Here is a 56,460-nt window from a genome sequence, read left to right on the forward strand (position 1 = left end):
CGGCGGGCTCGGCGCCCAGCAGCGCGTCGACGCTCGTCCCGAGGGCGTCGGCCAGCCGCTGGAGCAGGCTCAGCCGGGGCTCGCGGCGGCCGTTCTCGATCACCGACAGCTGGGAGGGGGCCGTCCCGGTCTGCTCCGCGAGCCCGGCGAGGGTCAGCCCGCGCCGCTTGCGCAGCGTGCGGATGCGCCGGCCCAGGCCGATCAGGTCGGTGCCGCCGGGCGGGTCCGCCGTCGTGGTCGTCGTCGGGGCGTCGTAGCCCCAGGCGCTGGTGGTCATTTCTTCACGGTACGTGAAGAACGGCAGAAATTCACGGAAAAATATGGGGTCAACGGAGTGGATTCGGGCGCACAGTGGTGTGTGTCACCAAGGAACCGCGAACAACGGCGGGCCGTGGTGGCCCCGAACGACAGCACGGCCCCGCACGGGCCGGGACTCCGGACACTCGACGAGGAGCAGATCATGTCCTACCCCAACGCCCCCAAGACCGCCGACGAGCTCCGCCAGGAGTGGGACGCCGACCCCCGCTGGGCGCAGATCACCCGCGAGTACTCCGCGGAGGACGTCGTGCGCCTGCGCGGCACGGTGCAGGAGGAGATGACCCTCGCCCGCCGCGGCGCGGAGCGGCTGTGGGAGAAGCTGCACTCCGAGGACTTCGTCAACGCCCTCGGCGCGCTCACCGGCAACCAGGCCGTCCAGCAGGTCAAGGCCGGGCTGAAGGCCATCTACCTCTCCGGGTGGCAGGTCGCCGGCGACGCCAACCTCGCCGGCCAGACCTACCCGGACCAGTCGATCTACCCCGCCAACTCCGTCCCGGCGGTCGTGCGGCGGATCAACAACGCGCTCATGCGCGCCGACCAGATCGAGCACGCCGAGGGCATCAGCACCGTCGAGGACTGGCTGGTCCCGATCGTCGCCGACGCCGAGGCGGGCTTCGGCGGCCCGCTCAACGCCTACGAGCTGATGAAGTCCATGATCGCCGCGGGCGCGGCGGGCGTGCACTGGGAGGACCAGCTGGCCTCCGAGAAGAAGTGCGGCCACCTCGGCGGCAAGGTGCTCATCCCCACCCAGCAGCACGTGCGCACGCTCAGCGCGGCCCGGCTCGCCGCCGACGTCGCCGACGTCCCGTCCCTGATCATCGCCCGCACCGACGCCGAGGCGGCCACGCTGATCACCTCGGACGTCGACGACCGGGACAAGCCGTTCATCAGCGGCGAGCGCACCGCCGAGGGCTACTACAAGGTCCGCAACGGCCTCGAGGCGTGCATCGCCCGCGGCAACGCCTACGCCCCGTACGCGGACCTGCTGTGGATGGAGACCGGCACCCCCGACCTCGAGCTCGCCAAGAAGTTCGCCGAGGGCATCCACGCCGAGCACCCGGACCAGATGCTGGCCTACAACTGCTCGCCGTCCTTCAACTGGAAGAAGCACCTGGACGACGCCACGATCGCGAAGTTCCAGCGCGAGCTCGGGGCGATGGGCTACAAGTTCCAGTTCATCACCCTCGCCGGCTTCCACGCCCTGAACTACTCGATGTTCGACCTCGCCCACGGCTACGCCCGCGAGCAGATGAAGGCCTACGTCGAGCTGCAGGAGCGCGAGTTCGCGGCCGAGGAGCGCGGCTACACCGCGACCCGCCACCAGCGCGAGGTCGGCACCGGCTACTTCGACCTCGTCTCCACGACGCTGAACCCGGACTCCTCGACCACGGCCCTGGCCGGCTCCACCGAGACCGCCCAGTTCCACTAGGCCGCTGCGCCCACCGCGGCCGGGGGCCCCGTCCCGGGCCCCGGCCGCGCCGCACCCGGGAACCGGGTGCGGCACGCCGGCCCCCGTCCTTCCCGCCGACCTCACCAGCCGAGGAACCAGCCATGATGACCATGACCAGCAACCCCGTGACGATCAACGGCGTGACCCTCACCGGCCACCACGTGCCCCGGCAGTCCAGCGTGCTCACCCCGGACGCCCTCGGGTTCCTGGCGGCCCTGCACCGGGAGTTCGAACCCCGCCGCCGCGAGCTGCTGGCGGCGCGCGAGGAGCGCCGGAAGGCGATCGCCCGCGGCACGGACCCCTCCTTCCTGCCGGAGACCCGCCGGATCCGCGAGGACGACTCCTGGCGGGTCCCGCCGCCCCCGCCCGGCCTCGAGGACCGGCGCGTGGAGATCACCGGCCCCACCGAGCGGAAGATGACGATCAACGCGCTCAACTCCGGGGCGAGGGTGTGGCTGGCGGACATGGAGGACGCCAACACCCCGCACTGGACGAACGTGGTGGCCAACCAGCTCAACCTGATCGACGCGCTCGAGGGCACCATCGAGTTCACCAGCCCGGACGGCAAGAAGTACGCGCTGAGGAACACGGACGCCCGCGCCAACCCGACGATCGTGGTCCGCCCCCGCGGCTGGCACCTCGAGGAGAAGCACCTCTCGGTCAAGGGCGAGCCGATCGCCGGGGCGCTGGTGGACTTCGGGCTGTACTTCTTCCACAACGCCCGCCGGCTGAAGAAGCTCGGCCTCGGTCCCTACTTCTACCTGCCCAAGCTCGAGTCCCACCGCGAGGCGCGGCTGTGGCACGACGTGTTCACGAAGGCCGAGTCGCTGCTGGGCACCGACCGCGGCACCATCCGGGCGACCGTGCTCATCGAGACGATCACCGCCGCGTTCGAGATGGAGGAGATCCTCTGGGAGCTCGGCGAGCACGCCGCGGGGCTCAACGCCGGGCGCTGGGACTACATCTTCTCGATCATCAAGAACTTCCGCACGCGCGGACCGCGCTTCCTGCTGCCGGACCGCAACGAGGTGACCATGACCCAGCCGTTCATGCGCGCCTACACCGAGCAGCTCGTGCGCGCCTGCCACCGGCGCGGGGCGATGGCCATCGGCGGGATGGCGGCGTTCATCCCGTCCCGCCGCGACGAGGAGGTCAACCGCACCGCGGTCGAGAAGGTGCGCGCGGACAAGACCCGCGAGGCCGAGGACGGCTTCGACGGCTCCTGGGTCGCCCACCCCGACCTCGTGCCGGTCTGCCAGGAGGTCTTCGACCGGGTGCTGGGGGAGAGGCCCAACCAGCTCGAGCGCCGGCGCGAGGACGTGGTGCCCGACGACAAGGCGCTGATCGACATCGCCTCGGCCGAGGGCAGGATCACCGAGGCCGGGATCCGCAACAACATCGACGTCGGGATCCGCTACATCGAGGCCTGGCTGCGCGGCTCCGGGGCGGTGGCCATCCACAATCTCATGGAGGACGCCGCGACCGCCGAGATCTCCCGCTCCCAGATCTGGCAGTGGGTCAACTCCCGGGCGATCACCGACGAGGGCGAGGAGATCACCCGCGAGTGGGTGGCCGAGCTCGTCGACGAGGAGTTCGCGCGGATCGAGCGCACCGAGGGCGACCGCTTCGACGACGCCCGCGCGGTGTTCGAGGAGGTGGCCCTGGGGCAGGACTACCCGGCCTTCCTGACCTCCGCGGCCTACGAGCGCTTCCTCGCCGAGCCCGAGGACCCGCACGAGCCGGAGCAGGCCCCGGCGCAGCGGGCTCAGCCCGTGCGCTGAGCCGTCCACTCCCGCGGGTCCAGGACCCACGGCACGCGCGGCAGGACGTCCTCGTCGAGCACGGCGAGGACGTCCTGCGCCGTCCGGGGCCGCCCGGGCAGCCCCAGGGAGGCCACGATCCGGGCGACCGCCTCCTCCGCGGGCACCCCCGCGGCCCCGAGGTCCGCCAGGGTCACGGCGCCGTCGCGCTTGGCCAGCCGCTGCCCCTGCGGGTTGAGCACCAGCGGCACGTGCACCCACTCGGGCCGGGGCAGCCCCAGCAGGTCGGCGAGGTGGGCCTGGCGCGGGGTCGAGGGCAGCAGGTCGTCCCCGCGCACCACCTGGTCCACGCCCTGGTGGGCGTCGTCGAGGACCACCGCCAGGTTGTAGGCGGGCCGCCCGTCGTTGCGCAGCAGCACGAGGTCGTCGACCGCACCCGTGTACGGGCCGGCCCACCGGTCCAGGACGGTCTCCTCGTGCACCTGCGCGCGCAGCCGCACCGCCGGGGCCCGCCCGGCCCGCCGCGCCGCCCGCTCGGCCGGGCCCAGGTCCCGGCACGTGCCGGGGTAGGCGCCCGGGGCCCCGTGCGGGGCGCTCGCCGCCGCCCGGATCTCGCGGCGGGTGCAGTAGCACTCGTAGGTCAGGCCCGCGGCCGTGAGCCGCTCGACGACCGCGCGGTGGGCCGCCTCCCGCGTCGACTGCAGCAGCGGCTCACCGTCCCAGTCCAGCCCCGTGCGGGCCAGGTCCGCCAGCTGGCGCTGCGCCGCGCCCGGGCGCACCCGGTCGAGGTCCTCGATCCGCAGCACGAAGGAGCGCCCGCTGCCGCGGGCGAGCGCCCAGGCCAGCAGCGCCGTGCGCAGGTTGCCCACGTGCAGGTCCCCCGAGGGGGACGGAGCGTAGCGGCCCGCGCCGCGCGGTGCATCCCCGGTCCCGTCGGAAGTCATGGGGACCAGGATAGGCGGGTGCGGTCGGTACCCTGGTCGGGTGACCCGCATCAACGAGCTCCGCGACGGCGTCTTCGCCGTGAGCACGGACAACTGGAGGCTGAACTCCGGTCTCGTGCTCGGGACCCGGCGCGCCCTCGTGGTCGACACCGGGGCCGGGCCGCGCCAGGGCGCGGAGATCCTGGCGGCCGTGCGCTCGGTGACCCCGCTGCCGCTGGTGGTCGTGAACACCCACGCCCACCACGTCCACTACATGGGCAACGCCGTGTTCCGCCGCGCGGGCGCCGAGGAGTTCTGGGGCCACCGCGGCTGCGCCGAGGCCATCCGCGCCCACGCCGACTACCACCGCTCCTACGTCGGCACCCACGAGCCGGAGATGGCCGCCGCGGAGGGCCCCGACACGGCCGTGGTCCCGCCCAACCGGCATCTGCCGGGCACGGGGCGCCGCCCCGCCCTGGCCCGGGTGGACCTCGGGGAGCGCAGCGCCGTGCTCTTCTCCCTGGGCCGGGCGCACACCGACAACGACGTGTGCGTGGGCACCGACGACGTCGTGTTCGTGGGCGACCTCGTGGAGCAGGGCACGGACCCGCAGTTCGAGGACTCCTTCCCGCGCGGCTGGGCCGAGGCCCTCGACCGGCTGGCGGACCTGGAGCGCTACCGGGTGTTCGTCCCCGGCCACGGCCGCCCCGTGGAGCGCGGCCACGTGCGGGAGCAGGCCCGGCTGATGCGCACCGCGATCGAGCGGGTGGACGCGAGCGAGGCCGCCGCGGCCGCCCCCGGCGGGATGCGCCCCGTGACCGCCTCGATGTTCCGGCTGCCCTACACCCCCGGCTCCGCCCGGGTGCTGCTGGACCGGCTCGAGCGGATCAGGTCCGAGGCCCCCGCCGACGCGGTGCCTGCAGCGCTGTCAGCGCCGCAGCCGTCAGCAGACTGACCCCCAGCACCGCCGCGCACCCGGCCGCCGCGGCCCAGCCCCCGCCGGGGCGCTCCAGGGCCACCCACGCCGGCAGCAGCCCCGTCAGCAGCGCCCCCGCCCCGGCCAGCCCGAGCAGCGCCGTGAGGCCCCCGCTGCGCACCGGCCCCTCGGCGGGGCCGGTCAGGCGCAGCACGAGCCCGCCCAGCGCCGCCCAGCCGCCGACCACGAGCAGGGACGCCACCACGTCCGAGGGCCGGTGCCAGCCGTTGACCAGGGTGGCGATGCCCGTGGCGGTCATCGCGCCCGCCCCGAGCAGGGCCACCGCGGGCCGCGCGGCGGCCGGGGCGGCGAGCAGCACGACCGCGACCGCCGCGGCCGTCGCGGCCGTGTGCCCGGAGGGGAAGGAGTTGGCCGCGGCCTCCTGGATGCCGAGGTCGGGCTTGTCCACGAACACCCGCTTGAGCAGCTGCACGGTGAGGTTGGACAGCACCACGACCGCCGCCCCCGTCAGCGCCGGGGCGAGCCGGCGCGCCCGCACGGCCAGCACCACCAGGGCCACCGCGCAGATCCCGCCCACGGCCCACGGCAGCAGGTCGAGCAGCTCCCGGCCGCGGTCGGTGAGGTCCGGGAAGGCGTTGTGCGCCTGCTTCAGGGCCCGCTCGTCGAGCCACTGCCCGGCCGCGGTGGTCAGGGCCACGACGCCCACGGCCACGGCCCCCGTCCAGGCCACGAGGGCGCCGAGGACGTGGGCCAGCACCTGGCCGGCGGTGGTCCGCGGACGGACGGCGGCGGTGGTCATGGGGCTCCTGGGATCGGCGGTCTCGGGCGGGCGGTCCGCGCCGGGGCGCGGCGGGGTCCTCGCCCGCGGGAGCACCATCCTGCCACGCGCGCCCCGGCCCCGGCTGGGAGCGCGCGCATAGGCTGATGGGCATGGACGCCCACCCGCCCCTGCCCCCCGTCGACGAGCTGCTCGCCGAGGTCCACGTCGTGGCCCTGCCGCTGCGCGTGCGCTTCCGCGGCATCGACGTGCGCGAGACCGCGCTGCTGCGCGGGCCGGCCGGCTGGGCCGAGTTCGGCCCGTTCCCCGAGTACGGGGACGCGGAGGCCCTCGCATGGCTGCGCGCGGCCGCCGACACCGCCTGGCGCGGCTTCCCGGCCCCGCGGCGCACCCGGATCCCCGTCAACGCCACCGTCCCCGCCGTGCCCGCGGACCGGGTGCCGGAGGTCCTCGCCGGCTACGCCGGCCGGGTGGGGGCCGTGAAGATCAAGGTCGCCGAGCGCGGCCAGGACCTCGACGACGACGACGCCCGCGTCGCCGCCGTGCGCGCGCTGCTGCCCGGGGCGGAGCTGCGCGTGGACGCCAACGGCGGGTGGGAGGTCCCCGCGGCCCTGCGGGCCCTGGAGCGGCTGGCCCGGCACGGGCTGGCCTACGCGGAGCAGCCGGCGGCCGGCATCGGGGAGCTCGCCGCCGTGCGCGAGGGCCTGGCCGACCGGGGCGTGCCCGTGCTCGTGGCCGCCGACGAGTCCGTGCGCAAGGAGGAGGACCCCCTCGCCGTGGCCCGGGCCGGGGCCGCGGACCTGCTCGTCGTCAAGGCCGCACCCCTGGGCGGGGTGCGCCGCGCCCTGGAGGTCGTCGCCGCGGCCGGGCTGCCCGCGGTCGTCAGCTCCGCCCTCGACTCCTCGGTGGGCATCCGGGCCGGGCTGGCCCTCGCCGCCGCCCTGCCGGAGCTGCCGTGGGCCTGCGGACTGGGAACGGTCTCGCTGCTGGAGGCCGACGTGCTCGCCGCGCCGCTGCGCCCGGTCGACGGCGAGCTCGAGCTGCGCGAGGCCGTCCCCGACCCGCAGCTGCTCGCCCGCCACGCCGTGCCCGCCCCCCGGCGGCAGTGGTGGCTCGAGCGGCTGCGGCGGGTGCACGCGCTCGCCACCCAGGGGTGACGCGGGTCACACCCCGTGCGGCGCGCCGCCCGTCCCGCCCGGCCACCGCTCGTTAACCCGGGCTTTCCCCCGCCGCCCCCGGGGCCTCATGCGGTGGTGGTGCAGTGGACCCGCATCCGAGACCTCCGGCCGCGGCCCGTGCCGCGCGCCCCGTCCCCAGGGGAGAGACCATGACCGAGACCGCCAAGCGCCCCCTCCTGCCGCTGCTGGGGCACACCCGCGGCAAGCGCAGCCCGGTGACCTGTCAGCTCAAGTGCGCGAGCGCCTGCGCCGGCCCGGAGTGCAACACCTCCGGCAACGGCTACTTCCGCGACATCGCGAACGCCGCCCTGAGCCGCCGCTCGGCCCTGGGCCTCGGGGCCGCGGCCGCCGTGACCGTCGGCGTCGTCGGCGCCGCCCCGGAGGCCGCCCAGGCCCACGGCCGCGGCCGGGGGCTGTCCTTCACCCCGATCGACCCCGTCCCGAACACCGTCGACGACCTCACCGTGCCGGAGGGCTACGACTGGTCGCCGATCATCCGCTGGGGCGACCCGCTCTTCGACGACTCCCCGGAGTTCGACCCCCGTGCCCAGACCCCCGAGGCCCAGGCCCGCCAGTTCGGCTACAACTGCGACTACCTCGACGTCATCCAGGACCGCGGCGGGCGCACCGGCGTGCTGGTGAGCAACCACGAGTACACCAACGAGAACCTCATGTTCCCGGCCGACCAGCAGGGCGACCTCGAGCGGGTGGCCCGGGTGGCCATGGCCGCCCACGGGATGTCCGTGGTCGAGATCGCCCGCACCGGCCCGGGCCGCCCCTGGTCCTACGTGCGCGGCGGGTCCCGCAACCGGCGGATCACCCTCGAGACCCCCTTCGCCGTCGACGGTCCCGCGGCCGGCTCCGACCTGCTGAGGACCCGGGACGACCCCACGGGCGCCCTGGTGCTCGGGACGCAGAACAACTGCGCCGGCGGCACCACCCCCTGGGGCACCGTCCTGTCCGGCGAGGAGAACTTCAACCAGTACTTCAAGGGCAACGGCTCCGCCGAGCAGAAGCGCTACGGGATCTCCACCGAGGCCCCGAGCCGGCGCTGGCACGAGGTCGAGCCGCGCTTCGACTCGACGCTGCCCGGCTACGAGAACGAGCCGCACCGCTTCGGCTGGGTCGTGGAGATCGACCCGCAGGACCCGTCCTCGACCCCGGTCAAGCACACGAGCCTGGGCCGGTTCAAGCACGAGGGCGCGAACGTGCGCGTGGCCGAGGACGGCACCGTGGTCGCCTACTCCGGCGACGACGAGCGCTTCGACTACCTCTACAAGTTCGTCTCCGCGAAGAAGTACCGCGAGGGCGACCGCGCCCACAACCTCACGCTGCTGTCCGAGGGCGACCTCTACGTGGCCAGGTTCACCGGGGACACCGAGGCCGAGATCGACGGCTCCGGACGGCTGCCCTCCGACGGGGCGTTCGACGGCTCGGGGCAGTGGCTGCCGCTGGTCGTGGACGGGGCCTCGGCCGTCGAGGGCATGACCGTCGAGGAGGTCCTCGTCTTCACCCGCCTGGCCGCGGACAGGGCGGGCGCCACGAAGATGGACCGCCCCGAGGACGTCGAGCCCTCCCCGCACACCGGCAGGCTCTACGTGGCGCTGACCAACAACAACCAGCGCGGCACCGAGGGCAAGGCCGGCCCCGACGAGGCCAACCCCCGCACCCAGAACCGCGACGGCCACGTCCTCGAGCTCACCGAGCGCGGCAACCGCGCGGACGCCGTGCGCTTCGACTGGAGCATCCTCATCGTCGCCGGGGACCCCGCGAAGAACGCCTCGGCCTACTTCGCCGGCTTCCCCGCCGAGAAGGTCTCGCCGATCTCCTGCCCCGACAACCTCGCCTTCGACTCGGTGGGCAACCTGTGGGTCTCCACCGACGGCGCCCCCGGCACGATCGGCTACAACGACGGGCTGTTCAGGGTCGGGCTCACCGGCGCCCAGCGCGGCAACGTCGAGCAGTTCCTCGCCGTGCCCCAGGACGCCGAGACCTGCGGGCCCGTGATCCACGACCGCGAGCGCATGGTCTACGTGGCCGTCCAGCACCCGGGCGAGGACGGGACCTTCGAGGAGCCCCGCTCCTACTTCCCCGACTACGTCGTCGAGACCCGGGAGGGGGTGGGCGAGTGGTCCCTGCCGCGCCCGTCCGTCGCCCAGGTCTTCGCCGTCGGCCGCGGCGAGGAGCCCGAGTTCCCCGGTGCGGTCCACGACGCCCCGGGCCGCGAGCGCAACCGGCACAAGCGGCGCAAGAACGGCAGCCGCGGCCCCCGCTACCGCGGCTACCGCGGCAAGGCGACGGTGCGGACGAAGACCGCGGCCCGGCGCGCCCGCCGATCCTACTGAGCCGGCCCCGTCCCGCGCCCCCGTCCCTGCCGCGGGACGGGGGCGCGCCCGTGCCGCGGCACTACGCTGGTGGCCCGTGAGCACCTCCTCCCTGGCCACCGCCCGCGCCGTCCTGACCGCGCTCGTCGCCGCCGGCACCCGTCACCTCGTCGTCGCCCCCGGCTCCCGCTCGGCGCCCCTGGCCTACGCGGCGGCGGCCGCGCACGCCGCCGGGGCGCTCGAGGTGCACGTGCGCGTCGACGAGCGCGGGGCCGCCTTCACCGCCCTGGGCATCGCGCGCGCCACCGGCCGGCCCGCCGCCGTGCTGACGACCTCCGGCACCGCGGTCGGGAACCTGCTGCCGGCCGCGCTCGAGGCCGACCACGCCGAGGTGCCCCTCGTGCTGCTCACCGCCGACCGCCCGCCCGAGCTGCGCGGGACGGGCGCCAACCAGACCACCCGCCAGCCGGGGATCTTCGGCGACCACGTCCGCGCCGGGCTCGACCTGCTGCCCGGGGGCGACGACGTGCCCGCCCGCCTCGCCCCGGTGCTGGCGGCCCTGGCCGGCGCCCCGGCGGGGCCGGTCCACCTCAACGTCGCCCTGCGCGACCCCCTGCACCCCGCACCGGAGGACGGCCCGGAGCTGGCCGGCTGGGCCCGGGACCTCGCCGTCCGCACCGGCCCCGCCGGCCCGGGCGCGCTCGCCCTGCCCGCCGTGGGAGCCGGGACCGTGCCCGGCCCCGACGCGGCCGGGGACCGGTCCCGGGCGGTCGTCGTCGCGGGCGACGGCGCCGGCCCGGACGCCGCGCGCTTCGCCGGGGCGCTCGGGCTGCCGCTGCTGGCCGAGCCCTCCTCCGGGGCCCGTCGCGGCCCGAACGCCGCCGGGGCCTACCGGCTGCTGCTCGGCACCGCGCTGGGCGCAGGCGTCGAGCGCGTCCTGCTCGTGGGCCGGCCCACTCTCTCCCGGCCCGTGGCGGCGCTGCTGCAGCGCCCGGACGTCGCGACCGCCGCCGTGCGCCCCGGCCCGGTGGCGTGGTGCGAGCCGGGCCGGCGCCGCGAGGAGGTCCTGCCGGACTGGGCGGCCGCGGCCGCCTTCACGGGCCGCGGCGCCCCGGGGTGGCTGCCCGCCTGGCAGCGGGCCGGGGCCGCCGCCGACGACGCCGTGGCGGCGCTGCTCGCCCGCGGCCCGGTGAGCGGCCCGGCGGTGGCCGCGGCCGTGTGGGCCGCCTGCGCCCGGGACGGGGCGCTGCTCGTGGCCGGCTCCTCCAACCCGGTGCGCGACCTCGACCTCGCGGCCCGCCCGGGCCCGGCCGCTCCGCCGGTCGTGGCCAACCGGGGACTGGCCGGCATCGACGGGACCGTGGCCACGGCCGCCGGGGCGGGCCTGGGCGCGGGACGGCCGGTGCGGGCGCTGCTGGGGGACCTGACGTTCCTGCACGACGCCTCGTCGCTGCTGCTGGGCACCGGGGAGCGGGAGCCCGACCTGCAGGTGGTGGTGCTCAACGACGGCGGCGGCGGGATCTTCGCGACCCTCGAGCACGGGGCGCTGGGGGAGCGGGACGAGCAGTACCGCGACGTCGTCGAGCGCTTCTTCGGCACCCCGCACACCGCGCGCCTGGACGCGCTGTGCGCCGGCTGGGGGGCCGCCCACGTGCGGGCCGGCACGGCCGCCGAGCTCGGGCGGGCCCTGGCGGCCCCGGTGCGCGGGCGCTCCGTGGTCGAGGTGCCCGCCGACCGGGCGCGGCTGCGCGCCCTGCACGCCCGGCTGCGGGAGGCCGTCGCGGCCGCCGCGCCGGGCGGCTGAGCGCGCGGACGGGCCGGCACGGGGCCGGGCGGCCGGTGCCGCAACGCGCGAGGGCCGGAACGGACCAGGGCCCCGTCCCCTCGGGGACGGGGCCCTGGCGGGCTGCCGGGGGGCCTCAGGCGCGGGGGCCCGTGCCGCCGGCCGGCGGGCCGGCGAGCGTCTCCGGGCGCGGCTGCGCGGCGGCGACCTGCTCGACGCGCTGCTCTGCCTGCTCCAGCAGGCGCTGGCGCGGGACCAGGACGGTGACGAGAGCACCGAACAGGGCCACGCCGCCGAAGATGTAGAACGCGGAGGCCCCGCCGATGCCGGCCGCGGCGAGCCAGCCGCCGATGAGCGGGCCCATCACGCCGCCGATGCGGCCGAAGCCGGCCACCCAGGACACGCCGGCGGCACGGGCGTTGGTCGTGTAGTAGTTCGAGCTGAACCCGTAGATCAGCACCTGCGTGCCCAGGGTGCCCACGCCGGCGACGGCGATGAACAGGAACAGCACCGGTGCCGGGAACCGGAAGGTCATCAGCACGAGGGTGATGGCCGCGAGCACGAACGTGGTCGCCACGATCCGCTGGGCCCCCAGCCTGTCGGCGACCCCGGAGGCGATGAGCCCGCCGATCACGGCGCCGGAGTTGAGGATGAGCAGGAAGGACAGGGAGTAGTTGGTGCCGAAGCCGTAGCCCTCCATGATGCGCGGCAGCCAGGTGTTGAGCCCGTAGGTCAGCAGCAGGCCGGAGAAGGACATGAAGCCCAGCAGCACGGTGGCGACGAGGAACTGGCGGGAGAAGGCGGCGGCGAAGCCCCGCTTGGCGGGGGCGGCGCCGGCCTGCTGGATCACGGCCTCCTCGACCAGGGGCACGCCGGTGCGCGCGGCGGCGGCCCGGGCCTCCTCCTCGCGGCCGCGGGAGAGCAGCCAGCGCGGGGACTCGGGGAGCTTGAACCAGGCCAGCGGCAGCAGGAACAGGATGGGCGTGGCGCCGAGCATGAACAGCCCGCGCCAGCCGAGGGGCTCGAGCAGGACGATGCCGAGCAGGGCCGCGGTCACGCCGCCGGCGGGGATGCCCGAGTAGACGATCGCGTTGTAGAAGTTGCGCCGTCCGGCCGGGGCGAACTCGGCGATCGTCGCGCCGGCGGTGGCGAGGATGACGCCGAGGCCGAGGCCGGTGAGGAAGCGCATCGTGCCGAAGGCCGCCACCGAGGTGGTCAGGGCCGTGATGAACATGCCGATGGAGAACCAGGCGATGCCGCCGAGGATCAGGCGGCGGCGGCCGAAGTGGTCGCCGAGGAAGCCGCAGGTCAGGGAGCCGACGAGCACGCCGATGAGCGCGTAGGAGCCGAGGGCCCCGGCCATGGCCGGGGTGACCTCCCCGATCTGGCTCGGGTCGTCGAGCAGGGTGGAGAGGACGGTGCCGTAGACGGTGAGGTCGTAGCCGTCGAAGAGCAGGGCCATGCAGACGACGGCCGCCACCCAGTTGGCGGTCCGCGCCTCCTTGCGCGGGTCCTCGGCGATGATGGTGTGCGGTTGGGTCATGGTCCCGGGCCTTCCTGGACGGGCCCCGCGGCCCGGCAGGGCGGCGGGGCGGGGGAGTGCGGGTCGGTGCGGGACGCCGACGTGGGGCGTTCCCGGCTCCCTCCCAGGGTGACAGGGATGTGACGGGCGCCATATGCGGCAAAACCCCGGGGATCCGCCAGGGGGCCGTTGAGCTGTTGAAGATATGGATCCAGGCGGGATCAGCTCTCCTGCATATGAGTGTGGGCCCGCCGTCCGGTGCGGACGGCGAGCCCACGGGGCAGGGGCGGAGCGGCTCAGTCCTCCGGGGCCTGCACCTGGGTGGGGTTGAGCACGCGGGAGAGGAAGGCGCGGGTGCGCGCCTCGCGGGGGCTGCCGATGACCTCGGCGGCCGGGCCCTCCTCGACGACGACCCCGCCGTCCATGAACACGACGCGGTCGGCGACGTCGCGGGCGAACTCCATCTCGTGGGTGACCACGAGCATCGTCATGCCCTCGGCGGCCAGGGAGCGCATGATCGCCAGGACGTCGCCCACGGTCTCGGGGTCCAGGGCGGAGGTGGGCTCGTCGAAGAGCATCAGGGACGGGTCCATCGACAGCGCGCGGGCGATCGCCACGCGCTGCTGCTGGCCGCCGGAGAGCTGGTCGGGGTAGCCCCCCGCCTTCTCGGCCAGGCCCACGCGCTCGAGGTTGGCGCGGGCGATCCGCTCCGCCTCGGCCTTCTCGCGCTTGAGCACCTTGACCTGGGCCACGGTGCAGTTCTCCAGCACGCTCAGGTGCGGGAAGAGGTTGAACTGCTGGAAGACCATGCCCACGTGCCGGCGCAGCCGGTCGACGTCCGCCTCGGGGTCGGTGACCTCGACGTCGCCGATGGTGATCCGCCCCTTCTGGGGAATCTCGAGCAGGTTCACGCAGCGCAGCAGCGTCGACTTCCCGGAGCCGGAGGGGCCGATCAGGCACACGACCTGCCCGGCCGCCACGGTCAGGGAGATGCCCTTGAGGACCTCGAGGGAGCCGTAGGACTTGTGCAGGTCCTCGACGGCGACGGAGGCGGCCCCGGCGAGGTCGCCGCCGGGCCGCGGGGCGGAGGGGGAGGGGTGGCTCATCGTGGACTCCTAGGACTTCTTCATGCGGTCGGTCTTGGACTCGAAGCGGCGGGTCAGCACGCCCAGGGGCACCGTGATGATCAGGTAGCACACACCGGCCACGACGAGCGGGGTCAGCCCCGCGCCCGACCCGGAGATCGCCTCGCGGCCGAACTTCGTGAGCTCGTACTGGCTCACGCCCATGCCCAGCAGGTAGACGAGCGAGGAGTCCTTGGTGAGCAGGATGACCTCGTTGGTCAGCGGGGGCAGCACGATCCGCAGCGCCTGGGGGATGACGATCGTGACCATCGCCCGGGCGTGGGACATGCCCAGGGAGCGGGCGGCCTCGTACTGGCCCTTGGGCACCGCCTGCAGGCCCGCGCGCAGCGACTCCGCGATGTACGCGGCGGCGACCAGGCCCAGGGCGATCATCACCGTCACGTAGTGGTTGAAGCGGAAGCCGAACGCGAGGGGGATGCCGTAGCCGAAGGCGAGGAAGACCAGCAGCGCGGGCACGCCGCGGAAGAACTCGATGTAGAGCGTCGCCAGCCACCGGTAGGGCGCCACCGAGGAGAGCTTCATCAGGGCCAGGACCACGCCGCCGGTGAGGCCGACGACGAAGCCGAGCACCGTGTAGATGATCGTGTTCTTCAGCGCGGTGGTGATGATCGCGGGGAACTGCTGGGCGGCGACGTCGGGGTTGAAGACCTTCTCGATCAGCAGCGGCCAGTCGGCGACCGCGATCAGCGCGACGACGACGACGGCGAGCACGGCGTACTGGACGCCGCGGGAGAGCCGGGCTCTCTGGTGCATGGTCATGGCCATGAGGTGGTCCGTTCTCGGTGGTGCGGGTGGGCGGGCTCCGGCGGCGCCGGTCAGTTCTCGCGGACGGGGATCCAGGTCTCGACGATGCGCTCGAGCGTGCCGTCCTGCTCGATCCGGTCCAGGGTGGCGTCGACCTGGGCCAGCATGGCCTCGTTGCCCCGGCGCACCGCCACGCCCAGCTGGTCGTCGACGTCGCGGGTCTCCCGCAGGACGAAGTCCTCGTTGTCCTTCGAGTGCTCGGAGATCGCGGTGACGTCGTCGAGGACGGCGTCGACGCCGCCGGTGCCCAGGTCGGTGAACATGGTGGTGGCGTCCTCGAACTGCACGGCCTCCAGGCCGAGCTCCGCGGCCTGGTCCTCCCCGAGGGTGCCCTGCATGACCCCGACCCGTGCCCCCTGCTCGCGGGCGGCGTCGATCGAGGCGGGCCCGTCCTCGCCGTCGGTCACCAGGCCCAGCTCGTTGTCGTAGTAGGGGTCCGAGAAGTCCATCACCGTCTGCCGCTCCTCGGTGATCGACAGCGCCGAGATCGCGACGTCGCACTGTTCGGTGTCCAGGGCCGCGCCGGACTGGATGGACTCGAAGGCGAGGGTGACGTTCTTCATCTCCACCCCGAGGTCGGCCGCGATCTCCCGGCCCAGGTCCATGTCGAGCCCCACCATCTCGCCGTCCTGCTCCATCTCGAAGGGCGGGTAGTTGGACTCCGAGCACACGGTCAGCACCCCCGGCTCGACGAGGGGCACGGCCGGCGAGCCGCTGGAGCCCTCCTGCGGGGCGGCCTGCTCGCCCCCTCCCGCGGAGCAGCCGGTGAGGACGAGGGCGGCGAGCGCGGCGGCGGCCGCGGTGCGGGCCGGGCGCGGGGGACGGGACATGGGGTTCTCCTGCGGGTCGTCGGGTGCGGGATCGGGGACGGCGGGGCTCACAGGCCCATCCACTCGGCACGCAGGCGCTCGAGCGTGCCGTCCTGGCGGATCCGCTCGAGCGTGGCGTTCACCTGCTCGAGCAGCTCGGTCTCGCCCCGGGCGACCGCCACGGCGATCTGCTCGCCGTTGTCGAGGGTCGCCGCCAGCTCGAGGTCGGGGGAGGCCCCCGCGCGCTCGCCCAGCGCGGAGACGTTGCCGACGACGGCGTCCACGCCGTCGGTCTCGAGGGACTGGAACATCAGCTCGACGTCCTCGAACTGCTGCACGTCCCAGCCCTGCTCGGTGGCGTGGTCCTCGCCGGAGGTGCCCTGCTGGACGCCCACGGCGGCGCCGGCGAGGTCCTCGAAGCCGTCGATGCCGGAGTCCGCGGTGGTGAGCAGGGCCAGCTCGTCGTTGAAGTACGGCTCGGAGAAGTCCATCGCGGCGCGGCGCTCGTCGGTGACGGTGATGCCGGCGATCGCGACGTCGCACTGGCCGGTGTCCAGCGCGGCCCCGGACTCGAGGGTCTCGAAGTTCGCCTGCACGACCTCCTTGGCCGTGCCCCGGTCCGCCGCGATCTCGTCCGCGATCGCCATGTCGAAGCCGACGATCTCGCCGTCGCGCTCGAGCTCGAACGGCGGGTAGGGGGAGTTCGTGCACACCGTCAGCGCCTGCGCGCCGCCCCCGCCCCCGTCCCCGGTGGTGGGGGTGCAGCCGGCGAGTGCCGCGGCGGCGGTGGTGGCGAGGGCGAGGGCGGTGAGGCGGCGGGCGGCGGGCATCGCGGGCGGAGTCTCCTTCGGCGCCGGTGGGCGCGGTGGGCGGGGGGACCGGCGCCGGCCGGTCCGCGGGGCGGTGGCCCCGGATGGTGCGGTTCGGTAGACCAGGATACGGTGCGCGCGCCGCCGGTGCGCTCCGGGCGGGCTCAGCGCCCGGGTCGGCGCGGTGCGGCCGCCCCGGCGCCGGGGGCGGCGCCGGCGGGGTCGGCCCCCAGCCCCAGGGCCTGCAGCATCGGGCGCAGCTTCGCCCAGGTCTCGGCGAGCTCCGCCTCGGGGTCGGAGGCGCCCACGATGCCGCAGCCGGCGAAGAGCCGCACGGTGTGCTCGTCCTGCTGCACGGCGCCGCGCAGGGCGATGCCCCAGTCGCCGTTGCCGGCGGCGTCGAGCCAGCCGACGGGGCCGGCGTAGAGGCCGCGGTCCATCCGCTCCAGCTCCGGGATCAGGGCGGCGGCCGCGGCGGTGGGCGTGCCGCACACCGCCGCGGTCGGGTGCACGGCCTCGGCCAGCTCGAGCGAGGACGGCGGGTCGCCGGCCGGGCCGGGGCGCAGCACCGCCGTGACGTCCGAGGCGAGGTGCCACACGTTGGGCAGCTCGAGGATGAACGGCTCCGGGGAGCTCGTGACGACCTCGGTGTAGGGCGCGAGGGAGGCCGTGAGGGAGTCGATGGCGAAGCCGTGCTCGTGCTGCTGCTTCTCGGACTCTCCCAGCACCCGGGCCGCGAAGCGCTGCGGGTCCTCGCCCGCGGGCACCGCGTCCCGGTCCAGGGTCCCGGCCAGCACGCGGGCGCGGGCGGTGCCGTCGAGCACCCGCACGAGCATCTCGGGGGTCGCCCCGAGCAGCCGCCCCGCCCCGGAGCCCAGGTCCACGCAGTAGGTCCAGCACCGCTCGTAGCGGTGGGCGAGGTCGCGCACCACCGCGACCGGGTCCAGCGGCCCGGCCGTGCGGGCGAGCACGTCGCGGGCCAGCACGAGCTTCTCCAGCCCGCCGGCGCGGATCAGCTCCACGCCCTCGCGCACGGCCTGCGTCCACGCGGCCTCGTCCAGCGCGCCGGGGGACAGGTGCACCGGTCCCGGCGCCGCGGCCGGGGCCGCCGCGACCGCCGCCCCGGGGGCGGCGCCGTGGTGGCGCACCCACGCGGCGGCGACGTCCTCGGCGGAGAGGGTGAAGGGCGCGCCGGGGGCCGCGGCCACGGCGAGGCTCGCCCAGGCGTCGTCGTCGCGCCGGCCCACGACCAGCTCGGGGACCACGAGCCCGGAGTCCGCCCCCGACTCCGCGGCGAAGCTGAAGGCGCCGAAGGCGGCCAGGCCGCTGCCGGGCACGCCCACCCGGTCCTCGACGACCGCCGCGGCGGCGAGGTCGTCCCACCACACCCGCGCGGCCGTGAAGCGGTCGGGCCCGCGCACGGCGTGCCCGGCGGCGCGGCCGTGGCCGACGAGGCCCTGGCCGTCGACCGTCCAGGCGAGCAGCCCGGACCCCGCGAGCAGCTCGCGCAGGTCGGGGGCGGTGGGCACGCCGAGCTCGGCCAGGGGCACCGTGAGCACGTGCAGCACGGGCACCGGCGGGACGGCGTCGTCGTTCGGGCGGGGAGCAGGCATCGCCCTCCAGTCTAAGCCGGGTGCCCCCGTGCCCCGGACCCCGCGTCCCGGCCGCGCCCGGGACGGGTGCGACAATGTGCGGGTGAACCGAGCAGACCTGTCCAAGCAGCCGCACGAAGTCTCCGCCATGTTCGACGCCGTGGCCCCCCGCTACGACCTCGTCAACGACCTCCTCTCCCTGGGCCGGACCCGCGGGTGGCGGCGGGTCGTCGCGGAGGCCGTGGGCGCGGTCCCGGGGGAGAAGGTGCTGGACCTGGCCGCCGGGACCGGGACCTCCGCGGAGCCCTACGCCGACGCCGGCGTCGACGTCGTGGCCGCGGACCTCTCCCTCGGGATGCTCGAGGTCGGCCGCGCCCGCCGCCCCGACATCGAGTTCGTCCAGGCCGACGCCACCCGGCTGCCGTTCGCGGACGCCTCCTTCGACGCCGTGACCATCTCCTTCGGGCTGCGCAACATCCAGGACTTCCGCCGGGCCCTGGCCGAGATGCTGCGCGTGACCCGCCCCGGGGGCCGGCTGGTGATCTGCGAGTTCTCGACCCCCACGGCGCGGCCCCTGCGCACCCTCTACAGCGAGTACCTGGTCAAGGCCCTGCCCGGGATCGCCGGGCGCACCGCCTCCAACCCCGAGGCCTACCGCTACCTCGCCGAGTCGATCGCCGCGTGGCCGGACCAGGAGGCGCTCGCCGCCGAGATCGCCGCCGCGGGCTGGGACGGGGTGCAGTACCGCAACCTCACCGGCGGGATCGTGGCCGTCCACCGGGCGCGGCGACCGGCCGCCGCCGCCCGATGAGGGCCCTCGTCCTCGGCGGCGGACCCGCCGGCGCCACCGCCGGGTACTGGCTGGCCGCCCACGGGATCGAGGTCACCGTCCTCGAGAAGACCGCCTACCCCCGGGAGAAGGTCTGCGGCGACGGGCTGACCCCGCGGGCCGTGCGGGAGCTGCAGCTCATGGGCCTGCCGCACGGGCCCGGGCACGGCTACGCCCGCAACCGCGGGCTGCGCCTGGTCGCCCGCGAGCGCACGGTCGAGGTGCCGTGGCCGCAGCTGAGCGACTTCCCCGACTACGGGCTCGTGCGCGCCCGCCGGGACTTCGACCAGCAGCTCGCCGGCCACGCCCGCGCCGCCGGGGCGCGGGTGCTCGAGCGCCGCAGCGTCACCGGGGTGCTGCGCGACGCCGGCGGCCGGATCACCGGGGCCCGGGCCGCCGTGCTCGACGAGCGGGGGCGGCGCACCGGCGAGGTCGAGGAGCACCGGGCCGACGTCGTGCTCGCCGCCGACGGCAACTCCGCCCGCGCCGCCGTCTCCGCCGGGCTGCACCGGCGCGAGGACCGGCCCATGGGCGTGGCCGTGCGCGCCTACTACGAGTCCCCGCGCGCGGACCTCGAGTGGATGGAGGGCTGGCTCGAGCTCGCCGACGGCAACGACCCCGCCGGGGCGCTGCTGCCCGGCTACGGGTGGGTCTTCGGCGTCGGCGACGGCACCGTCAACGTGGGCCTGGGCATCCTCGACACCTCCCCGGCCTTCGGCGCCCTGGACTACCGGAAGGTCCTGGCCGACTGGACCGCGTCCATGCCCGCCGAGTGGACCTTCGACGAGGACCACCGGCGCGGGCGCGTGCTGGGGGCCGCGCTGCCCATGGCCTTCAACCGCACCCCCCACCACGTGCCCGGGATGCTGCTGCTGGGCGACGCCGCCGGGCTGGTCTCCCCGTTCAACGGGGAGGGGATCTCCAACGCCATGGAGTCGGCCCGCTACGCCGCCGAGCACGTCGCCGCGGCCGCCGCCGCCAACGGCCCCGCCCAGCGGGAGCTCGCCCTGGCCCGCTACCCCGACCGGGTCCGCCAGGAGTGGGGCGCGCACTTCACCCAGGGCCGGGTCCTCGCCCAGCTGATCGGCAGCCCCGCCGTGATGAAGGCGGCCGTGCGCACCGGCATGGCCGTGCCCGCCCTGATGCGCTTCGTGGTGCGCGTGATGACCGAGCTCTCCGACCGCCCGCCGCACACCTGGGAGGACCGGGCCATCGGGCTGCTCGACGCCCTCACGCCCGCGACCGGCAACACCCGGGCCCCGAAAACCCGATCGAAAACTCGCTAGAGTGGTGGACCGTGACTGACTCCTCCGCCCCGCGCCCCGGTGCCCCGGGCACGGGCCTCGACGCCGACCAGGTGAGGCTGCCCGCCGGGTTCGACCTCATCGCGTCCGACGACCGGCTCGGGCCGGTCGTGCTCGAGGCGCTCGCGCGGATCGAGGACCGCCTCGACGAGGCGGTGCGCAGCACCGACCGGCTGGCCGACGTCACCGCCCGCCACCTCCTCCAGGCCGGCGGCAAGCGCGTGCGCCCCCTGCTCACGGTCCTGGCCGGGGAGATCGGCGGCGGGGTCAACGACGCCGTGCTCGAGGCCGCCGCCGTCGTGGAGCTGACCCACCTGGCGACCCTCTACCACGACGACGTCATGGACTCCGCCCCGCTGCGCCGCGGGGTCGCGACCGCCCAGACCGTGTGGGGCAACTCGGTGGCGATCCTCACCGGGGACCTCATCTTCGCCCGGGCCTCCTCGATGGTCTCCGACCTCGGGCAGCGGGCCCTGCGGATCCAGGCCGACACCTTCGAACGGCTCGTGCTCGGCCAGCTCCACGAGACGGTCGGCCCGCGCGAGGGCCAGGACCCCCTCGAGCACTACCTCGACGTCCTCGCCGGCAAGACCGGGTCCTTGATCGCCGCCTGCGGGCACTTCGGCACCGTGCTCGCCGGCGCGGACCAGGACGTCGTCGACGTCCTCGTCGAGTACGGCGAGAAGGTCGGGATCGCCTTCCAGCTCGCCGACGACGTGATCGACGTCGTCGGCGCCGACGAGGTCTCCGGCAAGTCCCCGGGCACCGACCTGCGCGAGGGCGTGCCCACCCTGCCGGTGCTGCTCGTGCGCCGGATGGCCCGGGAGGGCGACGCCGCGGCCGCGCGCGTCGTGGCGCTGCTCGAGGCCGACCTCGGCCCCGACGCGGCCCTCGAGGAGGCCGTGGCCGCCCTCGCCGCGCACCCGGCCACCGAGGAGGCGTGGCGGATCGCCCGCGCCTGGGCGGACGAGGCCATCGCCGCCCTCGAGCCCCTGGCCGACTCGGTGCCCAAGCGCGCCCTCGTGGCCTTCGCCCACGCGGTCGTCCACCGGGAGGCCTGAGCCCCTCCGCGCCGTTCCCGGCGGTCCCGGCCCGGGGCCGTCCCCGGGTCTCCCTCGCGTCGACGTGTGCGCCGGTGCCCGCACGGACTAGCCTGAAGCCGTCGCGAACCACCACCGGACCCGAGGACCACCCATGACCCAGCAGTCACCACCGGACCGTGCCAGGCCGCCCCGCGAGGCGTTCTCCAGCCGCACGGTCTTCATCCTGGCCGCGATCGGCTCCGCCGTCGGCCTGGGCAACATCTGGCGCTTCCCCTACATCGCCTACGAGAACGGCGGCGGCGCCTTCCTCATCCCCTACCTCGTCGCGCTGCTCACCGCCGGCCTGCCGCTGCTGATGCTCGAGTACGGCGTGGGCCACCGCTTCCGCGCCTCGGCGCCGCTGGCGTTCCGCCGGCTGCACCCGAAGACCGAGTGGATCGGCTGGTGGCAGATGGGCATCAGCTTCGTGATCGCCGTCTACTACGCCGTGATCCTGGGCTGGGCGATGCTCTACACCGGCTTCTCCGTCACCAAGGCGTGGGGCGAGGACCCGGCCACGTACTTCCTCTCGGACGTGCTGCGCTCCTCCGAGGACGTCACGGTCGGCTTCGACTTCGTGCCCTCTGTGCTCGTGGCCACCGCGGTCGCGTGGGTGGCGCTGCTCGTCGTGCTGCTGCTCGGGGTGGCCAACGGCATCGGGAAGGTCAACCTGGTCCTCATCCCGCTGCTCGTGCTGATGTTCCTGACCATCGTGGTCATCGCCCTGACCCTGCCCGGCGCGGTCGACGGCCTCAACGCGTTCTTCACCCCGGACTGGGCGGCCCTGGGCAACGCCTCGGTGTGGGTCGCCGCCTACGGCCAGATCTTCTTCTCCCTGTCCGTGGGCTTCGGCATCATGATCACCTACTCGTCCTACCTCAAGCCCAAGACCGACCTCACCAGCTCCGGGCTGGTCGTCGGCTTCGGCAACTCGAGCTTCGAGCTGCTGGCGGGCATCGGCGTGTTCGCCGCGCTGGGCTTCATGGCCGGCGTCGCGGGCACGGGCGTCGACGAGGTCGCGACCTCGGGCATCGGCCTGGCGTTCATCGCCTTCCCGACGATCATCTCCGAGGCGCCGTTCGGGACCCTGATCGGCGTGCTCTTCTTCGCGACGCTGACCTTCGCGGGCTTCACCTCGCTGGTCTCGATCGTCGAGGTCGTCGTCGCGGCCGCCCAGGACAAGCTGGGCCTGCGCCGGCGCAGCGCCGTGCTGGTCGTCGTCGTGCCCATGGCGCTGATCTCCCTGGCGCTGTTCACGACGACGACGGGGCTGAACCTGCTCGACGTCACGGACAACTTCGTCAACCAGTTCGGCATCGTGGCCGCGGCCCTGGTCTCGATCATGCTGCTCACCGCCGGCTTCTCGGCGCTGCCCACCCTGCGCGACCACCTCAACTCGGTGTCCTCGTTCAAGCTGGGCCGCACCTGGATGGTCGTGGTCGGCGGGCTGACCCCGATCGTGCTGGGCTACATCCTCATCGACACACTCACCACGACCCTCGCGGAGGGCTACGGCGGGATGCCCGCCTGGTTCGTCAACACCTTCGGGTGGGGCATGGCGATCGGCCTCGTGGTCATCGCCTACCTGCTCTCCAAGGTGCCGTGGCCGGCCGGCTCGGCCGCCTCGGACCTCAGCCCGTCCCCGGCGATCCTGGACGCCTTCACGGACCGCCACCGCATCCGCGGCGGGGAGCCCCTGGCCCGCTGGTCGGACACCGCCCTGCGCACCCCGGCCCTGGACCAGGACTTCTCCTACCGCCCGGGCACCGGGACCGCCGCGGCCGTCCCGGGCCGGCACGCCGCCGGCACCGCCCCCGCGGGGGAGGCCCCTGCGGCGCCGTGGAGCGACGGCGCGGACCGGACGTCTCCCGGTCCCGCGTCGCCCGGCGCGCCCGCCCCGTCCCGCACCGAGGAGGACCCCCGATGACCCCGATCGCGATCGTCATGCTGATCGTCGCCGCGCTGACCCTGTGGGGCGGCTTCACGGCCGCCGTGCTGCACCTGCGGCGCCAGCCCGAGATCCCCGACGTCGACCAGGGCTTCGGCGCGGACGACTACGTCCGCACCACCTGACCCCCGGCCCGCGCACGGCACAGGACCCCCGCACCGTCCCGGTGCGGGGGTCCTGCCGTCCGCGGCGCCGGTCTCCCCGTCCCCGGGGCCCCCGTCCGCCCCCGGGGGCCCCGGGCGGCGGGTCACTCGCGCAGGGCCCGGGGGGCGCGCACGGCGTCGAGGACGAGCAGCAGCACGGCGACCCACACGACCCCGAAGCCCACCCAGCGCTCGAGGGGCATCCGCTCGCCGAGCACGAGGACCGCCGCGAGGAACTGCATGACCGGGGCCACGTACTGGATCATCCCGACGGTGCTCAGGGGCAGCCGGGTGGCGGCCGCGCCGAAGAGGATCAGCGGCACGGCGGTGATCACCCCGGAGGAGAGCAGCAGCAGGAAGTGCCCCGGGCCCTCCGCGGCCAGGCTCAGCCGCCCGTCGGCGGCCAGGGACCCCACGACCCACGCGGCGGCCGGGGCCAGCGCGAGGGTCTCCGCGGTGAGGGTCACGATCGCCGGCCAGGACCCGCCCACCAGGGACTTGACGAGCCCGTAGAAGCCGAAGGAGAACGCCAGCCCGAGGGACAGCCACGGCACCTGGCCGTAGAAGACGGCCATCACCACGACCGCCACCAGGCCCACGGCCACGGCCGCCCACTGCAGCCGGCGCATCCGCTCCCGCAGCACCACGACCCCCAGCAGCACGGCCACGAGGGGGTTGATGAAGTAGCCCAGGGACGCCTCGAGGGTGCGGCCCGTGGTCGTGGCGACCGTGTACAGCAGCCAGTTCACCGCGATCAGCGCCCCCGCCAGGCCCAGGGCCGCCAGCGGGCGGGGCGAGCGCAGCAGCCGTCCCAGGGGCGCGAGCCCGCCGGTGAGGGCCAGCAGCAGCAGGCAGAAGACGAGGGAGAACAGCACCCGCAGCGCCACGATCTCCACCGGCCCGGCGGGGGCCAGCAGCACGAAGTACAGCGGCAGCAGGCCCCAGATGCCGTAGGCCCCGAACCCGGACAGCAGTCCGGCCCGGGTCCTCGCCTGTGCGTCGGGATCCGGGCCGGGTGCGGTGTTGTATGCGGTCACGCTCGAGGGTACCGCCGGGGGTCAGAGTCCGAAGAACCGGCTGAAGAAGCCCTTCTTCCGCTCGCCCTGCTCGGCGTGCTCCGCCTCGCGCTCCTCCTCCTCGGCGTCCTCGACCACCGGCTCGGCGGAGGGAGCGCCGGGCACGGCCGGCCCGGCGACGACCTCGCGCTCGGCCACCGGCTCGGGCTCCGGCGCGCGCTCCGCCTCGCCGACGGGCTCGCGCACCGGCTCGGCCGCGGGGGCGGGCTCGGCGGCCGGCTGCGGGGCGGGCTCGGCGGCGGGGGCGGGCTCGCGCACCGGCTCGGGCACCACCGTGGTGCTGACGCGCCCGGGCCGGACCGCGCGCTCCGAGGGCTCCTGGTCGAACGGGCGGTCGGCGTCGTCGTCGATCCCGGCGGCCGCCGGCTCCTCGCGGGGCTGCGCGGGGGCCGGCTCGGCGGGCTCCTCCGCCACGAACCCGGGCACCTCGAGGGGCTGCGGCTCGCCGGCGGGCTCCTCGGCGCGGGGGGCCCGCGGGGCGGTCTCCTCGCGGGCGGCGGCGGCCTCGGCCTCCCGCCGCTGGGCGCGCAGGGCCTCGGCGCGCCCGCGGGCGTCCGCGGCGAGGTCGGCGAGGACCTCGGGGCCCACGGCGGGCTCGGCGGGCTCGACCCCGGAGATCTGGTGGTCGTCGAACCAGAAGCGCTGCGCGCCGTCGCCGACCGTCACCACGCACGTGGCCTCGGTGTCCCACTCGACGTGGGCGCCGCGCAGCTTCGCGTAGGAGTCCACGGCGAGGTTGTGGTCCACGGCGGTGTCCGTGGTGAGGGCCTCGGCGATCACGCGCATCATCCGCTCGACCGTCAGTTCGGGCAGCTCGAGCTCGGGGCCCTCGAGCAGCAGCCAGGCGGTGACGCCGCCGCCGGCGCCGGCCGGGTAGTGGGCGTAGACCCCGGTCACGGCCTTGGCGGCGAGGGTCAGCCGCCGGGCGAGGCCCTCGGCCGCGGTCAGCTCGTCGGTGGTCAGCTCCGCCACCCCGAGCTGCTCGCCGGCCTCGCGGGCCTGGACGGCCGCGGAGACGACGACGGCGGGGAAGTGCCCCAGCTCCTGCCACGACCAGATCCACGACCCGCGGGAGGCCGAGTCGGTGCCCAGCAGGTACGGGGTCAGGCGCACGGGGGGCTCGGACTGCAGGGTGAACGCCGGCGCGGAGAAGTCGACGTCCCACTCGGCGCCCTGGGTCAGCTCGGCCAGCCTGGCCTGGTACTCGGTGGAGATGAAGATCGACTCGTCGATCAGGTCCTGCAGCGTTTTCGTCATGGGTCCCAGGCTAGCAACCATCCCGGGGCCCCGGCCGCCGCGGCGGGGCGGCCGGGGTCCGTTTCGATAGGGTGTTCCGCGAGGTCTCCGGGACCCGCCGCGGCGGGCTCCCGCCCCGTCCACCCGCACCGAGCAGGCCCCGTCGACGGGCCGGGAACGAGCCACCGCATGAGCGAGACCCCCGCCCCCACGGGCCCCGCACCGGATCCCCAGCCGCTGCTCGACACCATCGGCGCGTGGGTGCTCTCGGTCCTGCGCACCGAGCCCGGCTGGGACCGGGTGGTCGTGGACCTGAAGGTCCAGGGCGGGCGCGTGCACCTGCGGGTGCGCGAGCACCGCGGGGACGAGGTGGTGCCCGGCACCGCGGGCCCCGTCAAGGAGGGCAGCGCGGTGCTGCCGGCCGTGGAGCAGCTGCGCGAGCGCGTCCACCGGCCCGGGCGCGGGACGTGGTTCACCGCGACCGTCACGATCGCCGCCGAGGGCTGGCCCCAGCCCGTCCACCGGGTGGGCGGGACCTTCGACCTCGAGCACCGGCCCGAGCCGTGGGCCGAGGAGGGGCCCTACACCGCCCAGGACCTGGTGGCCCACCTCGAGCGCTTCCCCCGCACGCGCGAGCGCGTCCCGGTCTGGGCCGTCGAGCTGGCCCGGCAGGCCGGGGTCCGGCTGCCCGTCCTCGGCGAGGACGCCGGGGACGACGCGGCAGGGGACGGGACCGCCGCCCCGGCGGACGCAGGGACGGGTGCCGCCGCGGACCCGGAGGGCACGGTCCATCCCGGGGTGCGGGCCGCGGTCGAGGCCTTCGCGGCCGCCCCGGACGACGCCGGGATGATCGAGGTCCTCCGCCAGGCCACCGCCGGCACCCTGCTGCTCGACGTCACCGCGAGCACCCTGGTGCCGGGCCCGGAGGGCCGGACCGTGGGGCCGGACTCGCAGCTGCGCGTGCAGACGCTCACCGAGGCGGACGGCACCCGGTCGCTGGCCGTCTACACCTCCGCCGCCGAGGCGCGGGCGATGCACGAGCGCCACCGCGGCCGGGAGGAGCAGCCGGTGCTGCTGCGCGAGTCGGCCGTGCGGATCCTGCAGATGGTCGTCGAGGACGAGCAGTACGACCACCTCGTCGTCGACCCCGCCCACCGCGGCTGCCGGATCAGCCGCCCGCAGCTGGAGTGGGTGGTGCGCGCCCCGCGCAACGACGCCGCCAAGGCCGCCCTGGCCGAGGGCAGCATGCCCCAGCTCTTCGCCGCGCTGCTGGCCCCGCCCGCGGTGCTGCTGCTCGGGGTGCGGGTCCGGGACGGGCGGGCCGTGCCCGTCTGGGCGCAGCCCGCGCAGGAGGGTGCGGCCCCGGACACGCTGCTGCTGTTCACCTCGGCGGCCGAGATCGCCGCGCTCGACCGCTCCCTGGAGGTCCGCTCCGCCCCGGCCCGCCAGGCGCTGCGCTTCGCGCTGGACTCCGGGGCGCAAGCGGTCTGCCTCAACGCCCGCCCGCCGGTCGCCACGCTCAGCGCCGGGCAGCTGCGGGAGCTGCTCGCGCTCGTGGACGACCAGGACGCCGGCGGGCCGGGCGGAGCGCCCGGCAACGGGCCGGCGGAGGGCGCCGGGGAGCAGGGGCCGGCGGCGCCGTAGGAGGAGCGCCCGCGACGGCGGGACCGGGACGGACGGCGGCGCGCCGCGCCGCGGACGACGCTCGGGAGGTCCGCGCCGGGGATCCGGTGCCGCCGGGGTCCGGCGCGGGTCCCGTCCCGTCCGGCTGATGCGCCGGTCCGGGCCTCAGCCGGCGGGAGCGGCCGCGGGGCGGGCGCCGTCCGCGGCGAGGCAGTCGGCGCACACGCCGTGGTAGACGACGTCCGCGGAGAGCAGGTGCATGCCGTGGTGCTCCACGGGGGTCAGGCAGGGGGCGTGGCCGACGGCGCAGTCGATGTCCGTGACCGCACCGCAGCGCACGCAGTAGGCGTGGTGGTGGTTGTCGTCCGTGCGCGTCTCGTAGAGCGCGGGGGAGGCGGGCGGCTCGAACTTGCGCAGCATCCCCAGGGCGGTGAGGTCGGAGAGCACCACGTAGACCGACTGGACGGTGATCGTGGGCAGCACGGTGCGCACGGCCGCGGCGACGTCCTCGGCCGTGGAGTGCGGGTCGGCGTCGACCGCCTCGAGCACGGCCAGCCGCTGCCGGGTGACGCGGCGGCCCGCGGCCCGGAGCCGGTCCGACCACGCGGCGGTGCGGCCGGGGTCGGCAGGTGCCGGTCGGTGCGTGGTCTCCATGCCCCTCACCGTACCGTTGTTGTGATCGACTCACAATAGCGTGCTCCGTCACACCGGGGCGGTGCGCCGGGGCCCGTCCGATGTGACGCGCGGGGACCCCGGCGTGACCTCCCGTCTGTACCCGGTCCTGACCTGCGCCTACGATGACCACCGGGGGACTGGGGGGCCGGCACCGGAGAACATTCGGGGTCCGCGCGCGCCCGGGAGCAGGCACGACCCCGTCCGGGAGCGGACGGGGCGTCACCCCCGCGCCCGCGCACCGCACCGAGCACCACGGAGAGCCGACATGACCCCACCCGCCCACGACCGACCCACCGCGCAGGACCGGCCCGCCGACGGCGCCCTGCTCGACGCCGCCCGCGCCGGGGACGCCGGGGCCCTCGAGGCCCTGCGGCACCGGTACCGCGGGACCGCGGTCACCGTGGCCGGGACCCGCGCCGTGCGGGGCGAGGACCCGGGGCGGATCGCGGACGCGGCCCTGGACCGGATCGAGGAGGCCCTGCGCGAGGGCGGCGGCCCCCACGGGTTCCTCGGGGCCTTCGTCGTGTGGATGGTCGCCCGCGAGGCCTCCGGCGGCACCTCGCCCGTGGCCCTGCCCGACGACCCCGCCGACCCCCGCTCGGTCGTGCGCTCCTTCACCGCCCTGCCCGGCCCGTGGCAGGCCGCGCTCTGGGAGGCCGAGGTCCTCGGCCGCCCCGAGGACGTCCCCGCCGGACTCCTGCGGGAGGCCTCCGCCGGGCTGCGCGGTGCCTACCGGGACGCGGCCGGGGTCGTGGAGGCCGCCCCCGACTGCGAGGACGTGGCCGGGGACCTGCCGGCCTTCGCGGCGAGCACGCTGCCCGCCGGGCGCGCCCAGCAGGTGCGGCGCCACCTCGGCGACTGCGCCCGCTGCACCGCCCAGCACCTCCAGGCCACGGACGCGGGCACCGGGATGCGCGAGTGGCTGCTGCCCGTGCTCGCCGGCCTCCCGCCGTGGGGCGCCCGCGCCCGCGGTCTCGCCGCCGCGCTGCGGTCGACGACGACGGGCCCCGCCGCCGCGGCAGGTGCTGCCGCCGGGGCGGGCACCGCCGCCGCAGGGGTCGCCGCGGCCACGAACCCGGCCGCAGCGGACGCCGCGGCGGAGGCCTCCGCCGCTGCAGCTCCCGCAGCCGTCCCCGCCGCCGCCGGCACCGGAGCGGGTGCGGGCACCGGAGCGGCCGACGGGGCCCGGACCACCGGGACGCCCGCCCACGGGCCCGGGCGCACGACGGGCGCCGGGCACGCCGCCGAGGGGACCGGACGGCGGCGCCGGGTCCTCGTGGCGGCGGGTGCGCTGGCCGCCGTGGTCGCCGTCGGCGGTGCGGGCCTGGCGGCGCTCGGGGACCCGGACCAGGACGGCGGCGCGCCGGTCTCGGCCGCCCGGGCCCCGCAGGCCGGGGACGGCACCGCGCAGGACGACGCCGGCCCGGACGACGCCGGCCCGGACGACGCCGAGCAGGACGACGCCGGCCGGGACGACGCCGAGCAGGACGACGAGCAGGCGGAGGACCGGGCCGGCGCGGACGGCGAGGACCGCCCCGGCGGTGGTGCTGCCGAGGACGGGACCGGCGCGGACGCCGGGGCCGACGGCGCGGCCACGGGCGGCGGAACCGTCCCGGCCGCCGGTGCCTCCGGCGGCCGGGACGGCGACGACGGCGGCGTCCCGACGGCGGTGGCGGCGGGGGCCGCCGCGGTGGCCGGCGGGGGAGCCGCGGGCGCGGCCCAGGGCGGCGCGGGCACCCGCGGCGGCGTTCCCGCGACCGGTGGCGGACAGGGCGCCGGCGTGCAGGACGCGGGAGCCGCAGCGGGCGGGGACCGCGCGCCCGGGAGCGGGGCGGCGGGCAGCACGTCCGGCGCGGACCGGGGCGGGAGCCCCGGGAGCTCCCGGGGCGGCAGCACCGACGGCTCCCCGGGCGGCGCCGCCGGCGACGCCCGGGGTGGTGCGGCCGGTGGCGCCGGTCCGGAGACCACGCCCGCGCCCACTCCGACGCCGTCCGCGTCGCCGCGCCCGGTGCCCTCCGTTCCCATGGTGCCGACGACCCCGCCCGCACCGGCCCCCGCCCCGGCCCCCGCCCCGGGCGCCGGCGCGGATGAGAGCGACGGACGCGTGCAGCAGCCCCGGCACGAGCGCCGCGGCCAGCACGGCGCCGGCCGCGGCGGGGACCAGGTCCGGAGCGAGGGGCGTCGCGGCGGGAAGCAGGACGACCGGCGCGGCCGCGGCGCGCACCACGAGGGCGGTCGGGGCACCCCCTGGGAGCCGCATCGGCGCTGAGCCGTGCGGCCGGCCGTCCGGGAGGGCAGGCCGGCGGTCACGGGCAGCACGCCCGGGACACCGGCGGGCGCGCCGTGACGGCGACGCGCCCCGGAGGCGCGGGCTCCGGGGCGCGCGGCGCCGCACCGGGCGGGGCGGATGCTCCCGCGCCCGCCCCACCCGGCGCTCCCCGACGGAGATTACGACCGAAAACATGCGGTGACGTGCGGGCCTGACGGGTCCGGCGGGGCGCTCCTATCCTGAGGGCCGGGGACCGGGGGAACCGGGCCGCGGCGGGGGCGGGCGACGTCGTCGTCGGGGTGCGGTGCCGCCGTGCACGGGGCGCTCCCGCCTCCTCCCCGGCAGGATCCGGTGAGCACGACGGAGGCGTCATGACCCGTCCGACCGACCCCTCGGGCACCCGCACCGACGCGGAGCTCGTGGCCGCGGTGCGCCGGGCGGAGCCGGGGGCCGCCGCCCGGCTGCGGGCGCGCCACCGGGCGACCGCCCTCGCGGCGGCGGAGCTGCGCACCGAGAACCCCGCACGCCTGGCGGACCGGGCGACCGGGCGCGTCCTCGACCGGCTCCGCTCCGGCGACGGCCCGCCGGTGTTCCTGCGGGCCCGCGTGGTGGCCGCCGTCGGCGAACTCGCCGGTCGCGATCCCCGGTCCGCCGGGGACCCCGGGCGCCTCGCGGAGCACTACCTGGCGCTCCCGCCCGGGCAGCAGGCCGTGCTGTGGCACCGCGAGGTCGAGGGCCTGTCCGTGGAGCGCACCGCCCGGCTGCTGGGCCTGGGCGCGGCCGCGACGACCGCGCTGCACCTCGAGGCCCGCGCCCGGCTGCGCGCGGCCTGGCGGCGGGCCGCGGCCGCGACGGAGGCGTCCTCGGCGTGCGCGCACTGCGCCGCGGACCTCGGCGCGCTCGCCGACGGCGTGCTCACCGGGGGCCGGGCCCGGGCCGTGCGGGAGCACCTGCGCTCCTGCCCCCGGTGCACCGCCGACCACCTGCACCTGCAGGACACCGAGGCCGGGCTGCGCGGCTGGCTGCTGCCCGTCCTCGCAGGGCTGCCGCCCTGGGGGGCGGAGGCCCGGCGGCTCGCCGAGCGGGTGGCCGCCGCGGCACGGGCCGGCGCGCCGCCGGAGCCGCCCGCCCCGTGGGAGGCGGGCACCGCACGTCCGGCGGGTCCGCACGGGGCGCGGGTGCTCGCAGGGGCCGGGGTGCTCACGGCGGCGGCCCTGCTGGCAGGGCTGGCCGGCTCGGCCGGTCCCGGCGGACCGGAGCTCCGGGAGCCGCAGCGCGGCGTGGTGCGCGCGGCACCGCCGGAGGCCGTTCCCGGCGAGCCCGCCGGCGCGGGCGGAGCGGCGGCGGGGGGCGCGCCGGCAGCCGAGGGTCGGCGGGCGCCGGACGGGGCGTCGAGCGGCCGCGACGAGGCACCCGGTGCGGCGCCGCCGGCCGGCCGGCCGCGGGGAGTCCTGTCGCTGCCGGCCGTCGAGCCCTCGCCCGGAGCCGTCACGGCGGAGGCCGCCCGCCGGGCGGCGGCCCGTCCCGCGGTGCTCTCCGCCACGGCGGACGACCGGTCTCCCGGGGCGCCCGGCGCCGGCCGGGCCGGTGCCCGGGACCCCGGGGGCCCCGGGGCCGCGGCCGGTCCCCGGCTGCGCGAGGACCCCGGCAGGACGGGGGAGCCGGTGACCCGTGACGGGGACCCGGCGGACCGGACGACCCGGGGGACGGACGAGAGTGCGCAGCAGGCCGCCGGGCCGCGGAGTCCGGCCCCGGGCGGGGGAGCGCGGCCCCCCGCCCGTCCCGGCGCTCCCGCGCCCGCGACCCCGGGTGCTCCCGCGCCGCCGGCCGGGGCGCCCGGACCTCCCGACGAGTCGCCGCGGCCCGGTGGGACCCCACCCGGGACGCCGGCACCCCCCGCCCCGCAGACGCCTGCGCCGGGATCCCCGGCGCCCGTGCCCGCGGAGGACCCCGCGCCCCCGGCTCCCGCGCCGGAGCCGCCGGTGCGGCCGGAGCCCGGGCCGCCGGAACCTGCCGGGCCGCCGGAACCTGCCGGGCCACCGGCGCCCGCTCCAGCGCCGCCCCCCGCCGAGCCGCCGGCCGAGCCCCCGGGCCCACCGCCCGTCCCGGCCCCGCCCGCCCCGGAGGAGCCGGCTCCGGCCGGTCCCGGACCGGCCGCCCCGGACCCGCTGCAGACCGCCTCGCCGCAGCCGTCCCTGCCCGGGGTCGAGGTGCCCGGGGTCGAGGTGCCCGTGGACCCGCCCGTCGCGCCGTCGCTCCCGCCGCAGCCCGGAACCCCTCCGGCCGCCCCGCCGCCCGGACCGTCCCCGGCGCCGTAGCCGGTACGCCCCGGACGGGCACGCCGCGTCGTCCCGGGCCCTCGCTCCCGGCCGGCTCGGGATCCGCTGGGAATCGGCCGGGCCGGTCCGCGGGCGGGAAGAGCGGGACAGGGCCGGCGGTTGTGCTCGGCGGGACCCCCGCGCCCTCCACCGCCGCGGGGGCCACGGCCCTGCGAGAAGGAGACGCGCCCACGATGCACCTGCACCGCCACAACAACGGCCTCAAGACCGTCCTGCTGCTCGGGGGGCTCTGGGCGGTCCTGCTCGCGATCGGGTGGGCGGTGGCCGCCACCACGCGCAGCAGCGCCTTCATCTGGCTCTTCGCCCTGATCGGCCTGGCCTCGACCGCCTACAGCTACTGGAACAGCGACAAGCTCGCGCTGCGGGCCATGCGCGCCATCCCCGTCACGGAGCAGCAGGCGCCCGGCTACCACCGCATCGTCCGGGAGCTCTCGCAGCGGGCGCAGCGGCCCGTGCCGCGGCTCTACATCGCCCCCACGATGAGCCCCAACGCCTTCGCGACGGGCCGCAACCCCGAGAACTCCGCGGTGTGCGTCACGGAGGGGATCCTGCAGCTGCTCGACGAGCGCGAGCTGCGCGGGGTGCTCGGCCACGAGCTGATGCACGTCTACAACCGGGACGTCCTCACCTCGTCCGTCGCCGCCGCGGTCGCCGGCATCATCACCGCCGCGGCGCAGGCGCTGCAGTTCGCCGCGATCTTCGGCGGCGGCCGGGGCGACGAGCGGGGCAACCCGCTCGTGGGCCTGGTCCTGGCCTTCCTGGCCCCGGTGGCGGCGACCGTCATCCAGCTCGCCGTCTCGCGCACCCGCGAGTACGACGCCGACGAGGACGGCGCCCAGCTCACCGGCGACCCCCTGGCCCTGGCCTCGGCGCTGCGCAAGATCGAGATGGGCGCCGGTGCCCGGCCGATGAACCCGGCGGACCAGAAGCTCGTGAACACCTCGCACCTGATGATCGCCAACCCCTTCCGGGGCGGCGGGGCGGCGAGCCTGTTCCGGACCCACCCGCCGACGGCCGAGCGCGTCGCCCGCCTGGAGGGCATGGCCGGCCTCCGCCGCTGAGCACCCCGGACGACGACGGAGCCCCTCACCCGCCGGGTGAGGGGCTCCGTCGTCGTCCGGGGCACGGAAGCGGTCACCAGCGGGCGTGGACGACCTCCCGGAACCACCGGTCGTAGATGTCGTGGACCCCCGCGTCGAGGGCGGCACCCAGACCGCCGGTGTCCGCGGCGGCCGCGTTGGCGCGGACCTGGTCCACCGAGCGGGCGCCCGGGATGACGGTGCTGACCCCGCGCTGGGCCGTGATCCAGGCGATCGCGGCCTGCGCCGTGGTGGTGCCCTCGGGCACGAGCTGCCCGAACTCCCGGACCGCCGCCAGGCCCCGCTCGAACTCGACGCCGGAGAACGTCTCGCCCACGTCGAACGCGGCGCCGTCGCGGTTGTAGGCCCGGTGGTCGTCGGCCGCGAACGTCGTGGTCTCCGAGTACGTGCCCGAGAGCAGGCCGGAGGCCAGGGGGACGCGGGCGATGATCCCGACGCCCGCCGCCTCCGCCGCCGGCAGCACGTCGTCCAGCGGCTTGAGCCGGAAGGCGTTGAGGACGATCTGCACGGTGGCGGTGCGGCCCCGGGCGATGGCGGCGAGCGCCTCGTCGGTGCGCTCCACGCTCACGCCGTAGTGGCGCACGGCGCCCTCGTCGACCAGGGTGTCCAGCGCGTCGTACAGCTCGTCGTCGCCGTACACGGCAGTGGGCGGGCAGTGCAGCTGGACCAGGTCCAGGACGTCCGTGCCCAGGTTGCGGCGGGAGCGGTCCACCCACTGCCGGAAGTTCGCGAGCACGTAGTTCTCGGGGACCTGTTCCGCCCGGCGGCCCATCTTGGTGGCCACCGTGACCTCCAGGCCCGGGTTGTCCCGCAGGAACGCGCCGATGGCCTGTTCGCTGCGCCCGTCGCCGTAGACGTCGGCGGTGTCGAAGAACGTCACCCCCGACCCGGCGGCGGCGTCCAGCACGGCCCGGGCCTGCGCGGGGTCCACCTCCCCCCAGTCGGCGCCCAGCTGCCAGGTGCCCAGGCCCACGACCGAGACCTCACGTCCGGTGCTGCCCAGTGTGCGGTGCTCCATGCCCGTCCTCTCGCCGTGTGCCGCTGCGTCCGCCCACCCTCGCCGGGGAGGCCCGGGGTCCTCAGCGGTAGTTGATGAACTGCAGGTCGACCTCGAGGTCGGCGCCCTTGAGCAGGGCGATGACGTCCTGGAGGTCGTCGCGGGACTTGGAGGACACCCGCAGCTCGTCGCCCTGGATGGTCGCCTTCACGCCCTTGGGGCCCTCGTCGCGGATGATCTTGGTGATCTTCTTCGCCTGGTCCTGGGCGATGCCCTCCTTGACGGAGGCCTCGATCCGGTACTCCTTGCCCGAGGCGTACGGCTCCCCGGCGTCGAGGGACTTCAGGGAGATGCCGCGCTTGACGAGCTTGGACTGGAAGACGTCCAGGACGGCGCCGACGCGCTCCTCCGAGCTCGCCTTCATGAGGATCTTCTCGCCGGAGAAGTCGATCTCCGCCCCCACGCCCTTGAAGTCGTAGCGCTGGGCGATCTCCTTCTGCGCCTGGTTCAGGGCGTTGGAGACCTCCTGCTTGTCGACCTTGCTGACGACGTCGAACGAGGAATCGCTGGCCATGCTGCCTCCTGGGGGACTCGGGGTCGGCGCGGGCCCGGCGGTGCCGGCCCGCGGTGCGTCGGCCCCAGTCTATGCGGGTGCGCTCCGTCACCGATTCGTGACCTGCGGCCAAGGAACCGTTCAGGTGGGCCTCCCAGGATGGGTGGCATGAGCAAACCCCAGGACCACGACGACGTGGACCCAGGGCGGAGCCGGTCCCGGCGGGGGACCGCCGCCGCCGCGACCGCCCTGGCGGTCCTCCTCCTGACGGGCCTCGGGCTGTCCCCGGCCGCGGCCACCGCGACCGTGACGGCCGACCGGCAGGGGGCGCACGGCCCGGCATCCGCCGGCGCGGACGGCCTGGACGCCCGGGTCGCGGAGCGGCTCGCCGGGGTCGCCCGCGAGCTGGCCGAGGCCGTCACGCACGGCGAGATCACCCAGGAGCAGGCCGTGGCGTTCCTCCAGCAGCTCCGGCGCCGGCTCGGCGCCGCGGTGGAGGGCGCCGGGGCGGCGGCCTGATTTCGCATCGCGTCCGATCTTCTGTAGGGTTGTAGTGCTCCCGCTCGCGGGGGCACCCCGGTGCCGTTGTCCGCAACGGTACGACCGCGGCAGATTACCCGAGCGGCCAAAGGGGGCTGACTGTAAATCAGCTGGCATTGCCTACGGGGGTTCGAATCCCTCATCTGCCACACCCGGCGTCCACGACGTCGCAGAAGCACCCCGGACCGGACGGTCCGGGGTGCTTTCGCGTGCGGGCCCCGTGGCCCGTCCCGCAGGAGCGCTCCCGCGGTGCGCCCGTGGTCCCCGGCCCGGGAGGGCGCGTCCCCCGGCACGGGGACGATCCCGGCCCCGGACCGCCCGCCGGACGCCGCGGGCGCACGGCGACCCCCGGTCCCCGGGACGCGCGTCGTTCCAGGCCGCACCGGTGTGGCGCCGCGCCCGCCCGCCGCCCCGGGATCACCGTGTGGTGGGAACACGGCGTTAACCGCTGCGAATAAGATGAAATCTCCTATATCTTGGGGACTGCAGCAGCCAACCGGGCACGGGCCGGCACGCCGAGCCGGTCCGTTCAGGACCCCCCGCCCCGGACGGCGGCGGCGCGAGCGCCCCGCGGTGACCCCGCCGGGGACGTGTCCGAGCGGTCGCCCCATGCTGCCGCCTCGGGGCGCGTCCCGAGGTACCCCCACGACATGAGGAGACGTACCGAAATGACTGCTGTGAAGAAGTGGGTGGCCGCCGGTTCGTCGGCCGCCGTCCTGGCCGGTGGCCTGTTCCTCGGCGCCCCCGCCGCCCATGCCGACACCTGCGTCCCGGCCGGGGCGAGCCCCGCGGTGACCAACCTGATCACCTCCGCCGACCACCTCTACGACGCCGGCGTGCACTTCAACTCCCTGGTCGAGGACCCGCAGGTCCTCGCCGAGCTGCAGGCCCAGCAGGCCGTGCTCGAGGACGCGATCGTCAACGACGACACCATGGACCGCGCCCGCGGCGCCTGGGGCGAGATCCTGCGCCTGCAGGAGGCCTACGCGGCGAGCTCCGGCGACCAGGCCGTGCAGGACGCCTACGCGGCGACCCAGGCCGCGGCCCAGGGCTTCGAGGCCGCCGCGGTGGAGGCCCGCCAGCAGGGCGAGGTCTACATGGAGGACGGCGCCGACCTGGTCGGGCTCTTCCAGGGCACCTGCGGCGGGCTGCTGCCCACCGGCGGCACCGGTGAGGACTGGAGCGAGGACGACGGCGACTGGGCCGGCGGCGACGACTGGGACGGCGACGACTCCGCCCCGGCGACCGGCTCCAACGAGGGCTGGAACGTGGACACCGCCGCCGAGGACAGCGGCAGCACCGGCCTGATCGCCGGGCTGCTGGCCGCCGGCGGCGCCGCCGCCGCGGCGGTCGCGCTGCGCCTGCGCCGCCGCGCCTGAGCCGCCACGGCCCCGGCCGCCCGCGCCCCGGTGCCGCCCTCGGGCGGCACCGGGGCGTCGTCCCGTCCCGACCCCGAGCCCAGGAGCCGATCCCCGTGGACGCACCCGCAGCCTCCGGCCCGACCCGCCGCCGCTGGGCGGCCCCGGCCGCCGGGCTGGCCGTGCTCGCGGTCGGCGCCGGCGTGCTCGCCGGCCAGCCGTGGGCGGACGGGGACGCCGCCCCGGCCCCCCAGGTCTCCGCGACCCGCGACCCCGTGCCGGCCGGAACCCCCGGGCCGGCGCCCGCCGGGCAGGACCCGGACGCCCCCGCCGCCGCCCCGCCCGTGCGCCTGACCGTGCCCGACGCGGGCCTGGACGTCCCCGTGGACCCGCTCACCCCCACCGAGCAGGACCTCGCCTCCCGCTCGCTGGTCCCCCCGAAGACCCCGGACGGCTACTGGCTGACCCCCTACGGGGCCCCGGGGCAGGGCTCGAAGAACACGACCTACATCGCCGGGCACAGCTTCGACGGCCGGGACGCGCCGTTCAACGCGCTCAGCGACCCCTCCCTCGTCGGCAGCGAGGTCGAGGTGCAGACGGAGACCGGCACCGTGGCCTTCGAGATCGACTCGGTCGTCACCCACGACAAGAACACGCTCAAGGACAGCGACATCTGGCAGATCGTGCCCGGGCGGCTGGTCATCATCAGCTGCTACACGGAGGACATCTGGGGCAAGAACGTGGTGCTCACGGCGTCCCCGGCGGACTGAGCTCCTCCGCGTCCGGTCCGGCCCCGAGGGCGGCCCGCACCCGGGGCACCACCTCGGTGCCCAGCAGCGTGATCGCCTCGAGCGCGAGGTGGTGCGGCATCCCGCCGGCGTCCAGGCGCAGCAGCAGCCGCTCGTGGCCGAGGCCGCGGTGCTGGGCCAGGATCTTGCGCACGACCTCGTCGACGTCGCCCACCACGAGCGAGCCCTCCGGGGCGCACTCGCGGTCGTACTCCGCGCGCGTCCACCGAGGGTCCTCCGGGCGCACGGGGCCGTGGCTGCGCGCCCCGGCGGCGAAGTACGGGTGGCTCAGCTCCCGCGCCCGCTCCGCCGAGCGGGCCACGAACCCGGGCACCCCCAGGCCCACCGGGGTGGACGGGTCCCGCCCCGCGGCCCGCAGGGCCCTCCGGTAGGTCCCGACGACGGGCCGCGCCGCGGCCCAGGGCCCGTGCGTGCGCAGCAGGACCAGGGGCAGCCCCAGCCGCCCCGCGCGCTCCACCGAGCGGTCGCTGCCCGAGGAGCCCACCCACACCGGCAGCCGCGGCTGCAGCGGCCGCGGCTCGACCGCGAGCTCCCCGGGGTGCCGGCCGAGGCCGCCGCCGAAGGTCGGGGGACTGGACTCGAGCACCTGCAGCAGCTGGTCGAGCCGGCGCTCGAACAGGGCGTCCGGGTCCTCGTCCCCGAGCCCGAGCGCGCGCCGCACCCGCGCCGAGGCGCCGCGGCCCACGATCAGCTCGGCCCGGCCCCCGGAGATGTTGTCCAGCATCGCCACCTGCTCGTAGAGCCGCAGCGGGTCCGCGGCGGGCAGCACGGTCACGGCGGTGGTCAGGCGCAGCAGCCGGGTGCGCCCGGCGATGGCCGACAGCAGCACGAGCGGGGCGGCCGCGACCACGTCGGCGCCGTGGTCCTCCCCGACGCCCATCACGGTCAGACCGGCGTGCTCGGCGGCCTCGGCCAGCTCGATGATGTCCCGCAGCCGCTGGCGGGCGTCCGGGCGCGCGCCGGTGACCGGGTCGTGGTCCACCTCGCCGAGGGTGAAGATGCCGATCTCGAAGTTCATGCTGCGCCTCCGCACGCGCCGTGCCCTCCCAGTGTAGGAAGGCGGCGGGCCGCGGGACCCGGTGCGGGCTCTTGTGCTCCCAGTGAAATCCGGTGCTCCCCGCCGGGGACGGTCCGTACGCTGGGGACATGGCTACCGTTGACATCACCCAGGACACCCTGGGCCAGACCATCGCCGAGAACGACATCGTCCTGCTGGACTGGTGGGCCGACTGGTGCGGCCCCTGCAAGCAGTTCGCCCCGACCTACGAGGCCGCCTCCGAGAAGCACGAGGACGTGGTGTTCGGCAAGGTCGACACCGAGGACCAGCAGATGCTCGCGGCCTCCGCGCAGATCTCCTCGATCCCCACCCTCATGGCCTTCCGCGAGGGCATCCTCGTCTTCTCCCAGCCCGGCGCCCTGCCGGCGTCGGCGCTCGAGCAGGTCATCGAGGCGGTGAAGGGCCTCGACATGGAGGAGGTCCGCGCCGAGGTCGCCAAGCAGCAGACCCAGGAGCCCGCCCAGGAGTCCTGACCCGCACGCCCCGGGCCGCGCCCGGGCTCGCCGCCGCCTCCGCGGCCGGACGCGCACGGCGCCCCGCACCTGCCGGTGCGGGGCGCCGTGCGCGTCCGAGGGGGCTCAGACCACGCCGGTGACCCCGAGCAGGGAGCCCACGGCGAAGGTCGCGGCCAGGGCCAGGGCCCCGCCCACGACGACGCGCAGGGCCGCCCGGGCCTTCTGCGGGGCCCCGCCCAGGTGGGCGCCCAGCCAGCCGGTCAGGCCCAGGGCGGCGAGCACGGCCACGAACGTCACGGGGATCCGCCAGGCCTCGGGGGGCAGCAGGATCGCGAGCAGGGGCAGCACCGCCCCGACCGTGAACGCCAGCGCCGAGGCGACGGCCGCGTTCCAGGGGCTGACGATGTCCTCCTGGTCGATGTTCAGCTCGGCGTCGAGGTGGGCGGCCAGGGCGTCGTGCTCGGTCAGCTCCTCGGCCACCCGCAGGGCCGTCGCGGCGGACAGGCCCTTGCCCTCGTAGATCTCGGCCAGCTCCCGCAGCTCGGCCTCGGGCATGTCCTCGAGCTCCCGCTTCTCCTTGGCGATCAGCGCCCGGTGGGAGTCGGACTGGCTCGAGACGGACACGTACTCGCCCAGGGCCATGGACAGGGCCCCGCCGACGAGCGCGGCGGCGCCGGCGGTGAGGATCGCCGCCGGGTTCGCGGTGGCGCCCGCCACGCCCACGACGGTCGCGGCCACCGAGACGATGCCGTCGTTGGCGCCCAGCACCCCCGCCCGCAGCTTGTTCATCCGCTCGGTGTAGCCGGCCGCGTGCGGCTCCTCGATCACGTGCTCAGCGTTCATGGCCCCATTCAACGCCGGGGAGCGCGGGCCCGCCAGGCAGGGGAGGCTCCCCTCAGCGGTGCCGGTGGTCCTCCGGGTGCAGCCGCGGGGCGAAGGACGGCTTGCGGAACCCGGAGGCCCGCAGCAGGCGCACCACCCGCTGGCGGTCGCCCCGCCACGGCTCGAGCAGCTCCAGCATCCGCCGGTCGTCGCCGGGGCGGCGGTCGAAGAACCAGCAGACCCAGGCGGCGAGGTGGAAGTCGAAGACGCTCACCGAGTCCGGGTCCCCGTGGGTGCACTGGACGATCTCGGCGACCGTCCACGGCCCCAGTCCCGGCACGGAGCGCAGGCCCCGGTGCAGCCCGGCGTCCAGCGGGGCCCGGCCCAGCCGGTCGAGGGCGGCGGCGCGCTCGGCGACCCGCCGGACCGTGGCGGCGCGCGCCCCGTCCACCCCGGCGCGGTGCCACTCCCACACCGGCACGGCCCGCCAGGCCTCGGCCGTGGGCGGCACGTGCATCCCCTCCGGTGCGGGCCCCGGGGCGGGCGGCCCGTGGCGGCGCACGAGCAGGCGGTGGGCGGCCACGGCCTCCCGGACGGTCACGCGCTGCTCGAGCACCGAGAGCACCGCCCGGTCGAGGACCCGCCCGGTCGAGGGCAGCCGCAGCCCGGGGTGCAGCCGCCGGGCCGTGCGCAGCCGCTCGGGCAGGGCGGCGAAGGCCGGGGAGGCCTCGAAGCCCGCCCACGAGTCCTCCGCCCCGGCCCATCGGGGGGCCTCGGCCAGGAACGCCGCCGCGCCCGGGCCCCAGGCGCGCACCCGCACCGGCCGGCGCAGGGACGGACCCGGGCCCGGGCGGGAGTAGCGGGCCGAGACGGGGCCCTCGGCGGTGCGGGTGACGACCCACACCAGCTCGGGGGAGAGCACCCGGACCAGGGGGTCGTGGGCCCCGCGGGCGAGCACCCCGAGGGTCTGCCCCAGGTGGAGGGGACCGTCCGGGTCCCAGACGAGCTCCGCGTCCGCGGCGGGGCGCGCGGCGGCGGGGACGGCGGCGGAGGGCATGGGACCATGATGGCAGTCCGCCCCGACGTCCGCGCCGTCCCCGGGAGCAGCCCGCACCATGCCCGCCACCTCCGCCCCGCGCCCCGCGGCCGGTGCGCCGCCGCACGCCCCCGGCGCCCGCCTCGTGCCCCTGGCCGTGGGCGGGCTCGTGGCCGTCCTGTACCTGTGGTGGTCGCTGCTGCAGTGGCGGCGCGGCGAGGTCCCGTCCTGGGACCTGGCCATCTTCACCCAGCTGGCCCGCTCCTACGCCGAGGGCCGCGGCCCGGAGGTGCACGTGAAGGGCCACGGCTACAACCTGCTCGGCGACCACTTCCACCCCGTGCTGGTGCTGCTGGGCCCCCTCTACGCGCTCTTCCCCTCGGCGCTGACCCTGCTCGTGCTCCAGGACCTGCTGATGGGGGTGTGCGCGTGGGCGATCGCCCGCTCCGGGGTGCGGCTGCTGGGCCGGGGCCCCGGCGCCGCCCTCGGGCTGGCCTGCGGGCTGAGCTTCGGGCTCCAGGCGGCGGTGGCCGTGCAGTTCCACGAGGTCGCCGTGGCCGTGCCCATGCTGGCGCTGTCCCTCGGGGCCCTCGTCGAGCGGCGCTGGAGCGCGGCGGCGGCGTGGGCCGCCCCGGTGGCCCTCGTCAAGGAGGACCTCGGGCTCACCGTGGCCGTCCTGGGCCTGGTCCTGGCGCGGCGGGCCCGTGCGGCCGGGGCCCCGGCCCGGCCCGGCCTCCTGCTCGCCGGGTGGGGCACCGCCTGCAGCGTGCTCGCCGTGACGGTCGTGCTGCCGGCCCTGAACCCGGCGGGGGAGTTCGCCTACGCCGACCGGCTCGACCCCGCCGCGGTGCTCGCGGACCCCCTCGGGGCGCTCACCGCCCTCGTCGTGCCCGGCCGGAAGGCCCTGACCTGGCTGGCGCTGGTGCTCACCGGCGCCGTGCTCGCGCTCCGCTCGCCGCTGGCCCTCGTGGCGCTGCCGACCCTGCTGTGGCGGATGCTCTCCCCGGAACCGGGCTACTGGGGGACGGGCTGGCACTACAGCGCCGTGCTGATGCCCGTGGTCCTCGCCGCCCTGCTCGACGCGGTCGTGCGGCTGCGGGCCTCCCGCCGCCCGGGCGCGGTGCGCCTGGGCCGGGCCGGGCCGTGGGCCGCCCTCGGCGTCGCCCTCGTGCTGCTGCCCGCCCACCCGCTCGGGGACCTCGCCGACCCGGCCGCCTACCGCCCCGACCCGCGGGCGGCGGCCAAGGAGGCGGTTCTCGCTGCGGTCCCCGAGGGCGCGAGCGTGGCCACCGACCTGACCCTGCTGCACCGGCTGGTGCCCCGGGCCGAGGTGCACTGGCTCGGCAGCACGGGCGACCCGGCGCCGGATCTCGTCGTCGTCGACCGCGCCGGCACGGCGTGGGGCGGGTCCCCGCCCGGGGACGTCGCCGCGTGGGCGGAGCAGCGCTACGGCGCCGCCTACGAGCCCGTGCGTGAGCAGGAGCACCTCGTCGTGGTCGGCCGCACGGGCCGAGCGGGCCCGCCCGTGCGCTAGACTGGTCCAACCGACTCCGGTAACTCCCTCACTCTCTCGTGCAACGCGGTGCCGCTTGCGAGCGCACCGTGTTCGGCGGCGACGTGCTCCCGCCGTGTCCGACGCTCCCGCTCCGGCGGGCCCCAGTGGTTGGCAGGGACGTCCGGACACCGCCCTGGCCCGCAGCGTCCTCCCGAAGGACCCGTGGCCGACACCCACGCACCGAACGAGGATCCCGCATGAGCAACGACACCCCCGCCCCCGACGCCACCACGCCCGAGGAGCCGACGACGACGTTCGCCGACCTCGGCGTCGACCCCCGCGTGCTCGCCGCGCTCGACGAGGTCGGCTACGAGAAGCCCTCGCCCATCCAGGCCGCGACCATCCCCGTGCTGCTCTCCGGCCGCGACGTCGTGGGCCTGGCCCAGACGGGCACTGGGAAGACCGCCGCGTTCGCCGTCCCCGCCCTGTCCCGCCTCGCCGAGCTCGCCGACGTCAACGGCGTCTCCCGCGACGTCCAGGTGCTCGTGCTCGCCCCCACCCGCGAGCTCGCCCTGCAGGTGGGGGAGGCCTTCTCCTCCTACGCCACGCACCTCGAGGACTTCCACGTCCTGCCCGTCTACGGCGGTTCGCCCTACGGGCCCCAGCTGGCCGGGCTGCGCCGCGGCGCCCAGGTCGTCGTCGGCACCCCCGGGCGCGTGATCGACCACCTCACGAAGGGCTCCCTGGACCTGTCGAACCTGCAGTACGTGGTCCTCGACGAGGCCGACGAGATGCTGCGGATGGGCTTCGCCGAGGACGTCGAGCAGATCCTCTCGCGCACCCCGGCGGACAAGCAGGTCGCCCTGTTCTCCGCGACCATGCCCCCCGCCATCCGCAAGATCGCCAAGCAGTACCTGCGCGACCCGCAGGAGATCGCGGTGAAGGGCAGGACGACCACGGGCACGAACACCCGCCAGCGCTACCTGCAGGTGATGGGCTCCCACAAGATGGAGGCCATGACCCGCATCCTCGAGGTCGGGGACTACGACGGCGTCATCGTCTTCGTGCGCACCAAGGCCGCCACGGAGGAGGTCGCCGACCGGCTCAAGGCCCGCGGCTACGCCGCCGCCGCGATCAACGGCGACATCCCGCAGAACATGCGCGAGCGCACCGTCGAGGCCCTGCGCGAGGGCAAGGTGGACATCCTCGTGGCCACGGACGTCGCCGCCCGCGGCCTCGACGTCGAGCGGATCTCCCTCGTCGTCAACTACGACATCCCCCACGACACCGAGTCCTACGTCCACCGGATCGGGCGCACCGGCCGCGCCGGGCGCTCCGGCGAGGCGATCCTGTTCATGACCCCCCGGGAGAAGTACCTGCTGCGGGCCATCGAGAAGGCCACCCGCCAGCCGGTCGAGCAGATGCGGATGCCCTCCACCGAGGACGTCAACCGCACCCGCAAGGAGCGCTTCGCCCAGCAGATCACGGACACCATCGAGTCCGAGGACCTCGCCGCGTTCCGCGAGCTCGTCGAGCAGTACCAGTCCGAGCACGACGTCGACGCCGTGGAGGTCGCCGCCGCGATCGCCGTGATGGCCCAGGACGGCCGGCCGTTCTTCGTCGAGGAGCTGCCCGAGGCCCCGCAGCGCACCCGCGACCGCGACCGCGGGGCCCGCGGCGAGGACCGGCCCCGCCGCGAGCCGCGTTCGGAGAAGGGCATGGCCACCTACCGCCTGGCCGTGGGCCACCGCCACCGGGTCTCCCCGGGCTCGATCGTCGGGGCGCTGACCAACGAGGGCGGCCTGGACGGCGCGCAGATCGGCGCGATCGACATCCGTTCCACGCACACCCTGGTCGGGCTGCCGGAGAACCTGCCCGCCGCCGCCGCGGACCGGCTGGCCGGCACCCGGATCAACGGCGAGCTGATCCGTCTAGAGCTCGACCGCGGCCCCGCCGGCGGCGGGGGCGGGCGCCCCCGCGGCACCTCCTCCTACCAGGACCGGCCCCGCCGCGGCGGCCACGACGGCGGCGAGCGCGGCGGCTTCCGCAAGAAGGGCGGCCCGCGCGGGCGCGACGGCGAGGGCGGCTTCCGCAAGCCCCGCCACAAGAAGTACTGAGCTCCCCGGGGGAGCACCACGGCCAGGGGCCCCGGCACGCCGGGGCCCCTGGCCGTTCCTCATCGGGCTCTCACGTCCCGTCGCTAGGGTGAGGCCCATGGCGGGCACGCGCTGGGAGCGGCTGCGCACGGAGCTGCGCTCCGTGCGCTCCCGCGTGCTGGCCACGGTCCTGGCCGTGCTGGCCGCCGCGCTGCTGCTGGTCGGCGGGCTGACGCACTACCTGCGGCTCGTGGACGTGGACGAGTCGGTCCGCCAGGACATCGTCCAGGAGGCGGGGGAGCTGCAGCGGCTCGCCCAGCGGGGGCCGTTGGGCCCGGACGCCTCCCCGACGGAGGACCTCGACGCGACGGCCGAGGAGCCGTTCGCCGACCTCGACCAGCTCTTCTACACGTTCCTGACCACGACCGTGCCCGGGGAGTACGAGGCCATCCTCGCGGTCGTCGACGGGGAGCCGGCCTTCGAGCACGCCGACCGCTCCGGGTTCCAGCTCGACGACCCGGCCACCCTCGCCGCGGTCGCCGAGCGCTCCCGGCCCGGGCAGACCGTGGTCTTCGACCACCGGCAGGGCGAGCGGCAGCTGCGCCTGGGGGTCATCCCCGTGGACCTGGCCGCCGACGACCGGCCGGCCCACCTCGTGGTGGGCTTCGACATGAGCGCCCAGCGGGGGCTCGTGCTGGAGTCGCTGGGCCGCTACCTCGCGATCGCCGGGCTGACCCTCGTCGTCGCCGGGCTGGCCGCCTACGTGCTCGTGGGGCGGGTCACCGCCCCCATCACGCGGCTGCGCCGGGCCACCGAGCAGATCAGCCCCGACGACCTCGGCCGCCGCGTGCCCGTCACCCGTGAGGACTCCGACGTCGGGCAGCTCGCGGTGAACTTCAACGGCATGCTCGCGCGCATCGAGGCCGGGTTCCGCCAGCAGCGCCAGTTCCTCGACGACGCCGCCCACGAGCTGCGCACGCCCCTGACGATCCTGCACGGCAACCTCGAGCTCATGGACGAGCACGACCCCGCCGACGTCGCCGAGACCCGGGCGGTGCTGCTCGACGAGATCGGTCGGATGAACCGGCTCGTGGAGGACCTGCTGCTGCTGGCCAAGGCCCAGCGCGCCGACTTCGTCCGTCCCGGCACGGTGGACCTGGGCCCGTGGCTGGACACGACACTCGAGCGGGCCCGGGCCCTGGGGGAGCGGGACTGGCGCCTCGACGCCCGCGCCGAGGGGCTCGTGCGCGCCGACGAGCAGCGCCTCACCCAGGCGGTCCTGCAGCTGGCCGCCAACGCCGTGAAGTTCTCGGCGCCCGGGGACGTCGTCGCCCTCGGCGCCGCCGGCTCCACGGGCTCCGCCGCCCCGGGGGCCGGGCGCGAGCTGGAGATCTGGGTGCGGGACACCGGCCCCGGGATCGCCGAGGCCGACCAGCAGCGGATCTTCGAGCGCTTCGCCCGCGCCGAGACGGGGCGCACCGTGGAGGGCTCCGGGCTGGGCCTGGTCATCGTCGCCGCGATCGCCCACGCCCACGGCGGCGACGTCCGGGTCCGCTCCCGCCCCGGCGCGGGCGCCACGTTCACCGTGCGGCTGCCGCTGGACCCCGCCGGCCGCGCCGCCCCCACCGCGGCCCCCGCCGCCCCGGCGCCCCCGGCCGGGGAGCCCGCGCCCCCGCCGGACGGGACGCCGGGGACCGGACCGCACCCGAGCCGGACGCACGAGTCCAGGAAGTAGAGGAACCCCATGGCCAGCATCCTCATCGCCGAGGACGAGGAGCGGATCTCGCGCTTCATCCAGAAGGGCCTGCGCGCGGCCGGCTACACCACGACCGTCGTGGAGGACGGTCCGACCGCCCTGGACTGGGCGAGCACCGGAGACTTCGACCTGCTCGTCCTCGACGTGGGCCTGCCCGGGATGGACGGGTTCACCGTGCTCTCCGTGCTGCGCTCGATGGGCTTCACCCTCCCGGTGATCATGTGCACGGCCCGGGACTCCGTGGAGGACACGGTCGCCGGCCTGGACAAGGGCGCCGACGACTACCTCGCGAAGCCCTTCCGCTTCCAGGAGCTGCTCGCCCGCGTCCGGGCCCGGCTGCGGGAGCGGGCCGCCCACGACCCGGCCCGCGAGGAGCTGCGCTGCGGCTCGCTCTCCCTCGACGTCAACACGCGCTGCGCGGTGGTCGAGGGGCGGGAGGTGGAGCTCTCCGCCCGCGAGTTCGCGATGGCCCGCGCCTTCGTGGAGCACCCCGGGCAGGTGCTGACCCGGGAGCAGCTGCTGAACAGGGTCTGGGGCCACGACTTCGAGGGCTCCTCCAACGTGGTCGACGTCTACGTCCGCTACCTGCGCACCAAGCTGGGCCCCGAGCGGATCGTCACCGTGCGGGGGGCCGGCTACCGCCTCGCCGCCCGCTGAGCGCACCGCGGGGGCCCCGCGGCCGGGCCCCGGCAGACCCCGCCCGCCGGTGCCCGGTCCTGCGGGCACCGGCGGGCGGATGAGAGCCTTTTCATGAACGGCTCATGTTCGCATCATGTCCGTCCGGCACCGTGGGAACCCACGGACAGCGCCGGAGACGCCGGCGCCCCGCCGAGGAGGACACGATGCGCGAGACCGAACTGCGGGTGGTGCTGTACTCGCACGACTCCCAGGGCCTCGGCCACATCCGCCGGAACCTGGCGCTGGCCCGGGCCCTGGCCCGCACCCTGCCCGCCACGACCGGTCGCCGGGTCACCGGGATGCTGCTCACCGGGGTCGACGCCACCGCCGTCCCCGGACTGCCGGAGGGCTTCGACCGGGTGGTGCTGCCGGGCATCCGCAAGACCGGCGGCGGCTACGCCCCCCGGGGCCTCGCCGTCGGGATGGACCGGCTCACCGCGCTGCGCTCGGGCCTGCTCGACGCCGCCCTCACCGGCTTCCGGCCCCACCTCGTCGTCGTCGACCGCCACGCCTGGGGCGTGGACCGGGAGCTGCTCGGGCCGCTGCTGCGCCTGCGCGCCGCGCACCCGGGCACGGCGGTCGTCCTCGGCCTGCGGGAGGTGCTCGACGAGCCCGCCGCCGCCGCCCGCGAGTGGGCCGCCCTCGGGGACCTCGGGCTCGTGCGCCGCGTCTACGACCAGGTCTGGGTCTACGGCGACCCCGCGGTGCACGACCCCGTCGCCACCGGTGAGGTCCCCGCCCGGCTCGCCGACCTGGTGCGGCACACCGGCTACCTCGCGACCGGGCGGGAGGCCGGGCCCCGCACGAGCGGCACGGGCCGGCCCTACGTCCTGTCCATGGCCGGGGGCGGCTCCGACGGCGCCGCCCTGACCCTCGCCGCGGCCCGGGCCCGGGTGCCCCACGGCCACGGGCACGTCGTCGTCGCCGGGCCCCAGATGCCGGCGGCGGACCTCGCCCGGGTGCGCGCGGCCGCCCGGCCCGGCACCACCGTGCTGCCCAGCGTGCCCGACGCCCTGGCCGAGGTCCGCGAGGCCGCGGCGGTGGTCTCGATGGGCGGCTACAACTCGGTCGCCGAGATCCTCGCCACCACCACCCCCGCCCTCGTGGTCCCGCGCGAGCGGCCCCGCCGCGAGCAGCTGATCCGCGCCCGGGCGCTGCAGGCCCGCGGGGCCGTGGACGTGCTGAGCCCCGGCGCGCTCACCACCGGGGCGGTCGAGGCGTGGCTGCACCGCGCCGTCGGGACCGTGCGGACCCGCCACCACCTCGCCCTCGACGGGCTGCGCACGGTGCCCGTGCTCGCCGCCGGGCTGCTCGCGGCCCGCGGCCCCGCCGGCCCGCCCGCGGCGCCGGAGGCCCCCGCCCCCTCGTACGCGGGAGGTGCCCGGTGAGCGCCCCCGGACACCGCGTCGGCTACGTCCTGAAGGTCTACCCGCGCTTCTCCGAGACCTTCGTGGTCTCCGAGATCCTCGCCCGCGAGGCCCAGGGCGAGCAGCTGGAGATCTTCTCCCTGCGCCACAGCACCGACCCGCGCTTCCACCCCGAACTGGCCCGCGTCCAGGCGCCGGTGACCCACGTCGGCCGGCCCGAGCGGGCCGCGGAGGGCTGGGCGGTACTCGCCCGCGCCGCGGAGGTCGTCCCCGGCTTCGCCGGGCGGCTGGCCGCGCTGCTGCCGGAGCTCGCCCGCACCGAGGCCTCCGAGGTCCACCAGGGGGTGGCCCTCGCCACGGCCGTCGTGGAGCACGGCATCACGCACCTGCACGCCCACTTCGCGTCCCTCGCCGCCCGCGTCGCCGAGATCGCCTCCCGGCTCACCGGTGTGCCCTTCACCGTCACGACCCACGCCAAGGACATCTTCCACGAGTCCGTGGACCCGGACCGCCTCCGGCGCACCCTCGCCCGGGCCCGGACCGTGGTGGCGATCTCCGAGCACAACCGCCGCCACCTGGCCGGCCGGTTCCCCGAGCACGCCGCGACGCTGCGGCTGGTCCGCAACGGCCTCGAGCTCGAGCGCTTCCCCTACCGGGACCCGCGCCCGCCGGGGGAGCGGCTGCACGTGGCCGCCGTGGGCCGGCTCGTGCCGAAGAAGGGCTTCGACCGGCTCCTGCACGCCGCCGCCCGCCTGCGCGCCGAGGGCCGGTCCCTGCGCCTGAGCATCGCCGGCGGCGGTGAGCTCGCCGAGCCGCTGGGGGCGCTCGCGGCACGGCTGGGCCTCGAGGACGCCGTCGAGCTGCTCGGCCCCCGCACCCAGGCCGAGGTCGCCGCCCTGCTGCGCACCGCCGACGTCTTCGCCGCCCCCTGCGTCGTGGGCCCCGACGGCAACGCCGACGGGCTGCCCACCGTCCTGCTCGAGGCGATGGCCATGGGCGTGCCCGTGGTCGCCACCGACGTCACCGGCATCCCCGAGGCCGTGCGGGAGGGGCCCCCGCGCACCGGGCTGCTCGTGCCCGCCGGCGACGTCGCGGCCCTGGCCCGGGCGCTCGCCCACGCCGCGGACCCCGGCTTCGACCGGGTCGGCACGGCCCGCGCCGCCCGCGCCCTCGTCGAGCGCGAGCACGACGGCGCCCGGCAGGCAGCGGTGCTGCGGGCGCTGCTGCCGCCCGCGCCCCCCGCCCGTCCGACCGACCCGGCCCCCGCGGCCCCCGCCCCCGAAGGAGCACTGCGCTGATGCGTCTGGCCTATCTCTGCGCCGATCCCGGCGTGCCCGTGTTCGGGACCAAGGGTGCCTCCGTGCACGTCCAGGAGATGCTGCGGGCCTGGCGGGCCCGCGGCGCCGAGGTCCGCCTCTACGCGACGCGCCTCGGCGAGGACGTGCCCGCCGACCTGCGCGACGTCCCCGTCGTCCACGTCCCCGTGCCCGCCCCGCCCGCGACCGGGGACGCGGACCGCACTGCCCGGGTGGCGGCCCGGGAGCGCGCCCAGGCCCGGGCCGCCCGGCTGCTGGCCGAGCGCGCGGCGGCCGACGGCGCCGACGCCGTCCACGAGCGCTACTCCCTGTTCTCCACCGCCCTCGCCGAGGTCACGGCCCGCCTCGGGGTCCCCGGCGTGCTCGAGGTCAACGCCCCGCTCATCGACGAGCAGCGCACCCACCGCGACCTCGTGGACGGGGCCGCGGCCGGCGCCGCCCTGGCCGCCCAGGTCGCCGCCGCCGAGCGCACCGCGTGCGTCTCCGCCCCGGTCGCCCGGTGGGTCCGGCAGCGCACCGGCGCCCCGGCCGGCCGGATCGTGGTCGCCCCCAACGGGGTCGACCCCCGCCGGGTCGGGCCCTGCGCCGACGCCGCGGCCGAGGGCCCGGACCCGGCCCCGCCCGTCGTCGTCTTCGTGGGCACGCTCAAGCCCTGGCACGGCGTGGAGCACCTCGTGCGCGCCCGGGCGGCGGCCGCGCGGGAGTGGCGGCTGCGGATCGTCGGCGACGGCCCGCAGCGGGCCGCGCTCGAGCGGCTCGCGGCCGCGCTGGGCGTCGCCGTCGAGTTCACCGGCGCCGTGGCCCCCGCGGCCGTGCCGGATCTGCTGCACGACTGCGCGGTCGCCGCCGCCCCCTACCCGGCGACCCTGGCGGCGGAGGAGCAGTACTTCTCCCCGCTGAAGCTCTACGAGTACGCCGCCGCGGCGCTGCCGGTGGTCGCCTCCGCGGTGGGGCAGATCCCCTCGGTCGTCGAGGACGGGGTCACCGGCCTGCTCGTGCCCGGCTCCGACCCCGCCGCCCTCGCCCGCGCCGTGGACGCCCTGGTCGCCGACCCGGCACGGCGCCGGCGGATGGGCCGGGCCGCCCGCCGCGAGGCCGTGGACCGGCACTCCTGGGACGCGGTGCTGGACCGGGTCCTCGCCGGCACCGCCCTCGAGCACCCCGGCGGCCGGACCGGGCCGCCGCCCGCCGCGGGGCGGCGGCCCGGGACGGGGCGCGCCGGGGCGGTGCCGGCGTGAGCCGCGGGGACCGGGCACGGGTCGACCCGCGCGCGGTGCGGCGCACCCTCGCCCTGATCGGCCCGCACGTGCGCGAACACCGCCTGCTCGTGGCCGGCGGGGTGCTCGTGCTCCTGGCGGAGGTCGCGTTCCGGGTGCTCGAGCCCTGGCCGCTGAAGGTCGTCGTGGACGCGGTCTCCCGCTCCCTCGGCGCGCAGAACGTCGACGGGTGGATCCCCGAGGCCTCGTGGGAGCTGCTGCTCGCGGCCGGGCTGGCCACCGTGGCGATCACGGGCTTCCGGGCCCTGTGCAGCTTCCTCGCCACGGTCGCCTTCGCCCTCGTGGGCTCCCGCGTCACCACCGTGCTGCGCGCCCGGGTCTTCGACCACGTCCAGGCCCTGTCGGCCCGCTACCACGCGGTGGCCCGCACCGGGGACACCGTCCAGCGCCTCGTCTCCGACATCGGCCGGCTGCAGGAGGTCGCCGTCGGCGCGGGGCTGCCGCTGCTGGCCAACGTCGTCACCCTCGTGGCCATGTGCACGGTCATGGTCGTGCTGGACCCGCTGCTGGCCGCCGTCGTCGTCCTGGCCCTGCTGGCGTTCCTGGCCGTCGGGCGCGGCTCCGCCGCCCGGATCACCCAGGCCTCCCGCCGCACCCGCCAGGGGGAGGCGGCGCTCGCGAACACCGCCCACGAGGCCCTCGGCGCGATCCGCACCGTGCAGGCCTACGGGCTCGAGGAGGCCACGGCCCGCACGTTCCGCGCCGCCAACGACCAGGCCCTCACCGAGGGCGTGCGCTCCCGGCGCCTGGCCGCGGGCCTCGAGCGCTCCACGGACGTGATCGTGGGCGTGGCCACCGCGGCCGTCGTGGTCGGCGGCGGGCTGCGGGTGCTGGAGGGGGCGATGACCCTGGGCGACCTCGTGCTGTTCACCACCTACCTGAAGACCTGCATGAAGCCCCTGCGGGACCTGGCCAAGTACACCGGGCGGATCGCCCGCGCCGCCGCCTCCGGGGAGCGCGTCGCCGAGCTGGTGGACGAGGTCCCCGACGTCCGCGAGCTCCCCGGCGCGCGCACCCTCGAGGAGGTCCGCGGGGAGCTCGTCCTCGCCGGCGTCGAGGCCGCCCACGGGGACCCCGCCGCCGGCGCGCCCACCGTGCTGCGCGGGATCGACCTGCGCGTCCCGGCCGGTCAGCACGTCGCCGTCGTCGGGCCCTCCGGGTCCGGGAAGTCCACGCTCGCCGCCCTGCTGGTGCGCAGCATGGACCCCGTGGCGGGGTCCGTGTCCCTCGACGGCCACGACCTGCGCCTGCTGAGCCTGGCCACCGTGCGCGGGAGCGTGGCCCTGCTGCTGCAGGACTCCGTGCTCTTCCACGGCACCGTGCGCGAGAACATCCGTCTCGGCCGCCCCGGCGCCACGGACGCCGAGGTCGAGCAGGCCGCCCGGGCCGCGCAGGCCCACGGGTTCGTCACCGCGTTCCCCCGGGGCTACGACACCCCGGTCGGGGAGCGGGGCTCGACCGTCTCGGGCGGGCAGCGCCAGCGCCTGGCCATCGCCCGAGCCCTGCTGCGCGACGCCCCCGTGGTCGTGCTCGACGAGGCGACCACCGGGCTGGACCCCGAGGCGGCCCGCGAGGTCGTCGCCGCGCTGCGCCGGCTCGTGCACGGGCGGACCTCCCTGGCCGTGACCCACGACGCCGCCCTGGCCCTGTCCGCCGACCGGGTGCTGTGGCTGCAGGACGGGCGGGTTCTGCTCGACGGCACCCCCGCGGAGCTGCTCGCCGACCCCGACGGTCCCTTCGCCGCCTGGGTCGAGCAGCAGCGGGCCCGGCGGGACGAGGGGACGGCCGCGCCCGGTCCCGGCGCCCACGAGCGGCCGGAGGTCCTCCGGTGAGCGCCGGGCTGCCCGCCACCGCCGCCTCCCTGCCCGGGCTCGCGGTCCTGCTCGACCCGGCCCGCCTCGGGGAGCTGTTCGCCGACGTGCTCGGGGCGCCGCCGGTCACGGGCGCCCTGCGCTACAAGCCCGGGGTCTCGGCGGTGGTGCGCGTGCGCTGCCCCCGCACGGGGGCCGTGCACTGGGCCGCGACGACCGCCTCGGGGGCCCTGCTCGAGAAGTTCGCCGGCCGCGGCCGGCGCGCCCTCGACGACGACGGCGCCGTGCTGGTCCGGGAGGCCCCCGGCGCCGCCGGGCACCGGGTGGCCCTGGGCCGCGCCGGGGCCGACCCCGAGCTCGCGGTCCACCTCGCCCGGCTCGACCCGCGGCTCGCCCGGGGCCTCGGGCGCGGGGAGCCGGGCACCCTGCTGCGCTACAACCCCCGCCGCCGCGCCGTGCTGCGCCGGGAGGGACCCGGCGGCGCCCTCGTCACGAAGGTCACCGCCCGCCCGTCCCCGGTGGACCCCCGCCTGCTGGCGCGCCTGGCCGCCGCCGGGATCCCCGTGCTCGCCCCCGCGGACCCGCCCCGTCCGCTCGCCGGTCCGGGCTCCGCGCACGTGCTGCACTACCCCTGGTACGGGGACGGCGACCTCGGCGCCCGGACCGGCGGGGACCCGGGCGCACCCGGCACGGCCGGTGCGGCCGGCGCCGCGCTCGCCCGCCTGCACCTGCTCGGCCCCGGAGCCGCCGGGACCGCCCCGCGCGGGGCCCCGGTCGATCCGCGGCCCCGCCTGCGGGCGCTCGCCGCCGACCTCTCAGCCCTCGACCCGACCCTGGCCGCCGCCTTCGCCGCGGCAGCCGAGGACGTCCTGGCCGTGCTCGACGCGCACGGGACCGGAGCGCAGCGGCTGCTGCACGGGGACTTCTCCGCGGACCAGGTGCTCGTGCGCGGCCCCCTGGGGGCGGCCGCACCGCTGCGGCTGACCGACCTGGACCGGGTGCGCACGGGGGAGGCCGCCGACGACCTCGGCTGCTTCGCGGCCGTGCGGGCCCTCGAGGCCCTCGAGGGCCCGGTCCCCGACGCCACCGCCGGGGGCCCCGCCCCGGCGGCGCGGGCGGACCCGCCCGCCGATCCGCTCGCGGACCCGCTCGTCGCGGCCCTGCTGGAGGGGTGGGCGGCCGAGGCCGCTCCGCACGGGGCCCGCCCGCCCGGCCCGGAGCTCCTGCGGGCGTGGACGGCGCACCACGTCCTGGCCCGCGCCGCCGAGCCCTTCCGCGCGACGCACCCCGGCTGGCGGGCCGCCACCGCCGGCCGGATCGCCCTCGCCGCGGCTCTGGTCGCCGCTCCCGCCAGGGCCCCGGCGGCCACCGGCGCAGCGGACGGCGGGGCCCGGGCGCCGGGCCCCGGGGGCGTGCCGGCGGGCGTGAGGGCCACCGGGAGCGCCCCGGCCACCGCGGTCCGCCGGGGCGCCGCCACCGCGAGCGCTCCGGCCGGCGCCGGCGGTCCCGCCGCCGGCGCCGCGGCCGCACGGGGGGAGGCCGGGTCCTGGCCCGGGACCGTGGGAGGACCCGGGCCAGGACCCGGGTCCGGGTCCTCCCCGGCGGGGGCCGCGGAGGCACTGCCGCACCCCGTGCCCGCGGTCGTCGAGGTCCCCGAGGGCGGCCGGGCCCGGGTGCGCCGGGCCTGGCCGGCCGACGGCGGCCGGCTCGTGCTCGAGCTCGAGGACCCCCTCGGCCGCATCCGGGCGGGGGAGTCCGTGCCCGGGCCCGCGGGCCGGCTCGTGCGCCTGAGCCCGTTCGCCCGGGACCCCCGGCTGCCGGGGCTGCCCGCCGCGGCGCGCACGGGCGAGCTCGTCGTCCACCGGCTGGGCCGCCGCGCCGTGGTCGCGGCCCCGGAGCGCTACGTCAAGCTCCTCGCCCGCGGCAGGGCGCCGCGGGCGGCCGAGCTCTCCGAACGGGTGCGCGTCCTCGGCGCGGCGGCCGGGCTGGCCGTGCCCCGCGTGCTGCGCGCCGGGGAGCACGCCCTGGAGCTCGCCGTGCTGCCCGGCCGCAGCCTGCACGCCCTGGGCGCGGAGGGGCCCCGCGGCGCGGTGGACGCCGCCTGGGCGGCCTGGGCCGCGGCGTGGCCGCGGCTCGCGCGCGCCCTTCCGGCACCGGGTCTGCTGCCCGAGCACACCGCCGAGGACGAGGCGCGCACGCTGGCGCGCTGGGCCGCGCACCTGGACGCGTTCCCCGGGCTCCTCGAGGCCCCGCCCGGGGCAGTGAGCGCCCTGGCCGTCCGGCTCGGGCAGCGGCTGACCGGCCTGCCCGCGCCCCGGCGGGACCGTGCCGTCCTGCACCGGGACCTGCACGACCAGCAGCTGCTCTTCGACGGCGAGCGGATCGGGGCCCTGGACCTCGACACCGCCGCGGTGGGGGAGCCGGCCCTGGACCTCGCCAACCTGGCCGTGCACCTGGACCTGCGCCACGCCCAGGGGCTGCTCGGCCCGGAGCGGCGCGCGGCGGGCCGGGCGGCCGTGGCCGCCGTCGCGGACGAGCTGGCGGTGGCCCCGGCGCGGCTGGCCGTCCACGCGGATGCGACCCGCCTGCGCCTGGCCTGCGTCTACGCGTTCCGGCCGCGCTGGCGCCCCCTGGCCCAGCAGCTGCTCGACGCCGCGCTCGCGGACGGTCCCCTCGACCCGGTCCGGCCCGGGGACCGCTGAGAGGGTTCTCATGTTCTCATGCCGGTCTCAAGCCCGTGGGCGACGATGGGTGCCATGAAGATCCTGTGGTCGGTGCTCGGCCTGCTGCTCGTCTCGGTGCTCGCGGTGCTGCTGTGGGCCGCCGCCCGGGAGCCCGGCCGCGTCGAGGTCGTGCGCGACGGGGTGTCCGTGACCGGCACCCCGGGGCCCGGCACCTCCGGCACCCCGGGGCCCGGCACGGTCCGCACCGCGGACCCGGAGGCCGGCGCGGCCACGCCCCCGGCCGGTCCGGAGGACGCCGGTGCACCGGCGCAGGACACCGGAGGGCCCGCCCCGTCGGCCGAGGGCGCCCCCGACGACTCCGCCGTGGCGCCGCCGGCCCTCCCTCCCGCCCCGGCACCCGAGCAGGTGCCGGTCCCCGTCCAGCCCGCGCCGCCCGCCGGCGACGACGACGCGGACGACGACGCGGACGACGACATGGACGACGACGCGGACGACGACCGGGACGACTGAGCCCGGCCCCGCGCCCGCCGCCGTGCCCGCGGTGCCGGCCACGTCCCGGCGCCGCGGGCAGGCGGCGCCGGGACCTCCCGGAAGGGC

The 56,460-nt window shown here is 77.0% G+C and carries 46 protein-coding genes and 1 tRNA gene (1 of these 47 cut by a window edge); 30 read left to right on the top strand and 17 right to left on the bottom strand.

Annotation, left to right across the window (positions count from 1 at the left end; all coding sequences use genetic code 11):
• Nucleotides 1-277: the beginning of an XRE family transcriptional regulator gene (locus LQU92_RS13475; protein WP_112255233.1), read on the bottom strand. 1,214 nt of this gene lie to the left of the window's left edge; 277 of the gene's 1,491 nt are visible here — the first part of the coding sequence; it begins with the start codon at nucleotides 275-277; its stop codon lies off the left edge, out of view.
• A 183-nt stretch (nucleotides 278-460) separates the two neighbouring features.
• Here LQU92_RS13475 and aceA point away from each other — a divergent pair, with 183 nt between their 5' ends.
• The gene (gene aceA / locus LQU92_RS13480; RefSeq protein ID WP_230781278.1) at nucleotides 461-1,747 is read left to right on the top strand and encodes an isocitrate lyase; all 1,287 of its coding nucleotides are present in this window, start codon (nucleotides 461-463) and stop codon (nucleotides 1,745-1,747) included.
• A 125-nt stretch (nucleotides 1,748-1,872) separates the two neighbouring features.
• Nucleotides 1,873-3,549, top strand: a complete 1,677-nt coding sequence (gene aceB, locus LQU92_RS13485) for a malate synthase A (protein WP_374229723.1) — start codon at nucleotides 1,873-1,875, stop codon at nucleotides 3,547-3,549.
• Here the strand turns inward: aceB and gluQRS are convergent.
• The gene (gluQRS, locus tag LQU92_RS13490) at nucleotides 3,534-4,472 is read right to left on the bottom strand and encodes a tRNA glutamyl-Q(34) synthetase GluQRS (protein WP_101851857.1); all 939 of its coding nucleotides are present in this window, start codon (nucleotides 4,470-4,472) and stop codon (nucleotides 3,534-3,536) included. The two genes, aceB and gluQRS, sit on opposite strands and share 16 nt — an antisense overlap.
• Before the next feature lie 40 nt (nucleotides 4,473-4,512).
• On the opposite strand from gluQRS, the gene LQU92_RS13495 reads away from it, so the two are divergent.
• Entirely contained in the window at nucleotides 4,513-5,406 is an 894-nt protein-coding gene (locus LQU92_RS13495) for an MBL fold metallo-hydrolase (protein ID WP_180814654.1), read from the top strand.
• Here LQU92_RS13495 and LQU92_RS13500 read toward each other — a convergent pair.
• Nucleotides 5,339-6,187, bottom strand: a complete 849-nt coding sequence (locus tag LQU92_RS13500; RefSeq protein WP_230781280.1) for a phosphatase PAP2 family protein — start codon at nucleotides 6,185-6,187, stop codon at nucleotides 5,339-5,341. The two genes, LQU92_RS13495 and LQU92_RS13500, sit on opposite strands and share 68 nt — an antisense overlap.
• A 131-nt stretch (nucleotides 6,188-6,318) precedes the next feature.
• Here LQU92_RS13500 and LQU92_RS13505 point away from each other — a divergent pair, with 131 nt between their 5' ends.
• The 3 genes from LQU92_RS13505 to menD all read left to right on the top strand — a co-directional run bounded on the left by LQU92_RS13505 (nucleotide 6,319) and on the right by menD (nucleotide 11,472).
• On the top strand, nucleotides 6,319-7,323 hold the full coding sequence (locus LQU92_RS13505; RefSeq protein ID WP_230781281.1) for an o-succinylbenzoate synthase: 1,005 nt from the start codon (nucleotides 6,319-6,321) through the stop codon (nucleotides 7,321-7,323).
• A gap of 170 nt (nucleotides 7,324-7,493) precedes the next feature.
• Nucleotides 7,494-9,689, top strand: a complete 2,196-nt coding sequence (locus LQU92_RS13510; RefSeq protein WP_230781282.1) for a PhoX family phosphatase — start codon at nucleotides 7,494-7,496, stop codon at nucleotides 9,687-9,689.
• 76 nt (nucleotides 9,690-9,765) lie between these two features.
• Complete coding sequence (gene menD / locus LQU92_RS13515) at nucleotides 9,766-11,472, top strand: 2-succinyl-5-enolpyruvyl-6-hydroxy-3-cyclohexene-1-carboxylic-acid synthase (protein ID WP_230781283.1); 1,707 nt, start codon at nucleotides 9,766-9,768, stop codon at nucleotides 11,470-11,472.
• Between the two features lie 115 nt (nucleotides 11,473-11,587).
• Here the strand turns inward: menD and LQU92_RS13520 are convergent, their stop codons facing one another.
• From LQU92_RS13520 to LQU92_RS13545, 6 genes are all read right to left on the bottom strand, one after another.
• Nucleotides 11,588-12,994, bottom strand: a complete 1,407-nt coding sequence (locus tag LQU92_RS13520; RefSeq protein ID WP_101851862.1) for an aromatic acid/H+ symport family MFS transporter — start codon at nucleotides 12,992-12,994, stop codon at nucleotides 11,588-11,590.
• Between the two features lie 275 nt (nucleotides 12,995-13,269).
• Nucleotides 13,270-14,079, bottom strand: coding sequence for an amino acid ABC transporter ATP-binding protein (locus tag LQU92_RS13525; protein WP_230781284.1), 810 nt, complete (start codon nucleotides 14,077-14,079; stop codon nucleotides 13,270-13,272).
• A gap of 9 nt (nucleotides 14,080-14,088) precedes the next feature.
• The gene (locus LQU92_RS13530; protein ID WP_101851864.1) at nucleotides 14,089-14,883 is read right to left on the bottom strand and encodes an amino acid ABC transporter permease; all 795 of its coding nucleotides are present in this window, start codon (nucleotides 14,881-14,883) and stop codon (nucleotides 14,089-14,091) included.
• Nucleotides 14,884-14,933: 50 nt separating this feature from the next.
• Entirely contained in the window at nucleotides 14,934-15,803 is an 870-nt protein-coding gene (locus LQU92_RS13535) for an ABC transporter substrate-binding protein (RefSeq protein WP_230781285.1), read from the bottom strand.
• Nucleotides 15,800-16,561, bottom strand: a complete 762-nt coding sequence (locus LQU92_RS13540; RefSeq protein WP_230781286.1) for an ABC transporter substrate-binding protein — start codon at nucleotides 16,559-16,561, stop codon at nucleotides 15,800-15,802. The genes LQU92_RS13535 and LQU92_RS13540 overlap by 4 nt, the downstream gene beginning before the upstream one ends.
• Nucleotides 16,562-16,704: 143 nt before the next feature.
• Nucleotides 16,705-18,153 (bottom strand): isochorismate synthase MenF, encoded by a 1,449-nt coding sequence (locus LQU92_RS13545; protein WP_230781287.1) that lies wholly within the window; start codon nucleotides 18,151-18,153, stop codon nucleotides 16,705-16,707.
• An 82-nt stretch (nucleotides 18,154-18,235) separates the two neighbouring features.
• On the opposite strand from LQU92_RS13545, the gene LQU92_RS13550 reads away from it, so the two are divergent.
• The 5 genes from LQU92_RS13550 (at nucleotide 18,236) to LQU92_RS13570 (ending at nucleotide 23,420) form a co-directional block, all read left to right on the top strand.
• Complete coding sequence (locus tag LQU92_RS13550; protein ID WP_083529605.1) at nucleotides 18,236-18,943, top strand: demethylmenaquinone methyltransferase; 708 nt, start codon at nucleotides 18,236-18,238, stop codon at nucleotides 18,941-18,943.
• Complete coding sequence (locus LQU92_RS13555; protein WP_230781288.1) at nucleotides 18,940-20,247, top strand: geranylgeranyl reductase family protein; 1,308 nt, start codon at nucleotides 18,940-18,942, stop codon at nucleotides 20,245-20,247. The genes LQU92_RS13550 and LQU92_RS13555 overlap by 4 nt, the downstream gene beginning before the upstream one ends.
• Before the next feature lie 11 nt (nucleotides 20,248-20,258).
• The gene (locus LQU92_RS13560) at nucleotides 20,259-21,326 is read left to right on the top strand and encodes a polyprenyl synthetase family protein (RefSeq protein WP_374229716.1); all 1,068 of its coding nucleotides are present in this window, start codon (nucleotides 20,259-20,261) and stop codon (nucleotides 21,324-21,326) included.
• A 133-nt stretch (nucleotides 21,327-21,459) separates the two neighbouring features.
• Complete coding sequence (locus LQU92_RS13565) at nucleotides 21,460-23,274, top strand: sodium-dependent transporter (protein ID WP_230781289.1); 1,815 nt, start codon at nucleotides 21,460-21,462, stop codon at nucleotides 23,272-23,274.
• Complete coding sequence (locus LQU92_RS13570) at nucleotides 23,271-23,420, top strand: methionine/alanine import family NSS transporter small subunit (protein WP_101851871.1); 150 nt, start codon at nucleotides 23,271-23,273, stop codon at nucleotides 23,418-23,420. Before LQU92_RS13565 ends, LQU92_RS13570 begins: the two co-directional genes overlap by 4 nt.
• Nucleotides 23,421-23,542: 122 nt before the next feature.
• Here LQU92_RS13570 and rarD read toward each other — a convergent pair whose 3' ends face one another.
• On the bottom strand, nucleotides 23,543-24,475 hold the full coding sequence (gene rarD, locus LQU92_RS13575; protein WP_230781290.1) for an EamA family transporter RarD: 933 nt from the start codon (nucleotides 24,473-24,475) through the stop codon (nucleotides 23,543-23,545).
• Between the two features lie 21 nt (nucleotides 24,476-24,496).
• Entirely contained in the window at nucleotides 24,497-25,771 is a 1,275-nt protein-coding gene (locus LQU92_RS13580; RefSeq protein WP_230781291.1) for a DUF6882 domain-containing protein, read from the bottom strand.
• Between the two features lie 168 nt (nucleotides 25,772-25,939).
• Here LQU92_RS13580 and LQU92_RS13585 point away from each other — a divergent pair, with 168 nt between their 5' ends.
• Nucleotides 25,940-27,394 carry an SseB family protein gene (locus tag LQU92_RS13585; RefSeq protein WP_230781292.1) on the top strand — a complete coding sequence of 485 codons (1,455 nt, stop codon included), beginning with the start codon at nucleotides 25,940-25,942 and terminating at the stop codon, nucleotides 27,392-27,394.
• Between the two features lie 144 nt (nucleotides 27,395-27,538).
• Here the strand turns inward: LQU92_RS13585 and LQU92_RS13590 are convergent, their stop codons facing one another.
• Nucleotides 27,539-28,027 carry a Fur family transcriptional regulator gene (locus tag LQU92_RS13590; protein ID WP_230781293.1) on the bottom strand — a complete coding sequence of 163 codons (489 nt, stop codon included), beginning with the start codon at nucleotides 28,025-28,027 and terminating at the stop codon, nucleotides 27,539-27,541.
• A gap of 286 nt (nucleotides 28,028-28,313) precedes the next feature.
• Between LQU92_RS13590 and LQU92_RS13595 the strand changes: the two genes are divergently transcribed.
• The 3 genes from LQU92_RS13595 (at nucleotide 28,314) to htpX (ending at nucleotide 33,717) form a co-directional block, all read left to right on the top strand.
• Nucleotides 28,314-30,317, top strand: a complete 2,004-nt coding sequence (locus tag LQU92_RS13595; RefSeq protein ID WP_230781294.1) for a zf-HC2 domain-containing protein — start codon at nucleotides 28,314-28,316, stop codon at nucleotides 30,315-30,317.
• 371 nt (nucleotides 30,318-30,688) lie between these two features.
• The gene (locus LQU92_RS15050) at nucleotides 30,689-32,635 is read left to right on the top strand and encodes a zf-HC2 domain-containing protein (RefSeq protein WP_255667554.1); all 1,947 of its coding nucleotides are present in this window, start codon (nucleotides 30,689-30,691) and stop codon (nucleotides 32,633-32,635) included.
• Nucleotides 32,636-32,835: 200 nt separating this feature from the next.
• Complete coding sequence (gene htpX, locus LQU92_RS13605) at nucleotides 32,836-33,717, top strand: zinc metalloprotease HtpX (RefSeq protein ID WP_230781326.1); 882 nt, start codon at nucleotides 32,836-32,838, stop codon at nucleotides 33,715-33,717.
• Nucleotides 33,718-33,790: 73 nt separating this feature from the next.
• On the opposite strand, the gene LQU92_RS13610 is transcribed toward htpX, so the two are convergent.
• Together LQU92_RS13610 and LQU92_RS13615 are read right to left on the bottom strand one after the other, a co-directional pair.
• Complete coding sequence (locus LQU92_RS13610; RefSeq protein WP_230781295.1) at nucleotides 33,791-34,774, bottom strand: aldo/keto reductase; 984 nt, start codon at nucleotides 34,772-34,774, stop codon at nucleotides 33,791-33,793.
• Nucleotides 34,775-34,835: 61 nt separating this feature from the next.
• Nucleotides 34,836-35,327 (bottom strand): YajQ family cyclic di-GMP-binding protein, encoded by a 492-nt coding sequence (locus LQU92_RS13615; protein ID WP_230781296.1) that lies wholly within the window; start codon nucleotides 35,325-35,327, stop codon nucleotides 34,836-34,838.
• A gap of 147 nt (nucleotides 35,328-35,474) precedes the next feature.
• Here LQU92_RS13615 and LQU92_RS13620 point away from each other — a divergent pair, with 147 nt between their 5' ends.
• The 4 genes from LQU92_RS13620 (at nucleotide 35,475) to LQU92_RS13635 (ending at nucleotide 37,974) form a co-directional block, all read left to right on the top strand.
• On the top strand, nucleotides 35,475-35,825 hold the full coding sequence (locus LQU92_RS13620) for a hypothetical protein (RefSeq protein WP_230781297.1): 351 nt from the start codon (nucleotides 35,475-35,477) through the stop codon (nucleotides 35,823-35,825).
• 88 nt (nucleotides 35,826-35,913) lie between these two features.
• A tRNA-Tyr gene (locus LQU92_RS13625) sits at nucleotides 35,914-35,995 on the top strand.
• Nucleotides 35,996-36,514: 519 nt separating this feature from the next.
• Nucleotides 36,515-37,225, top strand: a complete 711-nt coding sequence (locus LQU92_RS13630) for a hypothetical protein (protein WP_230781298.1) — start codon at nucleotides 36,515-36,517, stop codon at nucleotides 37,223-37,225.
• 95 nt (nucleotides 37,226-37,320) lie between these two features.
• The gene (locus LQU92_RS13635; RefSeq protein ID WP_230781299.1) at nucleotides 37,321-37,974 is read left to right on the top strand and encodes a class F sortase; all 654 of its coding nucleotides are present in this window, start codon (nucleotides 37,321-37,323) and stop codon (nucleotides 37,972-37,974) included.
• On the opposite strand, the gene LQU92_RS13640 is transcribed toward LQU92_RS13635, so the two are convergent.
• Entirely contained in the window at nucleotides 37,952-39,031 is a 1,080-nt protein-coding gene (locus LQU92_RS13640) for an LLM class flavin-dependent oxidoreductase (RefSeq protein ID WP_230781300.1), read from the bottom strand. The genes LQU92_RS13635 and LQU92_RS13640 overlap by 23 nt on opposite strands.
• Nucleotides 39,032-39,159: 128 nt before the next feature.
• Here LQU92_RS13640 and trxA point away from each other — a divergent pair, with 128 nt between their 5' ends.
• Nucleotides 39,160-39,543 (top strand): thioredoxin, encoded by a 384-nt coding sequence (gene trxA / locus LQU92_RS13645; protein ID WP_230781301.1) that lies wholly within the window; start codon nucleotides 39,160-39,162, stop codon nucleotides 39,541-39,543.
• 105 nt (nucleotides 39,544-39,648) lie between these two features.
• On the opposite strand, the gene LQU92_RS13650 is transcribed toward trxA, so the two are convergent.
• Complete coding sequence (locus tag LQU92_RS13650) at nucleotides 39,649-40,368, bottom strand: VIT family protein (RefSeq protein ID WP_101851881.1); 720 nt, start codon at nucleotides 40,366-40,368, stop codon at nucleotides 39,649-39,651.
• 52 nt (nucleotides 40,369-40,420) lie between these two features.
• On the bottom strand, nucleotides 40,421-41,404 hold the full coding sequence (locus LQU92_RS13655) for a DNA-3-methyladenine glycosylase (protein ID WP_230781302.1): 984 nt from the start codon (nucleotides 41,402-41,404) through the stop codon (nucleotides 40,421-40,423).
• A 58-nt stretch (nucleotides 41,405-41,462) separates the two neighbouring features.
• Between LQU92_RS13655 and LQU92_RS13660 the strand changes: the two genes are divergently transcribed.
• The 10 genes from LQU92_RS13660 to LQU92_RS13705 all read left to right on the top strand — a co-directional run bounded on the left by LQU92_RS13660 (nucleotide 41,463) and on the right by LQU92_RS13705 (nucleotide 56,373).
• A complete protein-coding gene (locus LQU92_RS13660; RefSeq protein WP_230781303.1) occupies nucleotides 41,463-42,917 on the top strand; it encodes a DUF2079 domain-containing protein in 1,455 nt (484 codons plus the stop codon).
• A 218-nt stretch (nucleotides 42,918-43,135) separates the two neighbouring features.
• Nucleotides 43,136-44,995 (top strand): DEAD/DEAH box helicase, encoded by a 1,860-nt coding sequence (locus LQU92_RS13665; protein WP_230781304.1) that lies wholly within the window; start codon nucleotides 43,136-43,138, stop codon nucleotides 44,993-44,995.
• A 97-nt stretch (nucleotides 44,996-45,092) separates the two neighbouring features.
• Entirely contained in the window at nucleotides 45,093-46,709 is a 1,617-nt protein-coding gene (locus LQU92_RS13670) for a cell wall metabolism sensor histidine kinase WalK (protein WP_230781305.1), read from the top strand.
• Between the two features lie 9 nt (nucleotides 46,710-46,718).
• Entirely contained in the window at nucleotides 46,719-47,387 is a 669-nt protein-coding gene (locus LQU92_RS13675; RefSeq protein ID WP_101851885.1) for a response regulator transcription factor, read from the top strand.
• 185 nt (nucleotides 47,388-47,572) lie between these two features.
• Nucleotides 47,573-48,796, top strand: coding sequence for a glycosyltransferase family protein (locus LQU92_RS13680; protein ID WP_230781306.1), 1,224 nt, complete (start codon nucleotides 47,573-47,575; stop codon nucleotides 48,794-48,796).
• On the top strand, nucleotides 48,793-50,073 hold the full coding sequence (locus LQU92_RS13685) for a glycosyltransferase (protein WP_230781307.1): 1,281 nt from the start codon (nucleotides 48,793-48,795) through the stop codon (nucleotides 50,071-50,073). Before LQU92_RS13680 ends, LQU92_RS13685 begins: the two co-directional genes overlap by 4 nt.
• A complete protein-coding gene (locus tag LQU92_RS13690; protein ID WP_230781308.1) occupies nucleotides 50,073-51,329 on the top strand; it encodes a glycosyltransferase family 4 protein in 1,257 nt (418 codons plus the stop codon). Before LQU92_RS13685 ends, LQU92_RS13690 begins: the two co-directional genes overlap by 1 nt.
• On the top strand, nucleotides 51,326-53,200 hold the full coding sequence (locus LQU92_RS13695; protein ID WP_230781309.1) for an ABC transporter ATP-binding protein: 1,875 nt from the start codon (nucleotides 51,326-51,328) through the stop codon (nucleotides 53,198-53,200). Before LQU92_RS13690 ends, LQU92_RS13695 begins: the two co-directional genes overlap by 4 nt.
• Nucleotides 53,197-55,881: a hypothetical protein gene (locus tag LQU92_RS13700; protein WP_230781310.1), complete on the top strand. Its 2,685-nt coding sequence runs from the start codon at nucleotides 53,197-53,199 to the stop codon at nucleotides 55,879-55,881. Before LQU92_RS13695 ends, LQU92_RS13700 begins: the two co-directional genes overlap by 4 nt.
• A 54-nt stretch (nucleotides 55,882-55,935) precedes the next feature.
• Complete coding sequence (locus LQU92_RS13705; RefSeq protein WP_230781311.1) at nucleotides 55,936-56,373, top strand: hypothetical protein; 438 nt, start codon at nucleotides 55,936-55,938, stop codon at nucleotides 56,371-56,373.
• The last annotated feature ends 87 nt before the right edge of the window (nucleotides 56,374-56,460 follow it).

It is taken from the genome of Kocuria sp. LUK (assembly GCF_021012935.1).
Lineage (GTDB): Bacteria > Actinomycetota > Actinomycetes > Actinomycetales > Micrococcaceae > Kocuria > Kocuria flava.

Excerpts from the sequence above, each read along its gene's own strand:
- LQU92_RS13620 (WP_230781297.1), top strand. The coding sequence starts at position 35,475 with ATGAGCAAACCCCAGGACCACGACGACGTGGACCCAGGGCGGAGCCGG.
- LQU92_RS13610 (WP_230781295.1), bottom strand. The coding sequence starts at position 34,774 with ATGGAGCACCGCACACTGGGCAGCACCGGACGTGAGGTCTCGGTCGTG.
- LQU92_RS13595 (WP_230781294.1), top strand. The coding sequence starts at position 28,314 with ATGACCCCACCCGCCCACGACCGACCCACCGCGCAGGACCGGCCCGCC.
- LQU92_RS13565 (WP_230781289.1), top strand. The coding sequence starts at position 21,460 with ATGACCCAGCAGTCACCACCGGACCGTGCCAGGCCGCCCCGCGAGGCG.
- LQU92_RS13705 (WP_230781311.1), top strand. The coding sequence starts at position 55,936 with ATGAAGATCCTGTGGTCGGTGCTCGGCCTGCTGCTCGTCTCGGTGCTC.
- LQU92_RS13660 (WP_230781303.1), top strand. The coding sequence starts at position 41,463 with ATGCCCGCCACCTCCGCCCCGCGCCCCGCGGCCGGTGCGCCGCCGCAC.
- gluQRS (WP_101851857.1), bottom strand. The coding sequence starts at position 4,472 with ATGACTTCCGACGGGACCGGGGATGCACCGCGCGGCGCGGGCCGCTAC.
- LQU92_RS13525 (WP_230781284.1), bottom strand. The coding sequence starts at position 14,079 with ATGAGCCACCCCTCCCCCTCCGCCCCGCGGCCCGGCGGCGACCTCGCC.
- LQU92_RS13500 (WP_230781280.1), bottom strand. The coding sequence starts at position 6,187 with ATGACCACCGCCGCCGTCCGTCCGCGGACCACCGCCGGCCAGGTGCTG.
- LQU92_RS13630 (WP_230781298.1), top strand. The coding sequence starts at position 36,515 with ATGACTGCTGTGAAGAAGTGGGTGGCCGCCGGTTCGTCGGCCGCCGTC.
- aceA (WP_230781278.1), top strand. The coding sequence starts at position 461 with ATGTCCTACCCCAACGCCCCCAAGACCGCCGACGAGCTCCGCCAGGAG.
- LQU92_RS13655 (WP_230781302.1), bottom strand. The coding sequence starts at position 41,404 with ATGCCCTCCGCCGCCGTCCCCGCCGCCGCGCGCCCCGCCGCGGACGCG.
- LQU92_RS13555 (WP_230781288.1), top strand. The coding sequence starts at position 18,940 with ATGAGGGCCCTCGTCCTCGGCGGCGGACCCGCCGGCGCCACCGCCGGG.
- LQU92_RS13615 (WP_230781296.1), bottom strand. The coding sequence starts at position 35,327 with ATGGCCAGCGATTCCTCGTTCGACGTCGTCAGCAAGGTCGACAAGCAG.
- LQU92_RS13545 (WP_230781287.1), bottom strand. The coding sequence starts at position 18,153 with ATGCCTGCTCCCCGCCCGAACGACGACGCCGTCCCGCCGGTGCCCGTG.
- LQU92_RS13640 (WP_230781300.1), bottom strand. The coding sequence starts at position 39,031 with ATGAACTTCGAGATCGGCATCTTCACCCTCGGCGAGGTGGACCACGAC.
- LQU92_RS13530 (WP_101851864.1), bottom strand. The coding sequence starts at position 14,883 with ATGGCCATGACCATGCACCAGAGAGCCCGGCTCTCCCGCGGCGTCCAG.
- LQU92_RS13690 (WP_230781308.1), top strand. The coding sequence starts at position 50,073 with ATGCGTCTGGCCTATCTCTGCGCCGATCCCGGCGTGCCCGTGTTCGGG.
- trxA (WP_230781301.1), top strand. The coding sequence starts at position 39,160 with ATGGCTACCGTTGACATCACCCAGGACACCCTGGGCCAGACCATCGCC.
- LQU92_RS15050 (WP_255667554.1), top strand. The coding sequence starts at position 30,689 with ATGACCCGTCCGACCGACCCCTCGGGCACCCGCACCGACGCGGAGCTC.
- LQU92_RS13665 (WP_230781304.1), top strand. The coding sequence starts at position 43,136 with ATGAGCAACGACACCCCCGCCCCCGACGCCACCACGCCCGAGGAGCCG.
- LQU92_RS13570 (WP_101851871.1), top strand. The coding sequence starts at position 23,271 with ATGACCCCGATCGCGATCGTCATGCTGATCGTCGCCGCGCTGACCCTG.
- LQU92_RS13650 (WP_101851881.1), bottom strand. The coding sequence starts at position 40,368 with ATGAACGCTGAGCACGTGATCGAGGAGCCGCACGCGGCCGGCTACACC.
- LQU92_RS13585 (WP_230781292.1), top strand. The coding sequence starts at position 25,940 with ATGAGCGAGACCCCCGCCCCCACGGGCCCCGCACCGGATCCCCAGCCG.
- LQU92_RS13675 (WP_101851885.1), top strand. The coding sequence starts at position 46,719 with ATGGCCAGCATCCTCATCGCCGAGGACGAGGAGCGGATCTCGCGCTTC.
- LQU92_RS13520 (WP_101851862.1), bottom strand. The coding sequence starts at position 12,994 with ATGACCCAACCGCACACCATCATCGCCGAGGACCCGCGCAAGGAGGCG.
- LQU92_RS13590 (WP_230781293.1), bottom strand. The coding sequence starts at position 28,027 with ATGGAGACCACGCACCGACCGGCACCTGCCGACCCCGGCCGCACCGCC.
- LQU92_RS13680 (WP_230781306.1), top strand. The coding sequence starts at position 47,573 with ATGCGCGAGACCGAACTGCGGGTGGTGCTGTACTCGCACGACTCCCAG.
- LQU92_RS13510 (WP_230781282.1), top strand. The coding sequence starts at position 7,494 with ATGACCGAGACCGCCAAGCGCCCCCTCCTGCCGCTGCTGGGGCACACC.
- LQU92_RS13580 (WP_230781291.1), bottom strand. The coding sequence starts at position 25,771 with ATGACGAAAACGCTGCAGGACCTGATCGACGAGTCGATCTTCATCTCC.
- LQU92_RS13505 (WP_230781281.1), top strand. The coding sequence starts at position 6,319 with ATGGACGCCCACCCGCCCCTGCCCCCCGTCGACGAGCTGCTCGCCGAG.
- LQU92_RS13670 (WP_230781305.1), top strand. The coding sequence starts at position 45,093 with ATGGCGGGCACGCGCTGGGAGCGGCTGCGCACGGAGCTGCGCTCCGTG.
- LQU92_RS13540 (WP_230781286.1), bottom strand. The coding sequence starts at position 16,561 with ATGCCCGCCGCCCGCCGCCTCACCGCCCTCGCCCTCGCCACCACCGCC.
- aceB (WP_374229723.1), top strand. The coding sequence starts at position 1,873 with ATGACCATGACCAGCAACCCCGTGACGATCAACGGCGTGACCCTCACC.